Origin of the sequence: Klebsiella sp. X1-16S-Nf21, from assembly GCF_002837615.1 — a bacterium.
Classification (GTDB): domain Bacteria; phylum Pseudomonadota; class Gammaproteobacteria; order Enterobacterales; family Enterobacteriaceae; genus Klebsiella; species Klebsiella variicola.
Genome location: NZ_PJDK01000002.1, coordinates 23,178 through 79,944 on the forward strand (window position 1 = coordinate 23,178; position 56,767 = coordinate 79,944).

General features: G+C 57.9%; 53 protein-coding genes and 1 riboswitch (1 of these 54 running past the window's edge). Of the genes, 26 read left to right on the forward strand and 27 right to left on the reverse strand.

All coding sequences use genetic code 11. The annotated features are described in order from the left end of the window. Both CW267_RS01500 and CW267_RS01505 read right to left on the reverse strand, forming a co-directional pair. On the reverse strand, positions 1–617 hold a 617-nt coding region (locus CW267_RS01500), incomplete at its 3' end, for an FAD-dependent oxidoreductase (RefSeq protein ID WP_165787417.1). Between the two features lie 72 nt (positions 618–689). Then, positions 690–1,532: a 23S rRNA (adenine(2030)-N(6))-methyltransferase RlmJ gene (locus CW267_RS01505; protein WP_008806933.1), complete on the reverse strand. Its 843-nt coding sequence runs from the start codon at positions 1,530–1,532 to the stop codon at positions 690–692. A gap of 193 nt (positions 1,533–1,725) precedes the next feature. Between CW267_RS01505 and CW267_RS01510 the strand changes: the two genes are divergently transcribed. From CW267_RS01510 to rsmJ, 3 genes are all read left to right on the forward strand, one after another. Then, a complete protein-coding gene (locus tag CW267_RS01510; RefSeq protein WP_080782743.1) occupies positions 1,726–2,997 on the forward strand; it encodes an acid phosphatase in 1,272 nt (423 codons plus the stop codon). 182 nt (positions 2,998–3,179) lie between these two features. Then, a complete protein-coding gene (gene prlC, locus CW267_RS01515; protein ID WP_032731401.1) occupies positions 3,180–5,222 on the forward strand; it encodes an oligopeptidase A in 2,043 nt (680 codons plus the stop codon). Positions 5,223–5,229: 7 nt separating this feature from the next. Further along, entirely contained in the window at positions 5,230–5,982 is a 753-nt protein-coding gene (rsmJ, locus tag CW267_RS01520; RefSeq protein ID WP_012967105.1) for a 16S rRNA (guanine(1516)-N(2))-methyltransferase RsmJ, read from the forward strand. Between the two features lie 145 nt (positions 5,983–6,127). Here rsmJ and dtpB read toward each other — a convergent pair whose 3' ends face one another. Together dtpB and uspA are read right to left on the reverse strand one after the other, a co-directional pair. Continuing rightward, the gene (dtpB, locus tag CW267_RS01525) at positions 6,128–7,600 is read right to left on the reverse strand and encodes a dipeptide/tripeptide permease DtpB (protein ID WP_043874983.1); all 1,473 of its coding nucleotides are present in this window, start codon (positions 7,598–7,600) and stop codon (positions 6,128–6,130) included. Between the two features lie 256 nt (positions 7,601–7,856). Continuing rightward, positions 7,857–8,294, reverse strand: a complete 438-nt coding sequence (uspA, locus tag CW267_RS01530; protein WP_004145166.1) for a universal stress protein UspA — start codon at positions 8,292–8,294, stop codon at positions 7,857–7,859. A 382-nt stretch (positions 8,295–8,676) separates the two neighbouring features. On the opposite strand from uspA, the gene uspB reads away from it, so the two are divergent. Next, positions 8,677–9,012, forward strand: coding sequence for a universal stress protein UspB (gene uspB / locus CW267_RS01535; RefSeq protein WP_002921203.1), 336 nt, complete (start codon positions 8,677–8,679; stop codon positions 9,010–9,012). A 59-nt stretch (positions 9,013–9,071) separates the two neighbouring features. Here uspB and pitA read toward each other — a convergent pair whose 3' ends face one another. Beyond that, entirely contained in the window at positions 9,072–10,568 is a 1,497-nt protein-coding gene (pitA, locus tag CW267_RS01540) for an inorganic phosphate transporter PitA (RefSeq protein ID WP_008806938.1), read from the reverse strand. A 229-nt stretch (positions 10,569–10,797) separates the two neighbouring features. Here pitA and CW267_RS01545 point away from each other — a divergent pair, with 229 nt between their 5' ends. Beyond that, the gene (locus CW267_RS01545) at positions 10,798–11,991 is read left to right on the forward strand and encodes an NAD(P)/FAD-dependent oxidoreductase (RefSeq protein ID WP_046620625.1); all 1,194 of its coding nucleotides are present in this window, start codon (positions 10,798–10,800) and stop codon (positions 11,989–11,991) included. A gap of 31 nt (positions 11,992–12,022) precedes the next feature. On the opposite strand, the gene CW267_RS01550 is transcribed toward CW267_RS01545, so the two are convergent. The 5 genes from CW267_RS01550 to CW267_RS01570 form a co-directional block, all read right to left on the reverse strand. Continuing rightward, a complete protein-coding gene (locus CW267_RS01550) occupies positions 12,023–13,906 on the reverse strand; it encodes a sigma-54-dependent Fis family transcriptional regulator (RefSeq protein WP_008806940.1) in 1,884 nt (627 codons plus the stop codon). 141 nt (positions 13,907–14,047) lie between these two features. Further along, complete coding sequence (locus CW267_RS01555) at positions 14,048–15,211, reverse strand: metallo-dependent hydrolase (protein ID WP_064170592.1); 1,164 nt, start codon at positions 15,209–15,211, stop codon at positions 14,048–14,050. Positions 15,212–15,223: 12 nt separating this feature from the next. After that, entirely contained in the window at positions 15,224–16,618 is a 1,395-nt protein-coding gene (locus CW267_RS01560; RefSeq protein ID WP_004204936.1) for a DASS family sodium-coupled anion symporter, read from the reverse strand. A 64-nt stretch (positions 16,619–16,682) separates the two neighbouring features. Further along, complete coding sequence (locus tag CW267_RS01565; protein ID WP_100781144.1) at positions 16,683–17,381, reverse strand: methyltransferase; 699 nt, start codon at positions 17,379–17,381, stop codon at positions 16,683–16,685. A 10-nt stretch (positions 17,382–17,391) separates the two neighbouring features. Next, positions 17,392–18,345, reverse strand: coding sequence for a hydroxyacid dehydrogenase (locus tag CW267_RS01570; RefSeq protein ID WP_012540370.1), 954 nt, complete (start codon positions 18,343–18,345; stop codon positions 17,392–17,394). Positions 18,346–18,681: 336 nt separating this feature from the next. Between CW267_RS01570 and CW267_RS01575 the strand changes: the two genes are divergently transcribed. Then, on the forward strand, positions 18,682–18,957 hold the full coding sequence (locus CW267_RS01575) for a LysR family transcriptional regulator (protein WP_004204933.1): 276 nt from the start codon (positions 18,682–18,684) through the stop codon (positions 18,955–18,957). Between the two features lie 34 nt (positions 18,958–18,991). Here the strand turns inward: CW267_RS01575 and CW267_RS01580 are convergent, their stop codons facing one another. The 8 genes from CW267_RS01580 to CW267_RS01615 all read right to left on the reverse strand — a co-directional run bounded on the left by CW267_RS01580 (position 18,992) and on the right by CW267_RS01615 (position 26,622). Beyond that, positions 18,992–20,005, reverse strand: coding sequence for a magnesium transporter (locus tag CW267_RS01580; protein ID WP_012540371.1), 1,014 nt, complete (start codon positions 20,003–20,005; stop codon positions 18,992–18,994). Between the two features lie 56 nt (positions 20,006–20,061). Further along, positions 20,062–20,243: riboswitch (M-box (ykoK) riboswitch) on the reverse strand. Between the two features lie 98 nt (positions 20,244–20,341). Next, complete coding sequence (gene nikR / locus CW267_RS01585) at positions 20,342–20,740, reverse strand: nickel-responsive transcriptional regulator NikR (RefSeq protein ID WP_023340798.1); 399 nt, start codon at positions 20,738–20,740, stop codon at positions 20,342–20,344. Continuing rightward, on the reverse strand, positions 20,728–21,519 hold the full coding sequence (nikE, locus tag CW267_RS01590) for a nickel import ATP-binding protein NikE (protein WP_012540373.1): 792 nt from the start codon (positions 21,517–21,519) through the stop codon (positions 20,728–20,730). Before nikE ends, nikR begins: the two co-directional genes overlap by 13 nt. After that, on the reverse strand, positions 21,516–22,280 hold the full coding sequence (locus tag CW267_RS01595; protein WP_008806946.1) for a nickel import ATP-binding protein NikD: 765 nt from the start codon (positions 22,278–22,280) through the stop codon (positions 21,516–21,518). The genes nikE and CW267_RS01595 overlap by 4 nt, the downstream gene beginning before the upstream one ends. Further along, entirely contained in the window at positions 22,280–23,113 is an 834-nt protein-coding gene (gene nikC, locus CW267_RS01600) for a nickel ABC transporter permease subunit NikC (protein ID WP_012540374.1), read from the reverse strand. The genes CW267_RS01595 and nikC overlap by 1 nt, the downstream gene beginning before the upstream one ends. Then, positions 23,110–24,054, reverse strand: a complete 945-nt coding sequence (nikB, locus tag CW267_RS01605; protein ID WP_016161924.1) for a nickel ABC transporter permease subunit NikB — start codon at positions 24,052–24,054, stop codon at positions 23,110–23,112. Before nikB ends, nikC begins: the two co-directional genes overlap by 4 nt. Further along, positions 24,054–25,622 (reverse strand): nickel ABC transporter substrate-binding protein, encoded by a 1,569-nt coding sequence (gene nikA, locus CW267_RS01610; protein WP_100781143.1) that lies wholly within the window; start codon positions 25,620–25,622, stop codon positions 24,054–24,056. Before nikA ends, nikB begins: the two co-directional genes overlap by 1 nt. A 139-nt stretch (positions 25,623–25,761) precedes the next feature. After that, the gene (locus CW267_RS01615; RefSeq protein ID WP_008806950.1) at positions 25,762–26,622 is read right to left on the reverse strand and encodes a LysR family transcriptional regulator; all 861 of its coding nucleotides are present in this window, start codon (positions 26,620–26,622) and stop codon (positions 25,762–25,764) included. Positions 26,623–26,719: 97 nt separating this feature from the next. On the opposite strand from CW267_RS01615, the gene CW267_RS01620 reads away from it, so the two are divergent. From CW267_RS01620 to arnF, 8 genes are all read left to right on the forward strand, one after another. Continuing rightward, positions 26,720–27,226 carry a phenolic acid decarboxylase gene (locus CW267_RS01620; RefSeq protein WP_012540376.1) on the forward strand — a complete coding sequence of 169 codons (507 nt, stop codon included), beginning with the start codon at positions 26,720–26,722 and terminating at the stop codon, positions 27,224–27,226. A 396-nt stretch (positions 27,227–27,622) separates the two neighbouring features. After that, complete coding sequence (arnB, locus tag CW267_RS01625) at positions 27,623–28,762, forward strand: UDP-4-amino-4-deoxy-L-arabinose aminotransferase (RefSeq protein ID WP_012540377.1); 1,140 nt, start codon at positions 27,623–27,625, stop codon at positions 28,760–28,762. Between the two features lies 1 nt (position 28,763). After that, positions 28,764–29,747, forward strand: coding sequence for an undecaprenyl-phosphate 4-deoxy-4-formamido-L-arabinose transferase (gene arnC, locus CW267_RS01630; RefSeq protein ID WP_008806952.1), 984 nt, complete (start codon positions 28,764–28,766; stop codon positions 29,745–29,747). Continuing rightward, on the forward strand, positions 29,744–31,729 hold the full coding sequence (arnA, locus tag CW267_RS01635) for a bifunctional UDP-4-amino-4-deoxy-L-arabinose formyltransferase/UDP-glucuronic acid oxidase ArnA (RefSeq protein WP_008806953.1): 1,986 nt from the start codon (positions 29,744–29,746) through the stop codon (positions 31,727–31,729). Before arnC ends, arnA begins: the two co-directional genes overlap by 4 nt. After that, positions 31,726–32,628, forward strand: a complete 903-nt coding sequence (gene arnD, locus CW267_RS01640; RefSeq protein WP_008806954.1) for a 4-deoxy-4-formamido-L-arabinose-phosphoundecaprenol deformylase — start codon at positions 31,726–31,728, stop codon at positions 32,626–32,628. The genes arnA and arnD overlap by 4 nt, the downstream gene beginning before the upstream one ends. Further along, entirely contained in the window at positions 32,628–34,283 is a 1,656-nt protein-coding gene (gene arnT / locus CW267_RS01645) for a lipid IV(A) 4-amino-4-deoxy-L-arabinosyltransferase (RefSeq protein WP_008806955.1), read from the forward strand. Before arnD ends, arnT begins: the two co-directional genes overlap by 1 nt. Further along, the gene (gene arnE / locus CW267_RS01650; protein WP_008806956.1) at positions 34,280–34,618 is read left to right on the forward strand and encodes a 4-amino-4-deoxy-L-arabinose-phosphoundecaprenol flippase subunit ArnE; all 339 of its coding nucleotides are present in this window, start codon (positions 34,280–34,282) and stop codon (positions 34,616–34,618) included. The genes arnT and arnE overlap by 4 nt, the downstream gene beginning before the upstream one ends. After that, positions 34,618–34,998 carry a 4-amino-4-deoxy-L-arabinose-phosphoundecaprenol flippase subunit ArnF gene (gene arnF, locus CW267_RS01655; RefSeq protein WP_008806957.1) on the forward strand — a complete coding sequence of 127 codons (381 nt, stop codon included), beginning with the start codon at positions 34,618–34,620 and terminating at the stop codon, positions 34,996–34,998. The genes arnE and arnF overlap by 1 nt, the downstream gene beginning before the upstream one ends. Here the strand turns inward: arnF and CW267_RS01660 are convergent. Next, a complete protein-coding gene (locus CW267_RS01660; RefSeq protein ID WP_008806958.1) occupies positions 34,995–36,044 on the reverse strand; it encodes an AI-2E family transporter in 1,050 nt (349 codons plus the stop codon). The two genes, arnF and CW267_RS01660, sit on opposite strands and share 4 nt — an antisense overlap. Positions 36,045–36,177: 133 nt before the next feature. Here CW267_RS01660 and CW267_RS01665 point away from each other — a divergent pair, with 133 nt between their 5' ends. Further along, positions 36,178–37,398 (forward strand): MFS transporter, encoded by a 1,221-nt coding sequence (locus tag CW267_RS01665; protein ID WP_008806959.1) that lies wholly within the window; start codon positions 36,178–36,180, stop codon positions 37,396–37,398. Here CW267_RS01665 and CW267_RS01670 read toward each other — a convergent pair whose 3' ends face one another. Both CW267_RS01670 and CW267_RS01675 read right to left on the reverse strand, forming a co-directional pair. Next, positions 37,399–37,956 carry a DcrB family lipoprotein gene (locus tag CW267_RS01670; RefSeq protein ID WP_012540380.1) on the reverse strand — a complete coding sequence of 186 codons (558 nt, stop codon included), beginning with the start codon at positions 37,954–37,956 and terminating at the stop codon, positions 37,399–37,401. Positions 37,957–38,029: 73 nt separating this feature from the next. Continuing rightward, on the reverse strand, positions 38,030–38,695 hold the full coding sequence (locus CW267_RS01675) for a 7-cyano-7-deazaguanine/7-aminomethyl-7-deazaguanine transporter (protein WP_008806961.1): 666 nt from the start codon (positions 38,693–38,695) through the stop codon (positions 38,030–38,032). Positions 38,696–38,901: 206 nt separating this feature from the next. On the opposite strand from CW267_RS01675, the gene tusA reads away from it, so the two are divergent. Continuing rightward, on the forward strand, positions 38,902–39,147 hold the full coding sequence (gene tusA / locus CW267_RS01680; protein WP_002920858.1) for a sulfurtransferase TusA: 246 nt from the start codon (positions 38,902–38,904) through the stop codon (positions 39,145–39,147). 179 nt (positions 39,148–39,326) lie between these two features. Here tusA and zntA read toward each other — a convergent pair whose 3' ends face one another. Both zntA and CW267_RS01690 read right to left on the reverse strand, forming a co-directional pair. Next, positions 39,327–41,537, reverse strand: a complete 2,211-nt coding sequence (zntA, locus tag CW267_RS01685) for a Zn(II)/Cd(II)/Pb(II) translocating P-type ATPase ZntA (RefSeq protein WP_047667101.1) — start codon at positions 41,535–41,537, stop codon at positions 39,327–39,329. A 78-nt stretch (positions 41,538–41,615) separates the two neighbouring features. After that, positions 41,616–42,242 (reverse strand): lysoplasmalogenase, encoded by a 627-nt coding sequence (locus CW267_RS01690; RefSeq protein ID WP_004173987.1) that lies wholly within the window; start codon positions 42,240–42,242, stop codon positions 41,616–41,618. Positions 42,243–42,392: 150 nt separating this feature from the next. Between CW267_RS01690 and CW267_RS01695 the strand changes: the two genes are divergently transcribed. Continuing rightward, on the forward strand, positions 42,393–42,743 hold the full coding sequence (locus CW267_RS01695; protein ID WP_004173989.1) for a DUF2500 domain-containing protein: 351 nt from the start codon (positions 42,393–42,395) through the stop codon (positions 42,741–42,743). A gap of 13 nt (positions 42,744–42,756) precedes the next feature. Here the strand turns inward: CW267_RS01695 and CW267_RS01700 are convergent, their stop codons facing one another. Further along, on the reverse strand, positions 42,757–43,032 hold the full coding sequence (locus tag CW267_RS01700; RefSeq protein ID WP_002920822.1) for a DUF1145 family protein: 276 nt from the start codon (positions 43,030–43,032) through the stop codon (positions 42,757–42,759). After that, a complete protein-coding gene (gene rsmD, locus CW267_RS01705) occupies positions 43,022–43,618 on the reverse strand; it encodes a 16S rRNA (guanine(966)-N(2))-methyltransferase (RefSeq protein ID WP_002920820.1) in 597 nt (198 codons plus the stop codon). The genes CW267_RS01700 and rsmD overlap by 11 nt, the downstream gene beginning before the upstream one ends. 183 nt (positions 43,619–43,801) lie before the next feature. Here rsmD and ftsY point away from each other — a divergent pair, with 183 nt between their 5' ends. The 4 genes from ftsY to rpoH all read left to right on the forward strand — a co-directional run bounded on the left by ftsY (position 43,802) and on the right by rpoH (position 48,168). Continuing rightward, entirely contained in the window at positions 43,802–45,325 is a 1,524-nt protein-coding gene (gene ftsY, locus CW267_RS01710; RefSeq protein WP_047667099.1) for a signal recognition particle-docking protein FtsY, read from the forward strand. A gap of 2 nt (positions 45,326–45,327) precedes the next feature. Next, a complete protein-coding gene (gene ftsE / locus CW267_RS01715; protein WP_008806964.1) occupies positions 45,328–45,996 on the forward strand; it encodes a cell division ATP-binding protein FtsE in 669 nt (222 codons plus the stop codon). Next, positions 45,989–47,044 (forward strand): permease-like cell division protein FtsX, encoded by a 1,056-nt coding sequence (gene ftsX, locus CW267_RS01720; protein WP_008806965.1) that lies wholly within the window; start codon positions 45,989–45,991, stop codon positions 47,042–47,044. The genes ftsE and ftsX overlap by 8 nt, the downstream gene beginning before the upstream one ends. Before the next feature lie 269 nt (positions 47,045–47,313). After that, positions 47,314–48,168 carry an RNA polymerase sigma factor RpoH gene (rpoH, locus tag CW267_RS01725; protein WP_002920815.1) on the forward strand — a complete coding sequence of 285 codons (855 nt, stop codon included), beginning with the start codon at positions 47,314–47,316 and terminating at the stop codon, positions 48,166–48,168. Positions 48,169–48,220: 52 nt separating this feature from the next. Here the strand turns inward: rpoH and CW267_RS01730 are convergent, their stop codons facing one another. Then, positions 48,221–49,744 (reverse strand): PLP-dependent aminotransferase family protein, encoded by a 1,524-nt coding sequence (locus CW267_RS01730; protein ID WP_100781142.1) that lies wholly within the window; start codon positions 49,742–49,744, stop codon positions 48,221–48,223. A gap of 118 nt (positions 49,745–49,862) precedes the next feature. Between CW267_RS01730 and CW267_RS01735 the strand changes: the two genes are divergently transcribed. From CW267_RS01735 to livJ, 3 genes are all read left to right on the forward strand, one after another. After that, positions 49,863–51,128, forward strand: a complete 1,266-nt coding sequence (locus CW267_RS01735; RefSeq protein WP_012540384.1) for a 4-aminobutyrate--2-oxoglutarate transaminase — start codon at positions 49,863–49,865, stop codon at positions 51,126–51,128. Between the two features lie 147 nt (positions 51,129–51,275). Further along, entirely contained in the window at positions 51,276–52,520 is a 1,245-nt protein-coding gene (locus CW267_RS01740; RefSeq protein WP_008806968.1) for an aromatic amino acid transport family protein, read from the forward strand. Positions 52,521–52,777: 257 nt separating this feature from the next. Further along, positions 52,778–53,881, forward strand: coding sequence for a branched chain amino acid ABC transporter substrate-binding protein LivJ (livJ, locus tag CW267_RS01745; RefSeq protein ID WP_002920812.1), 1,104 nt, complete (start codon positions 52,778–52,780; stop codon positions 53,879–53,881). 518 nt (positions 53,882–54,399) lie between these two features. On the opposite strand, the gene panM is transcribed toward livJ, so the two are convergent. Next, complete coding sequence (gene panM, locus CW267_RS01750) at positions 54,400–54,783, reverse strand: aspartate 1-decarboxylase autocleavage activator PanM (protein WP_012540387.1); 384 nt, start codon at positions 54,781–54,783, stop codon at positions 54,400–54,402. Between the two features lie 422 nt (positions 54,784–55,205). On the opposite strand from panM, the gene livK reads away from it, so the two are divergent. Both livK and livH read left to right on the forward strand, forming a co-directional pair. After that, the gene (livK, locus tag CW267_RS01760) at positions 55,206–56,315 is read left to right on the forward strand and encodes a high-affinity branched-chain amino acid ABC transporter substrate-binding protein LivK (protein ID WP_002920808.1); all 1,110 of its coding nucleotides are present in this window, start codon (positions 55,206–55,208) and stop codon (positions 56,313–56,315) included. A gap of 61 nt (positions 56,316–56,376) precedes the next feature. Beyond that, positions 56,377–56,767 carry the 5' end (the start) of a high-affinity branched-chain amino acid ABC transporter permease LivH gene (gene livH, locus CW267_RS01765; RefSeq protein ID WP_012540389.1) on the forward strand. The gene runs 536 nt beyond the window's last position, so 391 of the gene's 927 nt are visible here — the first part of the coding sequence; it begins with the start codon at positions 56,377–56,379; the stop codon falls past the right edge of the window.

Here is a 56,767-nt window from a genome sequence, read left to right on the forward strand (position 1 = left end):
AAGCTGCGCAGCGGCGCGTGTTTACGCACGAACAGGTGCGTTTCGGCGCCGAGGCCGTTAATCACCCCCGCCAGCTCAACGGCGATATAGCCCGCGCCGACCACCGCCACGCGCTTCGGCAGCGCCGGCAGTTCAAAGAAACCGTCGGAATCAATACCGTATTCCACACCCGGAATATTCGGGTGGCTCGGCCGGCCGCCGGTGGCGATCAGGATATGGTCAGCGGTGATCGTCTCGCCGTTCACTTCCACGGTATGGGCATCGACAAAGCGCGCGAAGCCTTTGATCACGTCGACGTTGTTCTTACCCAGTACGTTGTCGTAGGAGGTATGGATGCGGTCGATGTAGGCGCTACGGCTGGCGACCAGCTTCTCCCAGTCGAAATGGTTGATGGTGGTATCGAAACCGTAGTCCGGGCCGTAAAGATGAATCGCTTCGCGGATCTGCGCCGCATGCCACATTACTTTTTTCGGCACGCAGCCGACGTTGACGCAGGTGCCGCCCAGTTCTTTGGCTTCAATCAGCGCGCACTTCTGGCCGTACATGGCCGCGCGGTTAATCGAGGCGATACCGCCGCTACCGCCGCCGATGGCGAGGTAATCATAATGTTTGCTCATGCCCATATGTCCTTAATCGTTGATTGCCGCGATTGTAGCGCGAGGCTTAAAAGGTTCCACCGATGGTTGCGATTACTCCGGTACGATCCAACTGACGGTGGCGTGGCCGGTGCCGGCCGGAACCAGCTTGCTGTGCAACCACGGCAGCACATTGTTCATCTGCTGCTCCAGCTTCCACGGCGGGTTGATGACGATCATCCCGGAGGCGGTCATGCCGCGCTGGTCGCTGTCCGGACGCACCGCCAGCTCGATTTGCAGAATTTTGCGAATGCCGGTGGCTTCTAACTCTTTGATCATGCGTTTGATCTGTGCGCGCAGCACGACCGGATACCACAGGGCGTAGGTGCCGGTGGCGAAGCGTTTGTAGCCTTCGTGGATCCCGGTCACCACCGCCTGATAGTCGGTTTTAATTTCGTACGGCGGGTCGATCAGAATCAAACCGCGGCGCGATACCGGCGGCAGCTTGGCTTTCAGCTGCTGGTAGCCATCGGCTTTATCGACGCGCGCGCGGCTGTCTTTCTGGAACTCGGCGCGCAGCAGCGGGAAGTCGCTCGGGTGCAGCTCGGTCATCTGCAGGCTGTCCTGCTCGCGCAGCAGCTGGCGGGCGATCAGCGGAGAGCCCGGATAGTAGCGCAGCTGGCCATTACGGTTGAAGTGTTCGACCACGGAAATATACGGCTCCAGCTCTGCCGGCAGGTCGTCCTGCTGCCAGATGCGGGCGATGCCTTCGAGATACTCGCCCGTACGCTCGGCGTGCTCGCCGCTCAGCTGATAGCGGCCCGCGCCAGCGTGGGTGTCCAGGTAGAGAAACGGTTTTTCTTTCTCTTTCAGCGCTTCGATGATCAGGCTCTGAACGGTGTGTTTGAGGACGTCGGCGTGGTTGCCTGCGTGAAAGCTGTGGCGATAACTGAGCATGGATACAGAGATTCCGGGAAGTAAACAAGTTAACCGATAGTTTACCGCAGATCGGCCGAGATTACCGCTGCGCCGCCGCGCTGTTTCATTTCTGCCAAAAGCGTTGCAAAACATAACGCTGTCATAAAAACGTCAAACGGCCGCGCTAGCGTCGGGTGCAGGCAAGGTAATTATCTGAATAAAAGGAAAAATAATGAAAAGGCAACTCTCACTGCTGGCCGTCGCGCTGCTGCTGGCGCAACCGGTTCTGGCCAAAGACATCCCGCTGGACAGGGCGGCGGCCCTCGCCAATAGCGTGACGCCGGCTGCCTCCAGCCAGGCGTATGACGATCTTGAGCAACAGGGGCTGACGCAGCTACGTCACGCTCTGCAGGGGGATGCCGCCACGCTGACCCGCGATCGGCTGGCGCACACGAAACAAAACAAAACTCAGGCCGATACCGCCTGGCTGAAGGCCAGCGGCTATGACTTCCAGACCCGGGCCAACCAGCAGGCGGGTATTGCGCTGTTGTCGGCGTTCAGCACCCTGCCGGAGACCGTCGTGAAGCAGAATCTGGCGACGGTGACTAGCATCAATCGCGATGCCGTGCAGACGACACGCCGTCAGGCACTGGTAGATGCGGAAGGGATTAGCTACCTCTACTTCCTCAGCGATGCGCTGGGGCCGCGGCTGGGCAAAGCGTTTCTGACCGCCTATGACCAGGGCGCGCTGGGGAAAGCGGCAGCATTGATCAAAGCCTCGGAAGTCAGCACCGGCGAGGCGAAAAAGCACTTCAACAATCCGCGGCCGTTTCTGGTTCAGGGCAACACCATTCACCTGGTGCCGGACGACGTGGTGGTGAAGGATAACCAGCCCTATACCGCCGACGGCGGCTCGTTCCCCAGCGGCCACACCAACACCGGCTATACTGATGCGCTGCTGCTGGCGGCGATGATCCCGGAGCGCTACGACGCGCTGGTAACCCGCGGCGCCCGCTATGGCTACTCGCGCATCGTGCTGGGCGTCCACTATCCGCTGGACGTGATCGGCTCGCGGATGGTGGCCGAGCGCAACGTGGCCCACTATCTTAACGATCCGCACTACCGGGTATTATTTAACGAAGCCCGCGATCAGCTGCGCGCCGCGCTGGCGAAAGCCTGCGGCACATCGCTTGCTGAGTGCGCGAAGAGCAGCGTGAAAGACGATCCCTGGCGCGATCCGGCGATGCGTGATTTCTCTCGTTTCACCATGACCTACGACCTGCCGCAGCAGAAGGGGCCGCAGCCGCGTCTGCAGGTGCCTGAGGGGGCGGAAGTGCTGCTGGAGGCTGCCCTGCCGCAACTGTCAGCGGCCCAGCGTCGGGCGTTGATGGTCAACACCGCGCTGCCGGCGGGTTACCCCCTTTCCGGCACCACCCCCGAACAACAGTTCTGGCAGCGGTTGAATCTGTCGGCGGCCTGGGAGATGGCGCAAAAAAGGCATTAATGCGGTTTCCGGCACGCTGCACCGCGTGTCGGCCTTTTCCCGCAACGGGCGGACTTATCGCAGTAATACCCAGGATGACGCACCGCCCGTCATTGAAATTCCCCCAACTATCCCCCATTCTAGATCTCATGCATAAGCGCCGGACGCGCGCTTCATTCACCCTTTTCAACAGGACAGCGCATATGACCAATCCATTACTGACGCCTTTTTCCCTGCCGCCTTTTTCTGCGATCAAACCGGAACACGTGGTCCCTGCGGTCACCAAAGCGCTGGATGATTGCCGGGCCGCGGTGGAAAGCGCGGTGGCGCACGGCGCGCCGTATAGCTGGGAAAATCTTTGCCAGCCGCTGGCGGAAGTGGACGATGTGCTGGGACGCATCTTCTCGCCAGTCAGCCATCTGAATTCGGTAAAAAACAGCCCGGAACTGCGCGAAGCTTACGAACAGACCCTGCCGCTGCTCTCCGAGTACAGTACCTGGGTTGGCCAGCATGAAGGGCTGTATAAAGCCTACCGTGACCTGCGCGATGGCGATAACTACGCCACGCTGAATACCGCACAGAAAAAAGCGGTCGACAACGCGCTGCGCGATTTTGAATTATCCGGTATTGGCCTGCCGCCGGAGGCGCAGAAACGCTACGGTGAAATCGCCTCGCGCCTCTCTGAGCTGGGTAACCAGTACAGCAACAACGTCCTCGACGCCACCATGGGCTGGAACAAGCTGGTGACCGACGTCGCCGATCTGGCCGGTATGCCGGAAAGCGCGCTGGCTGCCGCTCAGGCTCAGGCCCAGGCGAAAGAGCAGGAAGGGTATCTGCTGACCCTGGATATCCCGAGCTACCTGCCGGTGATGACCTACTGCGACAACCAGGCGCTGCGCGAAGAGATGTACCGCGCCTACTCCACGCGTGCCTCCGATCAGGGGCCGAACGCCGGTAAATGGGATAACAGCCCGGTGATGGCGGAGATCCTCGCTCTGCGCCATGAGCTGGCGCAGCTGCTGGGCTTTGACAGCTATGCCTTTAAATCCCTCGCCACCAAAATGGCGGAGGATCCACAGCAGGTGCTCGACTTCCTCACCGACCTGGCAAAACGCGCCCGTCCGCAGGGCGAAAAAGAGCTGGCCCAGCTGCGTGCCTTCGCCAAAGCCGAGTTTGGCGTTGATGAACTGCAGCCGTGGGACATTGCCTACTACAGCGAAAAACAGAAGCAGCACCTCTACAGCATCAGCGATGAGCAGCTCCGCCCCTATTTCCCGGAAAACAAAGCCGTTAACGGCCTGTTCGAAGTGGTTAAGCGCATTTACGGCATTACCGCTAAAGAGCGTACCGATGTCGATGTGTGGCATCCGGAAGTGCGCTTCTTCGAGCTGTATGACGAACACAACGAGCTGCGCGGCAGCTTCTATCTTGACCTGTATGCCCGCGAACATAAACGCGGCGGGGCGTGGATGGACGACTGTGTCGGCCAGATGCGTAAACTGGATGGTTCCCTGCAGAAGCCGGTCGCCTACCTGACCTGTAACTTCAACCGCCCGGTCAACGGCAAACCGGCGCTGTTCACCCACGACGAAGTGATTACCCTGTTCCACGAGTTCGGCCACGGTCTGCACCACATGCTGACCCGCATTGATACCGCCGGCGTTTCCGGCATCAGCGGGGTGCCGTGGGATGCAGTCGAACTGCCGAGCCAGTTTATGGAAAACTGGTGCTGGGAGCCGGAAGCGCTGGCGTTTATCTCCGGTCATTATGAAACCGGTGAACCGCTGCCGCAGGAGCTGCTGGAGAAAATGCTGGCGGCGAAAAACTACCAGGCGGCGATGTTTATTCTGCGCCAGCTGGAGTTCGGCCTGTTCGATTTCCGCCTGCATGCGGAATACAAGCCGGAGCAGGGGGCGAAAATTCTTGAGACCCTGGCCGAGATTAAAAAGCAGGTCGCTGTGGTGCCGGGCCCGACCTGGGGCCGTTTCCCGCATGCGTTCAGCCACATCTTCGCCGGCGGCTATGCGGCAGGTTACTACAGCTACCTGTGGGCCGACGTGCTGGCGGCAGACGCCTTCTCACGCTTCGAAGAAGAGGGGATTTTCAACCGCGAAACCGGTCAGTCGTTCCTCGACAATATCCTGAGCCGCGGCGGTTCCGAAGAGCCGATGGTGCTGTTCAAACGCTTCCGCGGCCGTGAGCCGCAGCTGGACGCGATGCTGGAGCACTACGGGATCAAGGGTTAAGTCTGCGGTGAAGATCTGCTTAATTGATGAAACAGGCGCCGGAGACGGCGCCTTATCTGTTTTAGCCGCCCGCTGGGGGCTGGAGCAGGATGAAGATAACCCGATGGCGCTGGTGCTGACGACGGAGCATCTGGAGCTGCGTAAGCGCGATGAGCCCAAACTTGGCGGCATCTTCGTCGACTTTGTCGGCGGGGCGATGGCCCACCGTCGCAAGTTTGGCGGCGGCCGCGGTGAAGCGGTCGCCAAAGCGGTGGGTATTAAAGGTGATTACCTGCCGGATGTCGTCGACGCCACCGCCGGGCTGGGACGCGATGCCTTCGTGCTGGCGTCGGTCGGTTGCCGCGTGCGAATGCTGGAGCGTAATCCGGTGGTCGCCGCGCTGCTCGACGATGGCCTGGCGCGCGGCTATGCCGATGCGGAAATTGGCGGCTGGCTGGAGGAGCGGCTGCAGCTGATCCACGCCTCCAGCCTGACGGCGCTGACCGATATCACCCCGCGTCCGCAGGTGGTGTACCTCGATCCAATGTTCCCGCATAAGCAGAAAAGCGCGCTGGTGAAGAAAGAGATGCGCGTCTTTCAGTCGCTGGTGGGGCCCGATTTAGACGCCGATGGCCTGCTGGCCCCGGCGCGCCAGCTGGCGACCAAACGGGTGGTGGTGAAGCGCCCGGATTATGCGCCGCCGCTGGCGGAGGTCGCCACGCCGAACGCGGTGGTGACCAAAGGGCATCGGTTTGATATTTACGCCGGTACGCCGGAGTAATATTACGCCGTGGTGGTATCTCCCGGATAGCGGCGCAACGCGCCTTATCCGGGCTACCGAATTGTCGCCCGGCTCAGTGTAGCGTAAGCCGGGAACCGCAATATCTGAACAAACGGCGCCAGCGCGGATCGGCCGTCTTAAACGGTTACTCGGCGCTGGCCGGGGTATTAATCATCCGGTTCAGCCACGGCACCATTAGCGCCATCACCACCGTGACGCCCAGCGTCACCAGGCCAATTTTACTGAACACATTGGTATAGACCGGCAAGGTCTGCAGCGGATCGGTGATGTTTTCCGGCAACGCGGTAAAGGTCGCCACATAGCCGCCCAGCAGGAACGCGGCGGCCTGGGTCAGAAACCACATCCCCAGAATAAAGCCCATCAGATGCTGCGGCACCAGCGCGGCAACCATCGCCAGCCCCAGGGCGCTGATCAGCAGTTCGCCCAGGCTCTGGAACAGATAGACCAGCACAATAAACCACGGCGAGGTTAATCCCTGGGCGTCGGCAAACCACATTCCGGCGGCTGCGGCGGTCAGGAAGCCCAGCGCGCAGAGCAACATCCCGAGGGTAAACTTCACCGGCATGGTCAGGTCTTTCCCTTTGTGACCGAGATGGGTGTAGATCGCCGCCAGCACCGGACTGGCAACCACCACCCAGAAGGGATTGAGCGCCTGGAAGCTGACCGGATTGATGGTAAAGCCCAGGATCTCATGATGGACGTTGTTGATGGCGAAGAAGTTTAGCGAGGTCGGCATCTGGGCATACAGAATGTAGAACAACACCGCCTCGATCATCAGGATAAAGGCGACGAACATTTTGTTGCGCCCGGTTTTATCAAGGCGAAACGCTTCGCGGAAAAAGAACGCAATGACCACGATCGACAGGACAATCAGCACCAGGTTGGCGACCATCACGTTATGCATCAGCCAGGCGCAGAGAAAAATCATTACCACCGTCCCGGCCAGCACCAGCGCCAGATTGCGCAGGCTGAGGGGGTGATGATCCGGCTCGGAGCCAATATCTTTCACCATCCCGCGGCAGGCGAAGTAGACCAGCAGCGCGATAATCAGCCCCGCGCCGCACAGGTTATAGGTCACGGCATAGCCAAACTTTTCGGCGATCACCGGCGCCAGCGAGAGCGACAGCAGTGAACCGATGTTTATCGACATATAAAACAGGGTAAACGCCCCGTCGAGACGGGCGTCTTTAGGCGGATAGCATTTTGACAACAGGCTCGCCGGGTTGGCTTTAAACAAACCGTTGCCGACGGCGATGGTGCCGAGAGCGATAAAGATCAGCTGCGGTTTCAGCAGCGACATCCCGGTCATAAAGTAGCCGATCGCCAGCACAATGGCGCCAAGCACCAGCGTGCGTTTGGTCCCCAGCAGATGGTCGCCCACGTAGCCGCCGATGGAGATCAGCCCGTAAACCAGCGCCGCGAAGGCGCCGAAGGTGATAAAGGCCTGTTCCTGAGAGAAGCCCAGCTGTTTAACAAAGAAGACCGCCAGGATCCCCTGAACGCCGTAATAGCCAAAACGTTCCCAGAGCTCCACAAAGAAGATCATGAAGAACGGACGAGGTTGCTGCAGCAAGCCCGTAGGTGCAGTAGTATTCATATTCCTTCGCCTTGTTTTACTTTCCCAAAAAGTATGAACGCGTATGCCAGAACGCGCCGAAAATGTCTGATAACTCGCCATGCTGCGGTTATTGGCTTAGTGAATAGATTATTATATAGATGTTTTGGCGAATAACTGGTTGATCACACTAATTGAATGGCGATTTTATGGCTTTAATCTCTGCCATGCGGTGAGGGGAAAGCGAAAATAAAGACGCCCGCATCGGCGGGCGTCTTACGCGGATAAAACGGGACGGTTATTCGTCTTCTTCGTCGCGCAGCGGGACGATCAGCATGTCGACATGGACGGTGTTGATCAGCTGGCGGGCAGAAGACATCAGCTTGCTCCAGAAGTCCTGATGGTGGCCGCAGACCACCAGATCCATATCATATTTTTTAATCGCATCGACCAGCACCTGGCCGAGGTCGCCGCTGCCGCTCAGGGTCTCGGTGATCGGGTAGCCCGCGTTGGTGGAGAGCTCGGTCAGCGCGTGATGGGTCTCTTCGGAGATGCGTTTTTGCATGTCGCCGAGGTTAACGTCAATCAGCCCGGTGTAGAGGTCGGAGTAATTCACATCCACGTGGATCAGGGACACTTTTGCGTTATACGGGCGGGCCATAGAAACGGCTTTTTCAACCAGTACTTTACTCTCCGGGGACAGGTCTACTGCAATAAGAATATGTTTGTAAGCCATAGTGTTACTCCTTCCATAAGTTTGTCGATGACCATTGGACCTGACAGCTGGCGCTGCCGTTTCGCCCGCGTCCTGCGTGCTACATTCGCGGGAGGGTAGCCTTTAAGGACTTCATTGTAGAAGATATTTCCTACCTTATAGCGCCCCCCGCACTCCGTCAATGCACTGGGTTCACCTAAAAGTTAAACAAATTTATCCGTCTTACGTATTGATAACGAATAACCTTGTGGTAAAAAAATTAATGGATCTCCTACACTATTTAATGAGCCGGTCGGAAAAATAAATGTGATCGGAATCGCACTCTTTACGGTATCGTCGTGGGTTATTTGGGGAGCGGTAGCCGCGGAGGATTTCTCCGTGGGCGGGTCGCCGGGGAGGAGGTATGATCAGCACTATTGCGCTGTTTTGGGCCCTGTGTGTCGTTTGTGTGGTGAATATGGCACGCTACTTCTCATCGTTGCGTGCATTATTGGTGGTGCTACGTGGTTGCGATCCCTTGCTCTATCAGTATGTTGATGGCGGCGGCTTTTTTACCTCGCATGGGCAGCCCAGCAAACAGATGCGGCTGGTCTGGTATATCTACGCCCAGCGTTACCGTGACCATCACGATGATGAATTTATTCGTCGCTGCGAACGTGTCCGTCGTCAGTTTATCCTGACCAGCGCGCTGTGCGGTCTGGTGGTGGTGAGCCTGATTGCGCTGATGATCTGGCACTAACGACATCTTCGGGATAAAAAAACGGGCCAGCAAGCTGACCCGTTTTGATCGAATGACGTTTAAATCAGTTTCAGGGAGAGCCAGTAAAGGACGCCTGAAAGGATAATCGCTGCCGGAAGGGTCAACACCCAGGCCATCAGGATGCTGGTCACGGTCTTTTTCTGCAGACCACCGCCATCCACCAGCATTGTCCCCGCTACCGAGGAGGAGAGCACGTGGGTGGTGGAAACCGGCATTCCGGTGTAGCTCGCCAGGCCGATAGAAACCGCCGCGGTCATCTGTGCCGACATCCCCTGAGCGTAGGTCATGCCCTTCTTACCAATCTTCTCACCGATGGTGGTCGCCACGCGGCGCCAGCCGATCATGGTGCCGATACCTAACGCCAGCGCGACCGCCATAATAATCCAGATTGGCGCGTACTCGATGGTGCTCAGCATATCGGTTTTCAGTTTCTTCAGCAGACGCTGGTCGTCAGCGCTGACGTCCGGCAGCTTCGCCACTTTATCAGTGGTGTCGGAGATGCAGAGCATAATGCGACGCAGCTGACCGCGCTGATCCGGTGACAGTGAATCGTAGGTTTCAACGCCGGTCAGCATAGTCTTCACGCGGTCAAGCGCGTTGATAGTATTTGCTGGATGGCAATGAAACTCACCGTTGGCCGCGGTATTGGTATCCGGAGACGGAACCAACTGGTCAACACCGGTGGCTTTCTTCAGCAGGTCAGGGCGCTGCTGAAAGAAGGTTTCCACGTTGTTGACCGCGTCGCGGGTACGAGTGATTTCGTAACCGGAGGCGTTCATATTCACCACGAAGCCCGCCGGGGCGACGCCAATCAGCACCAGCATCACCAGACCAATGCCTTTCTGCCCATCGTTGGCGCCGTGGGAGAACGACACGCCGATAGCGGACAGGATCAGGGCGATACGGGTCCAGAACGGCGGTTTTTTCTTACCGTCTTTCTTTTCACGTTCTGCGGGGGTCAGGTGGATACGCGCGCGTTTTTTGGTACCGCTCCAGTAGCGACGGAGAATGAAAATCAGGCCGCCCGCAATCACCAGACCGACGATCGGCGAGATGATAAGCGAAGCAAAAATGCCGATGACTTTCGGGATATTCAGCGCATCAACCACTGAAGTACCGGTCATCAGCGCATTGGTTAAACCAATACCGATGATGGCGCCAATCAGGGTGTGAGAACTGGAGGCCGGGAGGCCGAAATACCAGGTGCCGAGGTTCCAGATGATCGCCGCCAGCAGCATAGAGAACACCATGGCGAGGCCATGTGCGGAACCCATGTTAAGCAGCAGATCGGTGGGCAGCATATGCACAATGGCATAGGCTACGCTGAGACCGCCCAGCAGAACGCCGAAGAAGTTGAAGAGCGCCGCCATCGCCACAGCAAGCTGCGAGCGCATTGCGCGAGTGTAGATAACCGTAGCCACCGCGTTTGCGGTATCATGGAAACCGTTAATCGCTTCGTAAAACAGTACAAAAGCTAAAGCAAGCAATAATAATAGTCCGGTATGTAAATCCAGACCGGCAAATAAATGTAGCATAGGACGTTACGCCATTTTGAGGACATGAACGCGGCGCATTATCAGTGACTTTAGCGGCGCGGGCAAAGTGAAATATAGACTTTTTTTGATTTTCTTCCTGTTTAGGTTTTACCCTGTTGGGAGTAATCCTATATCTTTCAATGATGTATCTAATGCGGGATTTTTCCCGCTGGTGTGACCAGAGTGAAATATTTACAAAACCCGACAATTGGGGAACGAGGAACGCGGTGTGGAAAGGTTTGATGCCATTGTCGTTGGCGCCGGAGCGGCGGGAATGTTTTGCGCAGCGCAGGCGGGCCAGCTCGGCTGCCGCGTCCTGCTGCTCGATAACGGCAAAAAGCCGGGACGAAAAATTCTGATGTCCGGCGGCGGCCGCTGCAACTTTACCAACATGTATGTTGAGCCGGCGGCCTATTTGAGCCAAAACCCGCATTTTTGCAAATCTGCCCTGGCGCGCTACACCCAGTGGGACTTTATCGAGCTGGTCGGCAAATATGGCATCGCCTGGCATGAGAAGACGCTCGGCCAGCTGTTTTGTGATGATTCGGCGGAGCAGATCGTCAATCTGCTGCTCGCGGAATGCGAAAAGGGCGACGTGCAGATCCGCCTGCGCAGCGAAATCCTCAGCGTCGAGCGAGATGAACAAGGCTACCGGCTACAGGTGAACGGCGAAACGCTGATGACCAAAAAGCTGGTGATTGCCTCCGGCGGTCTGTCGATGCCGGGGCTCGGCGCCTCGCCGTTTGGCTACAAGGTGGCCGAGCAGTTCGGCCTGAAGGTGCTGCCGACCCGCGCCGGGCTGGTGCCGTTTACCCTGCATAAGCCGCTGCTCGAGCAGCTGCAGGTGCTCTCCGGCGTTTCGGTGCCTTCTACCATTACCGCCGAGAACGGCACCCTGTTCCGCGAAAATCTGCTGTTTACCCATCGTGGCCTTTCCGGGCCGGCGGTGCTGCAGATATCCAGCTACTGGCAGCCCGGCGAGTTCGTCACTGTTAACTTGCTGCCGGACTGCAATCTTGAGGACTTCCTTAACGAGCAGCGCAGCGCGCATCCCAACCAGAGCCTGAAAAATACCCTGGCGATGCAGCTGCCGAAGCGGCTGGTGGAGTGTCTGCAGCAGCTGGGACAGATACCTGATGTGGCACTGAAGCAACTGAACGTTCGCGATCAGCAGACGCTGGTGGAGACACTGACCGCCTGGCGCGTGCAGCCGAACGGCACCGAAGGCTACCGGACGGCGGAGGTGACCCTCGGCGGTGTGGATACCAACGAACTTTCGTCACGTACCATGGAGGCGCGTAAGGCGTCGGGTCTCTACTTTATCGGCGAAGTGATGGACGTCACCGGCTGGCTCGGCGGCTATAACTTCCAGTGGGCGTGGTCAAGCGCCTGGGCCTGCGCGCAGGCGCTGGTGGAAGGGTAACGGCGGTTTTATTCCGGCGGACAGGTTCGGTTTATCCGCTGATGTTATGTTGCTTCAGTTTACGCCACAGGGTGGTAGGACTGATGCCGAGGATGGCCGAGGCTTTGGTTCTGTCGCCATCCGTTTTTTCAATCACGCTCGCGATCAGCTGTTTCTCCTGTTTTTTTAGCAGATCGCTCTCATCCGCGACCACCGCGAGGTCAGCCACAAGAGACACGCCCTGGTGACAGGGCGGTGAGAGGTGACTGATCTGCTGCAATACCGCTTTATCCACCGTATCACCCTCCAGCAAGACGATGAGGCGATAAATGACCGCCTGCAGCTCACGGATATTGCCTGGCCACTCATAGTTCTGTAAGCAGTTCACGGCATCCGGGGTAAAGGTGAGGTGCTTGTTCTGTTGCTGCAGAAGATGGTGAATCAGCACCATAATATCTTCAGGTCTTTCGCGTAATGGCGGGAGCTGCAGTTCAAGAATATTGATTCGGTAATAGAGATCCTGGCGGAACTCCCCGCTGGCGATGAGCTGACCCAGATCTTTATTGCTGGCGGTGATCAGGCGAAAATCGGCTGAGAGCAGGCTGTCGCCACCAAGACGGGAAAATTGCTTCTCCTGCAATACGCGCAGCAGCTTCACCTGGACCGACAGCGGGGCCTCACTGATCTCATCGATAAATACCGTTCCGTTAGTGGCCATTTCAAAGACCCCGGGTTTGCCTCCCTTCCGCGCATTGGTAAATGCGCCTTCGGCATAACCGAAAAGTTCACTTTCCAGCAGGCTCTCCGGAATAGCCGCGCAGTTGATGGCGATAAAAGGACCATGGCTGCGGGCGCTGACGTGATGAATACTCTGAGCAAACAGTTCCTTCCCCGTGCCGGTATCCCCTAAGAGATGGACCGGAAGATCATGCTGAGCGCACAGCCTGGCTTTTTGTATCACCTGATGCATGATCGGCGATTGCGCAATAATATTGTCAAAAGAATAGCTGGTGGCGTAGCCGCGTAATTTACTTTTTTTACTGTTAGTCTGCTGCCAGAGTGTACTTTCCTGGCTTAAGCCAGTGATAATGGCATAGGTGTTTTGGCGATTGGAAAAATGACGGACTGAGATACAAACAAGTGTGCCATTAATTTCGATAGTTTGCTCTTTGATGTTGGACTCATTAATCATGCTGGCATAGATATCTTTAAAAGCTTCTTTTTTAAAGATTTTGTCACCTACCTGACATTGAAATAAGGTCATGCCGATAGCATTGATATTAATGATTTCACCCAGTTGATCAACACACATAATGCCTTCGCGTGATTGATTCAATGCCGCATGGCTCATGACTAACTTTAAATTTTCCCGATTAATATATTTTAGTAAGCCATGAGCTTCATTAATGGCTTGTTCAATGGAATTATTGTCGGCGTCGCCTTCAATAACGTTGAGATTGTATTTCTTGGCCATTTCGGCGACAGTCAAACCACCAATGACCATATGATAACCATTTTCTGATAGATTTTTTATAACATTTTCAATGTCATGGTGATTGTAGACCTGGCAGATTTTAAACTCGTCGTTGGTCATGCTTTGGTAATGCCGCAGCGCCCGGCAAAACTGAGGGAAGCCAATGGCGGCAATTTTCTGTGATTTATTCTTGGCTTCCTGCAGGATGCGGTATACGCCATGAAAATCATGGGCAATTTCGATAACCGGAATAGGGATGTTATTGCGAAGCAGGGCCGCAGTGCCGCCCCGGCTAATAATGATTCTGGTGCCGGACTGGATCATTTCATTAGCTTTATTGAGAACGTCAGAATAACGAAATTCATAGACGGGGATTTCCAGTTTACGCTCAATAAGAACATTCATTATCCGTTGGGTAATGGTGCTGGAAACTGAGAAGATGACAATTTCATTATTCTTCATACATTATTCACTTATCGGCTCAGGATTGGCTAAAATCATTATAATTTTAAGGCGCAGATAAATAATGACGAAGGTCATAGAAGAGGGGTTTTATCATACCAGCCATACGCCTGGAAAGGCGTATGGCTGGTGGCTTGCGAATTAGAAACGCAGACGGCGATAAACAATCTGTCCGTTACAGATAGTGGCGCAGTTATCGAGGTAGCAATCACCCTCCAGGGTTTTTCCCCGGGTATCTTCAAAGGTGATCTTATCTTTGCGTAATTTCACAATGGAAATATCGGCAATAGCGTTTGCCGCCAGGGTACCAATCTGCCCCTGCATTTTCATCAGGCGAGCCGGCGTGGCGGTCACGGCGCGGATAACGTCAAAGAACGGCATGCCCATATTGAGATATTTCGACATCACATGCAGCAGGCTATAGACCTTATCAGTACGCAAGCTATTGCGCAGGGTTAAATCGGTACTGATGATATCAGGGTAGAATCCCTGCTCCATCGCCGATTGCGCCACCTTGAAATCAAAGTGGGCGACACCGTTTGAACAATCGAAGATCACCCCCCGGGACTGTGCTTCTTTGATGGCGGCATACACCAGCCCTTGTTCGTTGAGAATGGAATGACCGGTACCGTGGAAACAGTGCGCATAGATGTCACCCTCTTCAAAATAGCGGATCAGTTCATCTGCGCACAACAGGGAGTCGGTGACATGCACGCAAATCGAGGTTTCCAGTTTGCGTGCGAGGGCGACCGTGGCTAACAGCGGATCGCTGGCATACTGTCTGCCTCGGGCGATATCCTGGCTATAGCGTAATTTCAAACCCAGGATGTTGTCTCTATTGTCATTCAGCGTCTGGGCAATTTTTTCCTCGTTGTAATTGGCCGGATTGGTATTTTCAAGGTAGCCGGTGGGCCCGCCACCGAGGGTGGAGAGGCCAACATTGACCACGTTTAAATAGCTCTTAATTTTCACCATCGCCGGATGGATCACGCTATTACGAAATAGCGAATAGTTGACCCATCCGCTGCTCCCGGCATCGACCATGCTGGTGACGCCGTTGGGTAAACAGACGATGTCAGGGTTAACGCTAATCGCCGTTCCGCCATGGAAAACATGGCCATGAAAATCGATGAGGCCGGGAAGAATGATACAGCCCGACGCATCAATAACGGTTTCAGCCTGCAGGTCGCTATGATGAGAAATATCAACGATGCGGTTACCCTTAATACCAATATCGGCGTTGATATAAGTACGGTTTTCAATATCGGCGATCTGGCCGTTTTTAATGACTATATCCAGTTTCATTTTATGCTCCTGTCAGATGCCGATAAGCTTCCAGTAAGGAATACCGATTAAGAAGAAGATTAACACGTTCACCACAACCATAATGGTGCCGAGCATCCAGAAGGTTTTCTGTGGCACGTAGCCGCTGGAGAACGTAAATACACCAGCCCCATTGCCATAGTGGGTCAATAACGCGCCATAGCCTGCGGAGAAGGCCAGGGAGAGCGCGACGTACATCGGATGTGCCTGCGTGGTCATACCCAGGGTAAAAAGTACCGGATAGAAAGAGACCACAAAGGCGCTGTTTGAGACGAAAAAATAGCGGACCGCCAGGCTGATAAACACCAGCACGGCAATCGCGCTGATTTCACTCAAATGCGAGAGATCGAGATAATTTTTAATCACGTCGACCAGGTAAACATAGAAGCCCCCTTTTGACAGCGCCACCGCGCAACCGTAGAAGGCGCCGTACCAGACAAAGGTCTGCCAGGCTGATTTTTCGCTGACCACGTCATTCCAGCTCAGGACGCCGAAAAGCAGCAGACAGGCGAGGAAGGCGAGCCCTACCGGAATAAAGGCAATACCGGTGATAGACCCGGTCATCCAGCCTAACACGCCGAGAATAAAGAACACGATCAACAGCTTCTCTTCGCGTTTTACCGGGCCTAATTCATTGAGGCCTTTTTCCGCAATTTCGTTCACGTTCTCAATAACTTTGAGTTCCGGGGCATAGATTTTATACAGGATCCAGGGCGCCAGAATGAGCACCAGTCCCGCCGGGACAACGGCGGCTTTAAACCAGGTCATCCACTCAAGATTGACCTTCATAATTTCATTGGCTAATGAAACGGTGATCGAGTTGGTGGCCATCCCGGTCAGGAACAGGCTGGAGGTCCCCATCGAGACGACGTACATCAGGATAGTCAGATAGGCACCGATTTTGCGGCTACCGTCGTCGGGCTTCGAGCCAAGCGCTTCGGCGATATTCCTGAAAATGGGGTAGGTGATCCCTCCCGAACGCGACATGTTTGAACCGGTCGCCGGGGCCAGCACCGTGTCGGTGACCATCATCAGATAGCCGAGCGTCAGGGTATTTTTGCCGTAGCGTTTGAGTAACAGATAAGCAATGCGTTTACCTAACCCGGTAATGACAAACGCTTTGCAAATAATAAAAGCGCTGATAATAAACCATACCATCGGGCTGCCAAATCCAGCGAATAGCGGACCGGGGTCGAGTACCAGAGAGGCGAATCCCAGAATAATCAGCATAATCACCGCGTCGGTAAACGGGCGTAAAACCAGGCCACAGAGCATGGCCAGATAAATGCCAACCATATGCCATGTCGGGGCGGCAACGCCTTCCGGATGCGGTATTATCCAAAATAAAACAGGGAAAAAGATAATCGGCAAGAGTTTTAAATAAAGCATTTTTGTTACCTTTGCTTTAAGGCCACGGCAGATAAACCACCGTGGCTTATATTATTTAATCGAATTAACGATACGTGTCGTCGATAAATGCGACGCCCGTTGCATCCAGCGATTTTTTAACCCATTGACGATTGGCGGTACCGTTTTTGGCGGCGTCCACTTTGCTGGCATCGAATTTGGCGTACTCTTTCGCTTTATCCAGCACCGTTTCTGCATCGCTTAGTGGGATGACAATGACGCCATCCGCATCGCCGACAATTAAATCGCCAGGGCAGACAGCGACGCCGCCCACGGCAATGGGGGTATTCACTTCCCCGGGTCCCATTTTGAAAGGGCCTGCCGGATTCGAGCCTGTGGCATAGAGCGGAAAATCAAGCACTGATAGGGCGTCGATATCGCGAATCGGCCCGTCCAGCACGATACCGGCAATTTTCTTCATGTGGTGGGCATACGCCACCATGATTTCGCCCATCAATGCCCGCGAGCGATCCCCTTCGTTGGAGACCACGATGACGTCATTTTCCCCCGCCATATCCAGGGCGGCATGGAGCATCAAATTGTCGCCGGCGCGAGCTTTTACCGTAATGGCGAAGCCGGCCATAATCGGTTTTTGGGGTGAGGAAATACGCTTGATGCCGTTGCCTAATACCGCGATACGGTTCATGGTGTCAGCAATATTTGCCGCCGGCAGGTGCTCATATTCTTTCAGCAGGGCAATATTTCCCACCGGACGTTTTAAAAATACACGGTTACCAATAGTCATCTCTTGCTCCTTAAAAACCTGGGACCGGCCAGGACGGTTTTTTACCCGATAACACTTCGTCAATGCCGATGGCGGAATGAAGAGACGCCCTGTCGGTTGCTTCGATAGTGGCGGCACCGATATGGGGGCCGATGACGATATTGCTCAGCGCGAAAATAGGATCGTTGGCATCGAAGGGTTCTTTCTTCAAAACATCAACACCGGCGCCGGCGATAATTTGCTGGCTTAAGGCGTGATAAAGCGCGCGCTCATCGACGAGTTTGCCGCGGGCGGTATTAATGAAATAGGCGCTGGGCTTCATCATCGAGAACTGTTTTTCGCCGACGAAGTCGGTGGTTTCCGCTGTTGTTGGGCAGTGCAGCGAAACGAAATCACTCTCTTTGAAAATTCGGTCGAAATCGTCAGTCAGTTCGACACCCTCGGGGAGCTGCTGCTGCGTTTTATAGGGATCATAGGCAATGACTTTCATATTAAAGCCGTGCAATGCTTTTAACGCGACGCGCGAGCCGATATTTCCTACGCCAATTAAACCCAGGGTTTTACCATCAAGTTCAACTTTCGGGGTGCGCAGTTTTGCCCAGTAATAATCTTCAAGCATTTTTTCTTCGACCAGCTTGAAATTACGTGAGCAGTGCAGCATATAAAATATGGTCAGTTCCGCAACTGACATGCTGTTGGCTATCGGGGCATTTAATACCACAACGCCATGACGTTTGGCGGACTCCAGATCTACGGTATCGTAACCTGCGCCATGGCGGGCCACCACTTTGAGCTTTTTAGCCGCTTCAAAAACGCGGTCGGACATTTTTGACAGGCGCACGATGATTCCGTCGCAGTCGCCGATATCGCGGATGATATCTTCCTCTTCCATCCCGGAACCATTAATTAGCTGATAACCCCGGCTTTCCAGATACTCTCTCCCTTCGGCCATGATCTCTTGCGGGAGTAGAATTTTATACGTCATGTCAATTTCTCCAGTGTTGTTTACGTGGAGATAAGTGCATGCCCTATGCCACAACTTATTTATAGTGTGATAATTTTTATAATATATTGAAATTAAAATGATTTTTATTTTGTTAATTAATGGTGAATTGTTTTTATGTTGATGAGTATCACAAATTTATATTAGGGGTTATCGTCGGTTTTTTTCATTATGAAATGGCTGGATTGCAAAATTAAATAACGGTGTTATGCATTTCACATTGTTGCTCGACAGGGCATTGGCAGCCAGTGATTGACATTTTGTTTGCGGTTAACTAAAACGATGGCGGAATGAATAAATAAAAAGGGGGTATTGACTATGAATAATGCCCAGATTGAAATGTTCAGTGTTATGGTACAAACGGGGAATATTCATCATACAGCACAACGTTTTGGTATCGATGCCGCGTCCATTACCACCAGTATTTGTGCGCTGGAAAACGAGATTGGTTTTAATCTCATCGTGCGAGGGAAAAATATCAGGAAGGTAATATTAACGGAAAAGGGAAAGGCTTTTTACAAACTCACGCCAGAGATCCTTTGTATCCTGAATGCTATCGCCACGATTCGTTGCGCCCAGAACCTGGTTGAATAAGCCCGGCGTAAATCGGCCGGGCTGTTACGTGATGTTAGTTCAACCCAAGAAAATACTGGGCGATTTTGAAATAGATAATCAGCCCGGTGCCATCAATCAGCGTAGCGATAAACGGCGCGGAAACCACCGCCGGGTCGATGCCGATCCGCTTAAGCACCATCGGAATGATCGACGAGACAATCGCGCTCCACAGGGTAATACATACCAGCGTCAGGCTGACGATCAGCGTGATTTCCATGCCAATCCCCATCATCCAGGCGCGCAGGCAGCCCGCCAGACCCAGGGTCAGGGCAATCAGAAACGAGGTCGACACCTCTTTGCGGATCACCCGCCCCATATCGCGCAGCCGCACTTCCCCCAGCGCCATCGAGCGCACCAGCGTCGAGGTGATCTGCGTTCCGCTATTGCCGCCGGTGCCGATGAGCAGCGGAATAAAGAAGGCGAGGGCGATGGCCGATTCCAGCGCCTCTTCGAAATGCTGCAGCACGCTGCTGGTATAGGCTTCGGCCACGAACAGCAGCAGCAGCCACACCGAGCGCTTCTTCCACAGCGTCCACGGGCTGATCTCGAGGTACGGTTTTTCCAGCGGCAGCGTCGCCCCCTGCAGCTGGGCGTCTTCGGTGACGTCATCCTCCAGCAGATGGGCGATCTCCTTTTCCATCAGGCAGCCGACCAGCTCGCCTTTATCGACAACCGGTACCAGATCGAGGCCGCGCTCGGTGAGTTCGGCAATCACCTGCGGGCGCTCGTCGTCAGGTTTGACGCGAAACAGGCAGCTGTCCATCAGGTAGCGGATAGACTGCCCAACATCCCCTTCCTGCAGGAGCTTTTTGACCGACAGGCTGCCGCGCAGTTTCCTGCCGGCGACGACAAACACCTGGCCGGGAATATCATCGCTGTCCAGCTGGGAGATAAAGTGTTCGCGCGCCTCATGGACGCTGAGATGTTCCTGCAGCGTAATAAAATCGGTACGCATGTACTGGGCGATCGCATCGCCGTCGAAGCCAGAGGTCGCCTGATGGGCGGCGCAGAGTTGAATGGAAGACATGATTAAAATCCCTATAAAAAATCACTCATAGGGGCGAACAAGACAGGGTTAGCGCAGGCAGATCCCTACGTCCTGGTTTTAGCACTGCATAACGTATCTGAACGGTCATGACCGCCAGAAGTTACCTTGGCAACACCTTGATTCGATGGAAGCCTGTATTTCCCTGAGTGGTCTCTCTCGATACCAACAGGGCGGTAACTTGTATTTATGCAGGAGCCTCGCCATAACGAGATCGTTAAATGAGGCGCCATTATTGGCGAAGAGGGATAATTCACAAAGCGTATAGTTTATGTGGTTTATCAACTGTTGATAAACCACCCAAGAATTTTCAAATAATTAATCATCCGCTAAACACTGCAAATGCCCATGCCGCACGCCGCGCTGGGCAATCACGTCGTCGGCAAAATGCTGTACCTCGGCCATGTCACCTTTCAGCACCGCAATCTCCAGGCAGTCGTCATGACTGATATGCACATGCAGCGTGGCGACGGAGAGATCGTGATGATGATGCTGGGTGGCCACCAGCCGGCTCGCCAGTTCGCGTTTCTCATGTTCATATACGTACGACAGGACGGCATACCCGCGCCGTGATTCCGGCGACGCAGGATCCTGGTTGAGGGCGTCGCGCAGAATATCGCGTACCGCCTCCGAGCGATTGTGGTAGCCACGGCGGGCGCTGAGCGCATCGAGGGCGGCCAGCAGGTCATCATCAAGGGTCAGGGTTACGCGCTGCATGGCATGGCCTCGTTTAGCAGAGTGGCAGGAAAAGGGGGGAGCACCGCTTGCTGGAGCGCCTGTCCGGCAGGGGAGTGCAGGCGCAGCGGTAAGCTGACCGTCGCGGTTTCGACGATGCGCCCGTGCTCCATCACCAGCACTCGCTGGCAAAAGCGCTCCACCAGCCGCAGGTCGTGGGTGATGAACAGGCAGGCGGTGTCAAACTGCGCCTGCAGACGCTTCAGCAGGGCGATAATCTCCGCCTGCAGCAGCAGATCGAGATTTGAAACCGCTTCATCCAGGATCAACAGCTGCGGCCGTACCGCCAGGGCGCGTGCCAGGCAGACGCGCTGCAGCTGTCCGCCGCTGAGCTGCGCCGGGCGCTTATCGAGCAGCGACGGCGCGAGGTCGACGGCCAGCAGCATCTCTTCCACCCGCCGCGAACGCGCCTCACGCGACAAGCGTAACAGATGGCGTAGCGGCTCGCTGACGATCTCGCGCACCGTTTTGCGCGGATTCACCGCGCTGAAGGCATCCTGAAATACCAGCTGAATATCACGGCGGAAGGCGCCGATGGCCTCGCCCTTGAGGGCAGTCAGCGGCGTGCCGCGCCAGGCAATATCACCGTGCTGCGGCGTTTCCAGACCCACCAGCATCCGCGCCAGGGTGCTTTTCCCACAGCCGCTGCGTCCGAGCAGGGCCACCGTTTCGCCGGGGGCGATGGCGAGATGGATCGCATGCAGGACCCTGCCGTGGTGAGGATAATCGTGACTCACTCCGGTGACGCTGAGTAAATTCATGGTGTTTTCTCCAGGCCGTACAGCGCCAGATGCGCGGCCAGCAGGCGCTGGCTGAGCGGGTGCCGCGGGGCGCTAAATAGCGTATTCACATCGCAGTGTTCAACGAGGCGACCGTTCTCCATGACCGTCACGTGATGCGCCAGCCGCGCCACGACGCCCATATCATGCGTCACCAGCAGCAGCCCCAGACCGCGCCTGGCGACGATATCCGCCAGCAGATCGAGAATGCGCGCCTGGGCGATGGCATCGAGATCGGTCGTCGGCTCGTCGGCGATGATAAAGGGCGCGCGGCTGAGCAGGGCGAGAGCGACCATCATCCGCTGCAGCATGCCGCCGCTCATCTCAAAGGGGTAGCGCTTCAGCAACGCCCGCGGATTGTCCAGACCGACCTCCTCCATCGCTGCCAGCAGCACGGCGTCATTTGTTTCACGACCCGCTGCCCGGCAGGTTTCCCGGGCGTGCGCGGCCATGGTCTGCAGTGGATTAAAGGCGCTGCGTGGGTTTTGCATGATGGTGGCAATAGTCGTGCCGCGCAGTTGTTCGCCGTGCACCGGAATGCCGTCGAGCAGCACCCGGCCGGCGGTTTGCCTGACGCCAGGCGGCAACATGCCCAGCGCGGCGGCGCAGGTCAGCGATTTTCCGCAGCCACTGCTGCCGAGCAGCGCCAGCACCTGCCCGCGGCGCAGGGTGAAGGAAACGTCGCTGACCAGCGGTCGGTCAGCGGCAAGCGAGATCTGTTCCAGTTGGATCTTCTGCGGCATCAGTGGCTATGCTCCGCGATCAGGTGGGGATCGAGACGATCGCGCAGCGCGTCGCCCAGCAGGTTAAAAGCCATCACGCTGATGAACAGCGCCAGCCCCGGCCAGACCATTTGCAGCGGCTGGGTCCAGATATACTGTCGGGCGTCGTTGATCATTACCCCCCATTCCGCCGTCGGCGCGCTGACGCCGAGACCGAGGAACGACATGCCGGCCACGTGAAGCATCATATGTCCGATATCCAGCGAGGCGAGCACCAGCAGCGAGGGGATCACCGCCCCGGCCAGATGGTCGCTGAACAGCCGCCACTGGCTGGCGCCGCTCAGTCGGGCGGCGAGGATAAATTCGCGCTGGCGCAGGGAAACCACCAGGTTACGCACCATTCTGGCATACCAGGCCCAGTGCGACAGCGCAATGGCGAGGATCACGTTGGTCAACCCGGTACCCAGCACCCCCACCATAAAAAAAGACAGGATCGAGGTCGGAAAGGTCATAAACAGTTCGGCGAGGCGCATCAGGCCGCGGTCGGCGCGGCCGCCCAGCAGCCCGGCGCAGCCGCCGACCGCCAGACCGATCAGCAGCACCAGCAGCAGACAAGCCATCACCGCCCCCAGCGAAACGCGGGTGGCGGCCAGCAGGCGTGAGAAAATATCCCGGCCGAGATGATCGGTGCCGAGCCAGTGCGCTGCGCCCGGCGGTAGCAGCCGCTGCTGAAGGTCAATCGCCGCTGGATCCCAGGGCAGCCACCAGCCGCTGCCGATGGCGATGACTGCCAACAGCGCGATAACCAGCATGGCCAGTTTTACCGGCCAGCGAAAGCTTTGTAGCCATCTCATGCGCTCACCTCCTCGTGGCGGCGCAGGCGCGGGTCGAGCGCCGCGTTAAGCACATCCACCGCCAGATTAGCCAGCACGAACACCGTCACCATCATCAGGGTAAAGCACTGGATCACCGGGTAATCGCGATTGAAAATGGCGGAAACTGCGTAGCGGCCGACCCCGGGCCAGGCAAAGATATTTTCGATAATCATGGTGCCGCCGATCAGCTCGCCAATGTGCATGCCCATGGCGGTCACCACCGGCAGGGTGGCATTGCGCAGGATATGTCGGCGCTCCACCTGGCGCGCGCTCAATCCGCGTAGCCGCGCCCATATCACGTGACGCTGGCTGGCGGCGTCCAGCATGCTGGCGCGCAGCAGGCGGGCGTTGATCGCCAGCGACATAAAGGCGATGGAGACGGCGGGCAAAATCAGGTGCTGCCAGTCGCCATACCCCATCGCCGGGAGCCACTGCAGATGCACGGAAAAGAGCATCACCAGCAGAAAGGCCAGCCAGAAGTTCGGCATTGAGACGCCAAGAAAGGCAATCAGCCGTACCACATAGTCCGGCAGGCGATCGCGATGGCGCGCCGCCCAGATGCCCAGCGGCAGGGAGGTGACGAGGATCAGCGCCAGCGCCGCGCCGGTGAGCAGCAGGGTGGCTGGCAGGAAGTGCAGCAGGTCATCCAGCACCGGGCGCTGGGTGGCATAGGAGAGACCGAAATCCAGGTGCAGCGCCCGCCACAGCCAGTGCAGATACTGCATCGCCAGCGGCTGGTTGAGCCCCAGCAGCTCGCGGGTCGAGGCAACCATCTCTTCAGTGGGCGGCAGGTTCGACAGGCGTAAATAATCCAGCGCCGGGTCACCGGTGCCGAGCCGCAGCAGCAGAAAGATGATGGCGGAGGCGGCGAGCAGCAGCGGGATCAGCAGCAGCAGGCGGCGTAAAATATAGCGTAGCATTATGGCGTTACCGGGTTAATCTGATCGAAAGGGATCTCGGTGGTCACCGGGGCGAACGGGATCTCCCCGACCTCCTGGTGCGCAACCGACATCAGCGAGACATAGCTGATGGGCAGATACACCGCGTCCTGATGCAGGCGGGTCAGCACATCGTGGTACCGTTTTCTCCGCAGCGCCTCGTCCCCCGTGGTCAGTACTTCGCTAATCTCTTTATCAATCAGCGCCTTGTCCGGCAGGCCTCGCTGGGCCTGGTAATCCGCATGCGACGGGACGCGCATCGAGCTTAAAAAGGCATGCGGATCGTAGGGCGCGCCCCAGGTGCGATTGAAGATCATACCGAAGCGGCCTTCGCGCTGGCGGGCGTAAATGCTGCTCTCCTCCTCACCCACCAGGGTGACCTGGACGCCGACCTGCCGCAGATTGGCCTGAATAATTTCGGCCATTGATTTAGCCAGCGCGTCGGTGCCGATAAACGCCAGCTCAATCGCCAGCGGTTGCCCGGCTTTTTGTCGCCAGGGCTGGCCATCCGGCTGCTGCCAGCCAGCCTGCTCCAGCAGGGCGCGGGCTTTTGCCGGGTCGTAACGGCGCGGCGTCAGATCCTGCGGCGCGTAGGGGACCGAGGGGGCAAACAGGGTGTCGGCAACCTGCTGGGTGCCATACAACACGCTATCGACAAGGGTCTGTTTATCGACGGCGTAGTTGAGCGCCTCACGAACCGTCTGCTCGCGGGTCGGGCCCTGGCTGGCGTTCAGCGCCAGCATCACCGTTTCCACCGGGGCGGACAGGCGCGCCACGTAGCCGGGGTGATGGCGAAAACGTTCGAAGGTGTCCAGCGGCAGCAGCCCTTCGTCACCGTAGAGCATATCGATTTCCCCGGTTTCGAACGCCACCGCCCGGCTGGTGGCGTCGGGGATCACCTTGATGGTGATTTGCTGCAGTGCCGGTTTGCGACCCCAGTAGCGCTCATTGCGTACCAGCACATCGCGCTGATTGAGCTGCGAGCTCGCCAGTCGCCACGGACCGGTGCCGATCGGGGCTTTAATGCCCCTGGCGGTGCCGCCATCGATAAACTGCGAGGGCGCGATGAAGCGGAACGGGCGGGGCAGGGCCAGCTCTTGTAGTAAGGGCGCGTAGGCGCTTTTCAGAGTGATCTGCAACTCAGTGGCGCTGAGCGCCCGCACGTCGGTGATCTGGTTGGCGAGCTCAAGCCAGGCATGGCGTTGGCGGTTGGCCAGCACCGCCTGGAAATTGGCCGCCGCGGCCTGGGCGTTAAACGGTTCGCCATTGGAGAAGGTCACATCGTCGCGCAGGGTGAACCACCAGGTTTTACCATCGGCGGCGTGACGCCAGCGGGTCGCCAGCCAGGGCTGTACGCTGCCGTCAGCCTGATACTTCACCAGCGGTTCATAGACCATGCTTTGGGCAAACATCTGGTTGGGTGTATAGAGATGGGGATTCAGCGGGCCGACGTTAACCGGCCAGGCGGTGGTGAGCTGGTGCGGCGCGGCCTGAGCCAGTAAAGGGACGCAGGCAACCAGCGCCAGCAGGGTGAGGCGGATAGTAGACAAGACGGTGATCTCAGCGACAGGAAAGTATGACGATTTTAGTGATTCATCATACTTTGGGAGTAACCTGGATCAATATTGCGCCGGAAAGTATAAGAAAATCGTATCATTACACGCGGGCGGTAAACACCGCCTGCGCTTCTCAGGGCGCCCGGAATAAGCCCAGCAGCGTGGCTACCTGCTCGTCGATCGGCGCCAGGTCCCGCTTAACGATCAGGTGCAGCGGCGTCGCGCGGCGCGCGCCGTGGCTGAGGGGCAGCCGCTTCAGCACGCCCTGGTCGAGATGGGGGCGAATGCGCTCTTCCGGCAGCCAGCCGAACCCGACCTGATACATCACCGCATCAATGGCGGCGTCAATGGTGGAGAAGGTCCAGGCGTCACGCGTCGCCTGGCCATCGCCGGTCTGATCGGCAATGCGCACCAGCGGCCACGGCGCCAGCGTGCTGTCCTCCAGCGGCCCGTCGAGCGTGGCGAGAGGGTGGTCGCGGTGGGCGACGGCGATAAAATCAATATTCATCAGCCACTCTCCGCGGCCGGTAATATCCTGGCGGCGGGTCAGCACCATCACATCAGCTTCTGTCCGCGCCGCGCTCTCGTCATCAACGTTTTCCAGCACTTCGGTGAGTCTGACCTGGGTCTGGGGATAGCGCTGCTGAAACTGGCGTAAAATCGCGAACAGCCGCTGGCGCGGGAAAATGCTGTCGACCACCAGATCCAGGCGGGTACGCGCCCCGTTGCGTAAGGTGGCGGCGTGGGTCTCGACGTAGGCGAAGGCCTGCAGCAGCGGTTTGACCTGATTCAGCAGCAGTTCGCCGGCCGGGGTCAGCACCGCCCGCCGGCCGGACGGCGCCAGCAGCGCCACGCCTAAGCGCTCCTGCAGCAGCGCGAGGTTATAGCTCACCGAAGACTGACTGCGGTTGGTCTCCTCCGCCGCTCTGGCAAAGCTCCCCAATTCCACTACCTTTTCGAGTAACGCCCATTGCTCCAGGGTTGTCTTGTGCATAATCAATCTAAAATTTGGATGTATTTAATCCAAACATAGCGTTATTCATTCATTTTTTAAAGACGTATGCTGTCCTCAACAAAACAGAGGAGAATAAATGATGAGCACTTTCGACAAACATGACCTCAGCGGCTTTATCGGTAAACATCTGGTCTATACCTACGACAACGGCTGGAACTACGAGATTTACGTCAAAAATGGCCACACCCTCGACTACCGTATTCACAGCGGCATCGTCGGCAATCGCTGGGTGAAAGATCAGGAAGCGTACATCGTGCGGGTGGGGGAAAGTATCTACAAAATCTCCTGGACCGAACCGACCGGCACCGACGTCAGCCTGATCGTCAACCTGGGCGACAAACTGTTCCACGGCACCATTTTCTTCCCGCGCTGGATCATGAATAACCCGGAAAAAACCGTCTGCTTCCAGAACGACCATATTCCGCTGATGAATTCGTACCGTGATGCCGGCCCGGCCTATCCAACGGAAGTGATTGACGAGTTCGCCACTATCACCTTCATTCGCGACTGTGGCGCCGATAATGACGAGGTCATTAATTGCCCGGCGAGCGAATTACCTGCGGATTTTCCTGCAAACTTGTAATTCAGCAGAAATAACTTTGTGATCTGCGCTAACATTTTGTCATTAAGCGTGACGATCGCTAATTAAAGTATTGTGTATTGGTTTAATTCCCGTTTACTTTTTGCTATTGCGTTCCTGTTTCTTGCCGCTTAACAGGAACGCTTTCCTGTCATACCCCTGCCATAAAAAATTCCTATCATACTGTTTAGTAATGAGTTATTACTTATTCTGAGAAAATATTAATTTCTTAATATTATCCTAAGCAAGGTCGACTACATTAATAGTGGTCGAAATACCCTGAAATGGAATGCCGCGCTGAACTCACTTCATTTTAATTTCGTTTAAGTCCGCAGGCGCAGGATATTTTATTCTAACGACCCTGATTTGTGCGTGGGTCAACTACAGAACAGGATGATGATGAGCGATTTTTTGCCGTTTTCGCGCCCGTCGATGGGCGACGCAGAGCTGGCTGCGCTGCGTGAAGTTTTAGCGTCGGGCTGGATCACCACCGGACCGAAGAATCAGGCACTCGAAGCGGCATTCTGCCAGCTGACCGGCAATCGCCACGCGATTGCCGTCAGTTCAGCGACCGGCGGGATGCATGTGACCCTGATGGCGCTGGGTATTGGCCCCGGCGATGAAGTCATTACGCCGTCCCAGACCTGGGTCTCCACTCTCAATATGATCTGCCTGCTGGGCGCTACGCCGGTGATGATCGATGTCGATAACGACAATCTGATGATTACCCCTGACGCGGTGGAAGCGGCGATCACTTCGCGTACCAAAGCGATAATTCCCGTGCACTACGCGGGCGCGCCAGCCGACATCGACGCCATTCGCGCGGTGGGCGAGCGCCACGGCATTCCGGTGATTGAAGATGCCGCCCATGCGGCGGGTACCCATTATAAAGGCCGCCACATTGGCTGGCAGGGGACCGCCATTTTCTCGTTCCACGCGATCAAGAACATGACCTGCGCCGAAGGCGGGCTGATTGTCACCGACGACGACGAGCTGGCCTCCCGTATCCGCAGTCTGAAATTCCATGGTCTGGGCGTGGACGCCTATGATCGTCAGACCCACGGCCGCGCGCCGCAGGCGGAGGTGATCACCCCGGGCTTCAAGTACAACCTTGCCGATATCAACGCCGCTCTGGCGCTGGTCCAGCTGGAAAAACTGAGCCACGCCAATCAGCGCCGGACGGAGATTGCCCAGCGCTACCTGCGCGAGCTGGCGGACACGCCGTTTAAACCGCTGACCGTCCCGGCATGGGATCACCAGCACGCCTGGCACTTGTTTATCATCCGCGTCGATGAGGCCGCATGCGGCATCAGCCGCGACGCGCTGATGGAAAAGCTGAAGGCGATGGGTATCGGCACGGGTCTGCATTTCCGTGCGGCTCATACGCAAAAATATTACCGCGAGCGCTTCCCTGAGGTTTCCCTGCCAAATACCGAATGGAACAGCGCCCGCATCTGTTCTCTCCCGTTGTTCCCGGACATGACCGATGACGATGTCACTCGCGTCATTTCCGCACTGCGCCAGCTGTCAGGACGTTGATATGCTTACTTACCCTCCCGTGAAGAAGGTCTCGGTGGTTATCCCGGTTTATAACGAACAGGATAGTCTGCCGGAACTGCTTCGTCGTACGGATACCGCCTGCGCCACGCTGGGGCGGCAATATGAAATTCTGCTGATCGACGATGGCAGCAGCGACGATTCTGCGCGCATGCTGACCGAAGCCGCCGAGGCGGAAGGCAGTCACGTCGTCGCCGTGCTGTTAAACCGTAACTACGGCCAGCACTCGGCGATCATGGCCGGCTTTAGCCATGTGACGGGCGATCTGATTATTACCCTTGATGCCGATCTGCAAAACCCACCGGAGGAAATTCCGCGGTTAGTAGAGAAGGCTGATGAAGGCTACGACGTGGTGGGCACCGTCCGCCAGAACCGTCAGGACAGCATCTTCCGCAAAAGCGCCTCGAAGATGATCAACCGCCTGATCCAGCGCACCACCGGCAAAGCGATGGGCGACTACGGCTGCATGCTGCGCGCTTACCGCCGCCATATTATCGACGCGATGCTCAACTGCCACGAGCGCAGCACCTTTATCCCGATCCTGGCGAATACCTTCGCCCGTCGCGCGGTCGAGATCCCGGTGATGCATGCCGAGCGCGAATTCGGCGACTCCAAATACAGCTTCATGCGCCTGATCAACCTGATGTACGACCTGGTGACCTGTCTGACCACCACGCCGCTGCGTCTGCTCAGCATTTTCGGCAGCGTGATTGCCCTGCTGGGCTTCGCCTTCGGCCTGCTGCTGGTGGTGCTGCGCCTGGCCTTTGGGCCGCAGTGGGCGGCAGAAGGGGTGTTCATGCTCTTCGCCGTGCTGTTTATGTTCATCGGCGCCCAGTTTATCGGTATGGGCCTGCTCGGCGAGTATATCGGACGCATCTATAACGACGTTCGCGCTCGTCCCCGCTACTTTATTCAACGTGTTGTTCGCCAGCCGGAAACGGCATCTAAAGAGGAAGATCGTTCATGAAAGCCGTAGTCTTCGCTTATCACGATATGGGCTGCACCGGTATCCAGTCCCTGCTGGACGCCGGGTATGATATCGCTGCTATTTTCACCCACCCGGATAACCCTGGCGAAAACCATTTCTTTGGCTCCGTGGCGCGCCTTGCCGCCGAGCAGGGCATTCCAGTGTGGGCGCCGGAAGACGTGAACCATCCGCTGTGGATTGAGCGTATCCGCGAGATGAAGCCGGACGTGCTGTTCTCCTTCTACTACCGCAACCTGCTGGGCGATGAGATCCTCAATCTGGCGCCGAAAGGGGCGTTCAACCTGCACGGTTCGCTGCTGCCGAAATATCGTGGCCGTGCGCCGCTGAACTGGGTGCTGGTCAATGGCGAAAGCGAAACCGGCGTCACCCTGCACCGCATGGTGAACCGCGCGGATGCCGGCGATATCGTCGCCCAGCAAACCGTGGCGATTGGCCCGGATGACGCGGCCCTGACGCTGCATCGTAAGCTGTGCGCCGCCGCCACTGAGCTGCTGGGCCAGGCGTTGCCGGCGATCCTTGAAGGAAAAACCGCAGAGCGCCCGCAGGATCACAGCCAGGCGACCTACGTGGGGCGTCGTACCCCGGAGGATGGCCGCCTCGACTGGGAGCAGCCGGCGCAGACCCTGCACAATCTGGTGCGTGCCGTCTCGGATCCGTGGCCGGGCGCCTTCGGCTACGCTGGCGCGAACAAGTTTATCGTCTGGAAATCCCGCGTCCGCCACGATCTGCCGGCAGCCAAACCGGGTACCGTTATCTCCGTTGCGCCGCTGATCGTGGCGTGCCAGGACGGGGCGCTGGAAATTGTCACCGGCCAGACCGAACGCGGTGTGTACATGCAGGGCGCTCAGCTGGCGCAGGCGCTGGGCCTGGTGTCCGGGGCGGTGATCAGCAGCAAACCGGTGGTGGCGATTAAGCGTCGCACCCGCGTGCTGATCCTTGGCGTCAATGGCTTTATCGGTAACCATTTGACCGAGCGCCTGCTGCAGGACGACAACTATGAAATTTACGGCCTGGATATCGGCTCCGACGCCATCAGCCGTTTCCTTGAGAGCCCGCGTTTCCACTTCGTGGAAGGCGATATCAGCATTCACTCCGAGTGGATCGAGTATCACATTAAGAAATGCGACGTGGTGTTGCCGCTGGTGGCCATCGCCACCCCTATCGAATACACCCGCAACCCGCTGCGCGTGTTCGAGCTGGATTTCGAAGAGAACCTGAAGATCATCCGCGATTGCGTGAAATACAATAAGCGCATCATCTTCCCGTCGACCTCTGAAGTGTATGGCATGTGCACCGACAAAAACTTCGACGAAGATACCTCCAATCTGGTGGTCGGGCCGATCAACAAACAGCGTTGGATCTACTCGGTTTCTAAACAGCTGCTGGACCGCGTGATTTGGGCCTACGGCGATAAGTACGATCTTAAGTTCACCCTGTTCCGTCCGTTCAACTGGATGGGACCGCGCCTGGATAACCTCAACGCCGCGCGTATCGGTAGTTCCCGCGCCATCACCCAGCTGATCCTCAACCTGGTGGAAGGGTCGCCGATCAAGCTCATCGAGGGCGGCAAGCAGAAGCGCTGCTTCACCGATATCAGCGACGGTATCGAAGCGCTGTTCCGCATCATCGAGAACAAAGACGGCCGCTGCGACGGGCAGATCATCAACATCGGCAACCCGGAAAACGAAGCGAGCATCAAAGAGCTGGCCGAAATGCTGCTCGCCTGCTTCGAACGCCATCCGCTGCGCGATCGCTTCCCGCCGTTTGCCGGCTTCCGTGAAGTGGAAAGCAGCGATTACTACGGGAAGGGCTACCAGGACGTTGAGCATCGTAAGCCGAGCATTCGCAACGCCAAACGCTGCCTGAACTGGGAACCGAAGGTGGAGATGGAAGAAACGGTCGAACACACGCTGGACTTCTTCCTGCGTACAGTTGAACTGGTGGACGATAAAAATCCATGAAACAGGTCGGCTTACGCATAGATGTCGATACCTTTCGCGGAACGCGGGACGGCGTTCCGCGGCTGCTGGACCTGCTGGGCCAGCACGGGATCCAGGCAAGCTTCTTCTTCAGCGTCGGGCCGGACAATATGGGGCGCCATCTGTGGCGCCTGGTAAAACCGAAGTTTCTGTGGAAGATGCTGCGTTCCAGAGCGGCTTCGCTGTACGGCTGGGATATTCTGCTGGCTGGCACCGCGTGGCCGGGACGCCGCATCGGCGCGGGGAACGAAGCGGTGATCCGCGCGGCCGCCGAGTCTCATGAAGTCGGGCTGCACGCCTGGGATCACTACAGCTGGCAGGCGTGGAGCGGCGTCTGGCCGCAGGAACGGCTGGCGCTGGAGGTTGAGCGCGGCCTGCTCGAACTGGAACGCATCATCGGCCGGCCGGTCACCTGTTCGGCTGTCGCCGGCTGGCGCGCCGATCAGCGGGTGGTCAAAGCCAAAGAATCCTTCGATTTTCTCTACAACAGCGACTGTCGCGGCACGCGGCCGTTCCTGCCCCAGCTCGGTAGCGGCACGTTTGGTACGGTGCAGATCCCGGTCACGCTGCCGACCTGGGATGAGGCGGTGGGCACGGCGGTCGATATCGCCGGCTTTAACCGCTACCTGCTCGACTGCATCCATCGCGACCCGGGCGTGCCGGTCTATACCATTCACGCCGAAGTGGAAGGTATTGCTTACGCCGATCAGTTCAATGAACTGCTGACCATGGCGGCGGAAGAGGAAATTCAGTTTTGCCCACTGAGCCAGCTGCTGCCCGCTGACTTTAGCGAGCTGCCGTCTGGCAAAGTGGTTCGGGGTGAACTGGCTGGCCGGGAAGGCTGGCTCGGACGTGAACAATTACTGACTTCGGGTGTTTGATGAAAAGCATTCGCTATGGCGTCTCTCTGATTGCGCTGTTTGCGCTGTATTACCTGCTGCCGCTTAATTTTCGTTTGCTCTGGCAACCCGATGAAACCCGCTATGCGGAGATCAGCCGTGAAATGCTGGCCACCGGTGACTGGGTGGTGCCGCATTTTCTCGGATTGCGCTACTTCGAAAAGCCGATTGCCGGTTACTGGATCAACAGTATCGGTCAGTGGCTGTTTGGCCATAATAACTTCGGCGTACGCTTTGGGTCGGTCTTCGCTATCACCATGACTGCCCTGCTGGTGGCCTGGCTGGCGTGGCGCGTCTTTCGCGACAAAAAGGTGGCTGTCCTGTCGCCGGTGATTTTCCTTACCGCGATGCTGGTGTATGCGATTGGCACCTATGCGGTGCTGGACCCGATGATCACCCTGTGGCTGGCGCTGGCGATGTGCAGCTTCTGGGGCGCGGCGCAGGCGCAGAGCCGCAGCGGCAAAATACTGGGCTACGCGCTGCTGGGCGTCGCCTGCGGTATGGGGGTGATGACCAAGGGCTTCCTGGCGCTGGCGGTGCCGGTGGTGGGCGTGCTGCCGTGGGTGATCGCCCGTAAACGCTGGCGTGAAGTGCTGACCTACGGCTGGCTGGCGGTGATCGTCTGTACGCTGGTGGTGCTGCCCTGGGGGCTGGCTATCGCCCAGCGCGAGCCGGACTTCTGGCGCTACTTCTTCTGGGTCGAGCATATTCAGCGTTTTGCCGAAAAAGATGCCCAGCACAAAGCGCCGTTCTGGTACTACATTCCGTTCCTGATCGCCGGCAGCCTGCCGTGGCTGGCCCTGCTGCCGGGGGCGCTGAAGCGCGGCTGGCTTGAGCGCGATGAGGCTCGCGGCGCGCTGTATCTGCTGGGTTGGGTGGCGATGCCGTTCCTGTTCTTCAGTATCGCCAAAGGCAAACTGCCGACCTATATCCTGCCGTGCTTTGCGCCGCTGTCGATTCTGATGGCCCGCTACGCGCTGGAGGCCGCAAAGACCGGCGCAAAAGCGCTGCGCATCAACGGGATGATCAACCTGGGCGTTGGCCTGCTGGGGCTGATCGCCGTGCTGGTGGTCTCACCCTGGGGCGTGATGCACAAGCCGGTGTGGACCAAGATTGAGCTGTATAAATGTCTGCTGGCGGCGATCGCCTTCGCCGTCTGGGCGCTGATGGGCTGGCTGGCGATGAAAAACCCTGGCCGCCGCTGGAGCCTCGCCGCGCTCTGTCCGCTCGGCCTGGCGCTGCTGGTGGGCTTCGCCATCCCGGACCGGGTTATCGACAGCAAACAGCCGCAGTTCCTCGTGGATATCGTCAGTGAATCCCTGCAGCCCAGCCGTTACGTCCTGACCAACAACGTTGGGATCGCCGGCGGCCTGGCCTGGGAGCTGAAGCGCAGCGATATTATTATGTTCGACAAACAGGGTGAGCTGAAGTACGGTCTCGACTGGCCGGATGCTCAGGGAAGCTTTGTCAGCCAGGCCGGTTTTGCCGACTGGCTGGCCACGCACCGTCAGCAGGGGCCGGTCTCGCTGGTGCTGTTGATGGATAAAGGAGAGAGTATGGTTGACTTACCGTTACCGAAGCCAGATAACGCCTACGAGCTGGGTCGGGTGGTCTTCCTTCAGTATCTGCCGCAATGAGCGTCTGGATCTGTCTGGTGTTCGCCAGCCTGCTGAGCTGCGCCGGGCAACTCTGCCAGAAACAGGCGACCCGCCCATCCCGTCGCGGACGGCGGAGTCGCCATATACTCTTCTGGCTGGGGATGGCGCTGTTATGCCTGGGCTGCGGCATGCTGCTGTGGCTGAGCGTGCTGCAGTCTATTCCGGTCAGCATCGCCTATCCAATGCTGAGCCTGAATTTCGTCTGGGTTACCCTCGCGGGCTGGGGCATCTGGCATGAGCCGGTCGCTCGCCGTCACTGGCTTGGCGTCGGGTTGATCGTCGTGGGCATTGTCATTCTGGGGACCAGCGTCTGATGGGCTTTCTCTGGGCATTATTCAGCGTCGGCCTCGTCAGCGCCGCGCAGTTGCTGCTGCGCAGCGCCATGGTGGCCTTGCCGCCGCTGACCGATATTGTGGCATTTCTCCAGCATCTGCTGCATTTCCAGCCCGGGACCTTCGGCCTGTTTTTCGGCCTGCTGGGCTACCTGCTGTCGATGGTCTGCTGGTACTTTGCCCTGCATCGCCTGCCGCTGTCGAAAGCGTATGCCCTGCTGAGCCTGAGCTATATCCTCGTGTGGGCCGCCGCCATCTGGTTGCCCGGCTGGCATGAGCCGTTCTACTGGCAATCGCTGCTGGGCGTGACGATCATTGTCGCCGGCGTGTTGACCATCTTCTGGCCGGTCAAACGCCGCTAGCCGGGGAGCCGGCTTTTGGGACGGCCCGGGCCGAGCAGGATCGCCAGCTTGCTGCCTCCGACGGTGGTCTCCATCCAGATTTTACAGACGCTGGTTAACGGTACCGAGAGCAGCATCCCCACCGGCCCCAGCAGCCAGCCCCAGACCAGCAACGACAGGAACACCACCAGGGTCGACATTCCCAGCCGATGGCCCATCATGCGCGGCTCCACCATGTTGCCCAGCACCATATGCACCACCAGAAACAGCGCCCCGACCAACAGGCACTCATAAATGCCGCTAAACAGCAGCGCCTGCAGCATCGGGGGGATAGCGGAGATAGCGGAGCCAATGTTCGGCACATAGTTCAGCAGAAACGCCAGCACCCCCCACATCAGGGCGAACTGTACCCCCATCGCCAGCAGCCCCAGCCAGACAATCAGCCCGGTCCACAGGCTAATCAGCGTCTTCAGCGCCAGATAATGGGTGACGCCTTTCAGCGCCCGGTGCAAGCCGGCGATATGCAGGCGCGGGTTATTGAGGGCAAAACGCAGTTTGTAGGGCAGGTGGCGAACCTCAAACAGCATAAAGATCACCGTCATCACCAGCAGCACGATGCTGGCCATCGCCCCGGAAAGCTGGGTCATTAGCGTCGTGGCCCAGGTCATCAGCCGTTCTGAATCCATGCGCCGCAGCATGCGCTCCGGATTGATATGCAGATTAAGGAAGGGGAGATACTCCTGGAGCTGGAGGATCTTGCGCGTCAGGGCGCGGTTGAAATCGGGGAGCATGGCGACAAAGTCATTGAGCGACGCCGCCAGTACGCCAAGCAGCGCGGTGAGCATCACCAACATCGCCGTCACCACCAGGGTAATGGCGAACGGACGCCGCACCCCGCGGCGAATGAACCAGGTGACCAGCGGGTTGAGAACAATAGCGAAAAACAGCGCCAGCAGCAGCTGCACCAGAATATCGGCGGCGGCGTGGATCCCGGCGAGGATAATCACTAACGCTGCCAGCTTAAGTAAAATATGGAGCCCGGCTTTATCAGCCTGCGGAGAGGACATAGGTATTCCTTTTATGAGTCGCGCCAGATAAGTGTAGCGGTTCGCCGACTGCCAATATTCCGAAAGGAGGGCTGCTTTTCCGCCGACAGCGTGGTAATAGTGAAAGCTGATTGTCGAAATCTGGTGGAACCTGATGCCCGAACCCGTCGCCGAGCCGGCGCTCAATGGACTGCGCCTCAATCTGCGGATTGTCTCTGTCGTTATCTTTAACTTTGCCAGCTATCTCACCATCGGCCTGCCGCTGGCGGTGCTGCCCGGCTATGTGCATGATGTCATGGGCTTTAGCGCTTTCTGGGCCGGGCTGGTGATTAGTCTGCAATATTTCGCCACGCTGCTCAGCCGCCCGCATGCCGGGCGCTATGCCGACCTGCTGGGGCCTAAAAAGATTGTCGTCTTCGGTCTCTGCGGCTGTTTTTTGAGCGGTTTGAGCTATCTGTTGGCGGCCTGGAGCAGCGGCTGGCCTCTGGTTAGCTTGCTGCTGTTATGCCTCGGACGGGTGATCCTTGGTATCGGCCAGAGCTTCGCCGGCACAGGCTCGACGCTGTGGGGCGTCGGCGTGGTCGGTTCGCTGCATATCGGGCGGGTGATCTCGTGGAACGGGATTGTGACCTACGGGGCGATGGCGATGGGCGCGCCGCTCGGCGTGCTGTGCTATTCACACATTGGCCTCAGCGGCCTGGCGGTAGTCATTATGGCGGTGGCGCTGGTGGCGATCCTCTGTGCGCTGCCCCGCGCGGCGGTGAAGGCTACCAAAGGTAAAGCGATGTCGTTTCGCGCGGTGCTTGGCCGGGTCTGGCCCTACGGTATGGCGCTGGCGCTGGCCTCCGCCGGCTTCGGGGTGATCGCCACCTTTATCACGCTGTTTTATGACGCCAAAGGCTGGGACGGCGCGGCTTTCGCTCTGACGTTATTCAGCTGCGCGTTCGTTGGCACGCGGCTGCTGTTTCCTAACGGCATTAATCGCCTCGGTGGACTGAACGTGGCGATGCTCTGCTTTAGCGTGGAGATTATCGGACTACTGCTGGTCGGCTTTGCCGATACGCCGTTGCTGGCGAAAATCGGTACCTTCCTTACCGGGGCGGGGTTCTCGCTGGTCTTCCCGGCGCTGGGGGTGGTGGCGGTCAAAGCGGTGCCGCAGCACAATCAGGGGTCGGCGCTGGCGACCTATACCGTGTTTATGGATTTGTCGTTGGGGGTCACCGGGCCGCTGGCCGGATTGTTGATGGCGTGGACCGGGATCTCGATGATTTATCTCGCCGCGGCTGGGCTGGTGATGGCGGCGCTGCTGTTGGGCTGGCGGCTAAAAAAACGGCCCCCGGTTAGCGAACCGGAGGCCATCGCACCAGGCCAGTAATTACTGGATGGTGAGGGTGTTGATGATGCTTTCTGCTTCGGTCTGCGCCTGCTGCTGGTTGTCCGCCGGCAGGGTCACCTGCAGGGTCAGCAGTTTGTCATCCACTTTGCCGAGGATCACTGAAGACCAGGCGGTCTGCCCCTTGGCAGAGATGATGCTGTCCAGCTGCTGCAGGGTATGGCCTTTCATCTCCAGCGATTTGTTGCTCACCACCTGCAGCTGCGGGTCGCGGCTACGCTGCTGATCTTCCAGTCGTTTCGCCAGTACCGCCAGATCTTCATTGGTGCTGTCGCCGACGATGACGATGACCGCTTTCTGGCCGGTAGCGTCAGAGTAGACGTGCATGTTGTTCGCCTGGGTACCCAGTTTGCCGCTCTGGTCGGCCATGCCCGCAGGCAGGGTGAAGCTCAGTTTGCCATCCAGCAGGCTGATTGCCTGGCCGCTGGCATTGCTCTCCGCTGCTGCGCCAACGGTTGGCGCTTTTGAATCGCTGTTATCGCAGGCGGCAAGCCCCATTACCAGCAGGCCAATACCGACATATTTAACCAAATTGCGCATTGACATCTTCCTTTCGATAAACGGCCACTAATGGCTCATCCGGCTATCTTAACACATCGGCCCGCGAGTACCTTTAACTCGGCTGTAATGCCGACAAATCAGATTTATCCGCCAGTCTTTTCAACAGCATATTTAACAGCACGCCGTACATCGGCAGGAAGAAAATAATGCTGATAAGCACTTTAAAGCTGTAGTCGACGAGGGCGATTTCCCCCCAGTGGGCGGCCATAAACGGGTCCGGGCTGCGCCAGAAAGCGATAAAGAAGAACGCGACGGTATCGCTGATGTTGCCGAACAGCGTCGAGGCGGTGGGGGCCAGCCACCAGTGGCGACTCTGCCGCAGGCGGTTGAAGACGTGGACGTCGAGGATCTGCCCCAGTGCATAGGCCATAAAGCTGGCGATGGCGATGCGCGCGACGAAGAGATTAAAGGTGCCCAGCGCGGCAAAGCCCTGCCACTCGCCCATGTAGAACAGCGCAGAGATGCCGTAAGAGATAACCAGCGCCGGGACCATCACCGCGAAAATGATGCGTCGCGCCAGCGGTGCGCCAAAAATGCGTACCGTCAGATCGGTGGCGAGAAAGATAAACGGAAAACTAAACGCGCCCCAGGTGGTATGGAAACCAAAAATGGAGATCGGCAGCTGAACCAGATAGTTGCTGGAGGTGATGACCAGCAGATGAAATAGCGAAAGCCAGACGAGCGCTTTTTTGCGCTGTACGGTAGTAAACGGATTCATATTGTGACCTTTTTATGCCCGTCATGCTTCAGGTGAATGAGCAATCGGCAGCGGAACGTTGGGGTGAGGGAACCCAATAAAAAACGGCTGCATGATACTGCGTTGTCGGCGTAATGCAATGGTTGTTTTTCGCGCAAACGTTAACCTGGCTTGCGTACTGGCGAACTGGGGGTAAACTAGGGCCGTTTTGTTAACGTGAGACTAAAATGAGCGAACTTTTCTCCACTCCTGACCATACCCTGGATGCCCTGGGGCTCCGCTGCCCGGAGCCGGTCATGATGGTGCGTAAAACCGTGCGGACGATGCCGGTCGGCGAGACGCTGCTGATTATTGCTGACGATCCGGCCACCACCCGCGATATCCCGGGATTCTGCCGCTTTATGGAGCATGAGCTGGTGGCCCAGGAAACCGAAGCCCTGCCGTACCGCTATCTGATCCGCAAAAGCCACTGAGCTTTTCCCGGATAGCGGCGCGTAGCGCCTTATCCGGGCTACCCGACGGTCCGGAATTAAGCGTAGCGCGAGCAGGGAATATCCCGGATGGCGGCGCGTAGCGCCTTATCCGGGCTACCCGACGGTCTGGAACCGTAGCCCTGCTAAGCGTAGCGCGAGCAGGGAAGCCGGTATCTATGCTACAACTTCTTACGCAATAACCGCAGCGCGTTAGCCGTTACCAGCACGGTGGCGCCGGTATCCGCCAGCACCGCCAGCCACAACCCGGTCAGGCCGAGCAGGGTGGTGACGAGGAAAATCCCCTTCAGCCCTAAGGCTATCGCGATGTTCTGGCGAATATTGGCATGGGTGGCGCGCGCCAGAGAAATCATCTGCGCCAGGCCGGTCAGACGGTTATGGGTCAGCGCGGCGTCGGCCGTCTCCAGCGCCACATCGGTGCCGCTGCCCATGGCGATGCCGATGGTGGCCGCTTTCATCGCCGGGGCGTCGTTGATTCCGTCCCCGACCATCGCCAGCGGCGCATCGGCATTCAGCGCCATGACGGCTTTCACTTTGTCCGCCGGCAGCAGACCGGCGCGGAATTCCAGCCCCAGTTCGCTGGCGATGGCTGCCGCGGCGCGCGGGTTATCCCCGGTAAGGATCACCCCCTGAACCCCCAACTGATGCAGAGCATCCACCGCCTGACGCGCGTCGTCGCGCAGGGTGTCGCGCAGCGCCAGAATACCGAGCAGCGTCTCGCCGCGCATCACCAGCACTACCGTTTGCCCGGCGCTTTCCAGCTGCTGGATCTGCGCCTCATGTTCTGCCGGGGCGGCTTTGCTGGCGGCGCAGATCAAGATGCGGCTGCCGTTCACCTCGGCTTCGATGCCAGAGCCCGCCAGCGCCCGCTGGCCGCTGGCAAGCGGAATACTCAGCTGACGCCGCTGTGCTTCACGGACGATGGCCTGCGCCAGCGGGTGGCTGGAGCCTTGCTCCACCGCCGCCGCCAGCGCCAGCAGCGCGTTGTCGTCAAACTCAGCCGTGGCGATCACCGAAGTCACCTGCGGCTGGCCGACGGTCAGGGTGCCGGTTTTATCGAACGCCACCTGCCGCACCTGGCCCAGCTGTTCCAGCGCCGCGCCGCCTTTGATTAGCGCCCCGCGGCGGGCGGCGACCGCCAGGCCGGAGGTGATGGCCGCCGGCGTGGAGATGACCAGCGCGCACGGACAGCCGATCAGCAGCAGCGTCAGCCCTTTATAAATCCACGGCAGCCAGGCGCTGGCGAAGAACAGCGGTGGGGCAATGGCGACCAACAAAGCTACGACCATAATGGCCGGGGTGTAGATCCGGCTGAAGCGATCGATAAAACGCTCGATTGGCGCCCGACGTTCCTCTGCCTCTTCAATCAGCTTCAGGATGCGGTCGATGGCGCTGTCGCCCGGTTCGGATATCACGGTAAGCTGCACCAGGCGATCGACGCTGGTGGCGCCCGCCGCGACTCGTTCCCCGGCCTGACGCTCCACCGGCACCGACTCGCCGGTCAGGGCGCTTTCATCAAAGCTGGCAAACGGCGACAGCAGCTGGCCATCCGCCGGCAGACGCCCGCCGGCGGCCACTTCAATCACATCTCCGGGACGCAGGTCGCGCTGGGCGACGGTTTCCCGCACACCGTTGCGCAGACGGATGGCGGTGTCGGGCTTCAGCGCCATCAGCGCGCTCACCCCCTGCCGTGCGCGGCTGGCGGCCCAGCCTTCGAGACGCTCGCCGATCAGGAACAGCAGCAGGACCATCGCCGCTTCCGCAGTGGCGCCGATAAACAGCGCCCCGATGGCGGCGACGCTCATCAGCGTTTCAATGGCAAACCAGCTCCCGCTCTTGATCAGGCGCAGCGCCTGGCGAGCAACCGGCCACAGGCCAACCAGGGTGGTGGCAATAAAGGCCAACTGACCGGCAGGGTGGTTGGCCTGCTCCAGCCCCCAGCTCAGGGCCATCATGATAAACAGCGTCAGTAACGGCAGATTGTCGCGCAGCAGCGACCCTCGGGTTTTCTCTGCTGCGGGAGCATCGGCATCGCGCAGCGTATAGCCCGCCTGGCGGACCGCGCTCTCAACCTGAGCGCGGATATCGCCCTCGGCGTTAACCAGCAACTTTTCTGTGGCGAACAGCACCTGGACCTGACTGACGCCGGGTACCTGGCGAACCGCGGTTTCCACCTTGCGGGCGCAGGCGGCGCAGTCCATGCCATCAACCTGCCAGCTATAGCGGGCGTCGTCGAGCGCTTCGGCGGCAGGGGCGGATTCTGTGGCGCAGGCGTGATCTGTACAGCAGCTCTCCGCCGGCGCGGTCGCTGGCCGCATGGTGAATGACGAGAATTGTGGGACTTTTTTATCCTGCGCGTCTGGAGTCGACATGGCACCCTCCGGGAAATGATAATTTTCTCATTAGCCGTAGGATACACTCTGGAGTCGACTCCAGAGTCAAGGACTAAATTACAGGTATAACGCGCGCACGATCAGGAAGTGGCCGGCAAAGTAGAACGCGGCGGCAATGGCGTTATCGGCGCGGAAGCGGCGACGATAGTGGCTCACCAGCCATACGGCATTGCTCAGCAGCAGCAGGGCCGCGCCAGCGAAACCGGACAGCGCGGTGTTGGTGGGGCGGGCAAACCACAGCTCACCGGCCAGCCAGACCATCACCAGCGTCATTCCAATAAAGGTCAGCACCGGCATTTTCATCTCTTCCAGCCGACTCCAGATCACCGCCATCAGCAGGGCGCCGAATACCAGCAGCACCAGCGGCAGCGGCCAGAAGAACGACAGCGTCAGCTGGCTGGCGAACCAGATGGTATACAGCAGATGTGACAGGAAGAAAGCGCCCACCGCGTACATCACCCGCTGGCGCGGCAGCAGGGTCAGGGCGTCGCCGAGCAGCGAGGCGCACAGGCCGGCCAGCACCAGATAGCTGATGGCATTGAACATCGGCGCCTGCCAGGCCAGTAACAGCAACAGAATCAGGGTGACAGGTTTAAATACCCAACGTCGCCAGGCCGGCCCACGATAGGATGCATCGACATAAAGCCATGCGGAGAAACAGACAGCAATAAATGACCAAAGCATAGTAAGTCCCTGTATCTGTTATCATAAAGAAAGTTACGGATGCGTGATGCTACAACTCAGTGTAGTGGTTTGGCGTAGCAGATGACAATGTTATTCCCGACGCAGTATGCTGATTCCTGATATTTTTTATGGGTAACCTTGATGAGTAAAATGCCCCTCTTTTTTGTTCTGGTCGTCGCGGTGATTGTGGTGGCGGCTTCGTTTCGCTATGTCCAGCAGCGCCGTGAGAAACAGGCGAATGACGCCGCGCCGTTGCTACAAAAGCGGGTTATCGTCAGCAATAAACGGGAAAAAGTGATTAACGATCGGCGCTCGCGGCAGCAGACGGTGACGCCCGCAGGCAGTGAGATGCGCTATGAAGCGAGCTTTCGCCCCGAAAACGGTGGGCTGGAGGTGGTGTTTCGCCTCGACGCGCCGCAATATCATGCGCTGAGCGTGGGCGATCGCGGGATGTTGAGTTATAAGGGCACAGCGTTCGTGGCGTTTACGCCCGATCCCTGAGCCCTTTTCAGGACTACTTTTTCAGCGTCGCCTTCAGTTTTTTCTGCCAGGCGACGAGCTCAAACACGCCGAAGATAAAAATGCGGATTTGCTCAAAGCGGCTCAGCGGCGGCGCCTCTTTCGGCTGCGTCGCCTTGAGCAGCGTCAACTGCAGCCCGTGCATCAGGATCATGAAAATCAGCGCGACGTTGACGAAGATATTCAGCGGCTTCGGGAAGGGCTGAAACAGGTTCAATAACAGAAAGGCCCAGACGCACAGCATCAGCAGGCGGCCTAAATTAATCAGCATGGTGCTCTCCTTGGGCCTCACGTTGGTAAAGACGGTAGGCGACCTGTCCGGCCACTTTTTCACGATACAGCTGCCAGTTAGCGGGCACCGGCGGTAAACCGTTTTCGACTTCGCTTTCGACATACACCAGGGCCTCATCGGCCAGCCAGCCTTGTGTCTCCAGCAGACGTAGCGTCTCCTCCAGCAGCCCCTGACGGAACGGCGGGTCGACGAACACGATCTGGTGCGGTGTCCCCGGCTGGCTCAGGAAGCTGAGGGTGTTGGTGGTGATCACCTTGCCGCGATCCGCTTTCAGGGTGGCGAGATTTTTTTGCAACTGCTGGGCTACGCCGCGCTCCATCTCCAGTAGCGTGGTGCTGGCCGCATAGCGGGACAGCGCCTCCAGCCCCAGCGCGCCGCTGCCGGCAAAGCAGTCGAGGCAGTGCGCGTCAACGATGGACGGCGCCAGCCAGTTAAAAAGGGTTTCGCGAACCCGGTCGGTGGTCGGCCGCAGGCCCGGGCTCTCCGGCACCGGTAATTTACGGCCGCGCCATTGCCCACCGATAATGCGGATCTGGCCGCTGCCCGCGTGGTTTGGTTTTTTCATCTCTCTGCTCAAGTCTCAACTTCCGGCCTGCTATTCTAGCGATCGACGGCGGTTGACGAAACCTTAATCCGGGGGCGGTGCTGCGAGTTAAGTTAAGTGATAGACTATCCGACTAATTTCATCATTTTTTCAGCTTCTGATGAAGCTGCGCCATGAATAAAACAGCGAGGAGTGTGGTCGCAAATGGCAAAAGAGAAAAAACGTGGCTTCTTTTCCTGGCTGGGCTTTGGACAGAAAGAACAGGCACAGGAAACCGAGACTGAACAAAAAGTAGAAGAACAACAAGCGGTTGCCGATGAGTCGCCGGTAGCGGAAACCCCTGCTGAGCCGAGCGCGCCGAAAGCAGACCCGGAGGCGTTTGCCGAAGATGTCGTCGAAGTGACCGAGACGGTGGTCGAAAGCGAAAAAGCGCACCTCGCGGAGCCTGCCAGCGTGCAGGAAGAAAAGTGGGTGGAAACGCCTGCTCTGGTCGAAGACGCGCCTGTTGTTGAACCGGAGCCCGCGGTCAGCGAACCGCCTGAACAGCCTGCGGTGGTTGAGCCGCTGGCGGAAGAGGTGATCGCCGAACCGGTGGTGGCGGAAGCCGTAGCAGAGCAGCCTGTGGCAGACGTTATCGCCGAGCCGCAGGAGACGGAGGTCCCTGAAGAGGACGCCCCGTTAAGCGATGAAGAGCTGGAAGCACTGGCGCTGGCGGCCGAGGCGGCCGAAGAGGCGGCGGTCGTAGTGCCGGAGCCCGAGGACGAGGCGCCGGTGGAAGCGCTGGCTCAGGAGCAGGAAAAACCGACGAAAGAAGGCTTTTTCGCCCGCCTCAAGCGTAGCCTTCTGAAAACCAAAGAAAATCTTGGTTCCGGATTTATCAGCCTGTTCCGCGGCAAGAAGATCGACGATGATCTATTTGAAGAGCTGGAAGAGCAACTGCTGATCGCCGACGTCGGGGTGGAAACCACTCGCAAGATCATTACCAACCTGACGGAAGGCGCCAGCCGTAAGCAACTGCGCGATGCGGAAGCGCTGTACGGCCTGCTGAAAGAAGAGATGGGCGAGATTCTCGCCAAAGTGGATGAGCCGCTGAACGTAGAAGGCAAAACGCCATTTGTTATTTTGATGGTCGGCGTAAACGGGGTGGGGAAAACCACCACCATCGGCAAGCTGGCGCGTCAGTTTGAGCAGCAGGGTAAATCGGTGATGCTGGCGGCGGGGGATACCTTCCGCGCGGCGGCGGTGGAACAGCTGCAGGTCTGGGGTCAGCGTAACAATATCCCGGTGATCGCCCAGCATACCGGCGCGGACTCCGCCTCGGTGATTTTCGACGCCATTCAGGCGGCGAAGGCGCGCCATGTTGACGTACTGATTGCCGACACCGCCGGGCGTCTGCAGAATAAATCGCACCTGATGGAAGAGCTGAAGAAGATTGTCCGGGTGATGAAAAAACTGGACGTCGACGCGCCGCATGAGGTGATGTTAACTATTGACGCCAGCACCGGGCAGAATGCCATTAGCCAGGCCAAACTGTTCCATGAGGCGGTAGGATTGACCGGGATCACCCTGACCAAGCTGGACGGCACCGCCAAAGGCGGCGTGATCTTCTCGGTGGCCGATCAGTTCGGCATTCCGATTCGCTATATTGGCGTCGGCGAGCGTATTGAGGATCTGCGTCCGTTTAATGCGGGCGACTTTATTGAGGCACTTTTTGCCCGAGAGGATTAAGAATGATTCGCTTTGAACAAGTCAGCAAAGCCTATCTCGGTGGGAGACAAGCGCTGCAGGGGGTGACCTTCCACCTGCAGCCGGGCGAGATGGCGTTTCTGACCGGCCATTCCGGCGCAGGGAAGAGTACCCTGCTGAAGCTTATCTGTGGTATCGAACGGCCCAGCGCCGGGAAAATTTTCTTCAGCGGTCATGAAATCAGCCGCCTGAAGAGCCGTGAGGTACCGTTCCTGCGCCGCCAGATCGGCATGATTTTCCAGGACCACCATTTGCTGATGGATCGTACCGTGTATGACAACGTGGCGATCCCGCTGATTATCGCCGGCGCCAGCGGCGATGACATTCGTCGCCGCGTCTCGGCGGCGCTGGACAAGGTCGGCCTGCTGGACAAAGCGAAGAACTTTCCGATTCAGCTCTCCGGCGGTGAGCAGCAGCGCGTCGGTATAGCCCGCGCGGTGGTCAACAAGCCGGCGGTGCTGCTGGCGGATGAACCGACCGGTAACCTCGACGAGGCGCTCTCGGAGGGGATTTTACGTCTGTTTGAAGAGTTTAACCGCGTTGGGGTGACGGTACTGATGGCGACGCACGATCTGGGGCTTATCTCCAGTCGTCCGTACCGCGTGCTGTCGCTCAGCGACGGCCATCTGCATGGAGGCATTCGGGGTGAATAAGCGCGACGCAATGAACCAGATTCGCCAGTTCGGCAGTAAGTTCGATCGCCTGCGCAACGCGGCGGGCGGCAGCGGCGGCGGGCGCAATGCGCCAAAACGGCCGAAAGCGGCGCCTAACCCGGCCTCGCGTAAGAGTAACGTGTTCAACGAACAGGTGCGCTATGCCTGGCACGGCGCGTTGCAGGATCTCAAAAGCACGCCGCTGGCGACCTTCCTGACGGTGATGGTCATCGCCATTTCGTTGACCCTGCCAAGCGTCTGCTACATGGTCTACAAAAACGTCAGCAGCGCGGCGTCACAGTATTATCCATCGCCGCAGATCACCGTTTATCTGGAAAAAACGCTGGATGACGACGCCGCGGCGCGGGTGGTGGGCCAGCTGCAGGCGGAGCAGGGCGTCGACAAGGTAAACTATTTGTCCCGTGACGAGGCGCTGGGTGAATTCCGTAACTGGTCAGGCTTTGGCGGCGCACTGGATATGCTGGAAGAGAACCCGCTGCCGGCGGTCGCCATCGTGGTGCCGAAGCTGGATTTCCAGAGCACGGAAGCGCTCAATACCCTGCGCGAGCGGGTATCGCGGATCCAGGGGGTGGATGAGGTGCGGATGGACGACAGCTGGTTTGCCCGTCTCTCCTCGCTTACCGGGCTGGTAGGCCGCGTGTCGGCGATGATCGGCGTGCTGATGGTGGCGGCGGTGTTCCTGGTGATCGGCAACAGCGTGCGCCTGAGCATCTTTGCCCGCCGCGATACCATTAACGTGCAGAAGCTGATCGGCGCCACCGACGGCTTTATCCTGCGTCCGTTCCTCTACGGCGGGGCGATGCTGGGATTCTCCGGCGCGTTTTTATCGCTGATCCTGTCGGAGATTCTGGTGATGCGCCTCTCGTCGGCAGTGACCGAAGTGGCGAAAGTGTTCGGCACCCAGTTTGAGCTGAGCGGCCTGGGCTTCGACGAGTGCCTGTTGATGCTGATTGTCTGCTCGATGATCGGGTGGGTCGCCGCCTGGCTGGCGACAGTGCAACATTTACGTCACTTTACTCCCGATTAAAAAAAGCGTGATATAATCTTTCCCTGCTGCAATGAGTTCCTGTTCGCAGGGAAAGATACCGCAAGCTTGTTCTCCTTTTCCTGCCCTCACTTGTTCATCGTGGTGTCACATTTTGTGCGTAATTTATTCACACCGTTGCATGGAACTTGTGGATAAAATCACTGTCTGATACTAATGTGAGTGATATTCTCGTTGCTCATGAATGCTGGCATGCTTGTTGCCTGATGGGGACAAGAACGCGTCAGAAGATATCAATTGAGAGGATTTGAATGACCAAAGAAATGCAAACTTTAGCTTTAGCCCCCGTTGGTAACCTGGAATCGTACATCCGGGCCGCTAACACTTGGCCGATGCTGTCGGCTGATGAAGAGCGGGAGCTTGCTGAAAAGCTGCATTACCAGGGCGATCTGGAAGCAGCTAAAAAGCTGATTCTGTCTCACCTGCGCTTTGTTGTTCACATTGCTCGTAACTACTCGGGCTATGGCCTGCCGCAGGCGGATCTGATCCAGGAAGGCAATATCGGCCTGATGAAAGCCGTGCGTCGCTTCAACCCGGAAGTGGGTGTGCGCCTGGTCTCCTTCGCCGTGCACTGGATTAAAGCTGAAATTCACGAATACGTGCTGCGTAACTGGCGTATTGTGAAGGTCGCTACCACCAAAGCACAGCGTAAGCTGTTCTTTAACCTGCGTAAAACCAAACAGCGTCTGGGTTGGTTCAACCAGGATGAAGTGGAAATGGTGGCCCGTGAGCTGGGCGTGTCGAGCAAAGACGTCCGCGAGATGGAATCCCGTATGGCGGCCCAGGACATGACCTTCGACATGTCTTCCGACGATGAGTCCGACAGCCAGCCGATGGCGCCGGTCCTTTATCTGCAGGACAAAACGTCTAACTTTGCCGACGGCATCGAAGACGACAACTGGGAAGAGCAGGCGGCGAATAAGCTGACTGACGCGATGCAGGGCCTGGACGAGCGTAGCCAGGACATCATCCGCGCCCGCTGGCTGGACGAAGACAACAAGTCCACGCTTCAGGAACTGGCCGACCGCTACGGCGTCTCCGCAGAGCGTGTGCGTCAGCTGGAAAAGAACGCCATGAAAAAACTGCGTGCCGCTATCGAAGCCTGATACGCCACGCCTGCCTGATACCTGATATCAGGCTCCCCGATAACGCCCCGCCTCAGGTTGGGGCGTTTTGTTTTTCTGCGTCCTCCCGGGGCAGGAGCATCTGCGGGCAGTGCGTCTGCAGGCAGTCGAGTAAGACGCTGAACGCCGGCGCCATCTGCTCTTCGGGCTGGCTGGCGAATCCCATCAGTAATCCTTTCTTCCGCGCCGCCGTCAGGTAGTAGCGCGACAGCGGCCGCACCAGAATGTGGCGCGCATTAGCCTCTTTGGCAATCGCCACATCGTCAGCCTCTGCGGGCAAATTGAGGATCAAATGCAGCCCGGCATTATCGCTGAAGTCAGACAGGGCGTACGGCATACAGTGCCGCTGGATAAGCTCAGTTAAAAAGGCGCGGCGACGGCTGTAGAGCAACCGCATACGGCGGATATGGGCCGAATAGTGGCCGGCGGTAATAAACTCCGCCAGCGCCATCTGGATCAGCGAATGGCCGCCGCGGTAAAGCTCGGCATGGGCGTGCTTCAGATCGCTGAGCAGCGGACGGGGGATCACCACGTAGCCCAGGCGCAGGCCGGGATAGAGCGTTTTGCTGAAGGTGCCGATATAGACCACCGGGGCATCGGGGACCAGACCCTGCAGGGCGGGGATCGGCTGGCCGGAAAAGCGAAACTCACTGTCATAATCATCTTCGACGATCCAGCTCCCCTGCTGACGGGCGAGCGCCAGCAGTCGCTGGCGGCGCTCAAGGCTCATCACCGCGCCCAGCGGGTACTGGTGGGAAGGCGTAACGAAGATGAGCCTCGGCGCGTCGTCAACCGTTTCCGGCGGGCACAGGCCGTTGGCATCGACGGTCAGGGGTTCCACCCGAACGTCGTTCATCGCCAGCACGTGGCGGATCCCCCAATAGGAAGGCTCCTCCACCCACGCCAGATCGCCGTTATCACACAGCATGCGGGTGACCAGATCGATCGCCTGGTGGATCCCCTCGGTGATAAGAATTTGATCTGCCTGACAGTGGACGCCGCGCGACACGCGCAGATAATCCACCAGCGCCTGCTGCAGTTCCGGGGTGCCACCGTTGCAGCTATAGCTGAGCCGCTCCGGCTTGGGCCGACGGCTGATACGGGCCTGGATCTTACTGAACAGCGGGTGGGGAAAGGCGTTAACGTCCGGCACGCCGGGTATAAACGCCCCCCACTGGCGCGGGCTGGCGCTGACCTGGCCGAGCAGATGTTGGCCTCGGCGTGAAAGATGCACCGTCGGTGCCGCGATACTGCTGTTTTCTTGCTGACCTTTAGCCGTCAATGAGCTCTCAGGGGCGGTTTGGGCAACGAATGTTCCACTTCCCCGGCGGGAAACCACATATCCTTCCGCCAGTAATTGTTCATAAGTTGTTAATATGGTGTTTCTTGATACGCCGAGTTCACCCGCCAGATCGCGCGACGGCGGCAGGCGGCTTTGCGGCGCCAGCGAACCATCGAGGATCGCGCGGCGCAGCGCGTTATATAAGCGTTTGTGCAGAAGAGGATCCCGCTCTTCCTGCAGACGGACCAGCACCAGGTCACCCACCAGCGAACGCAATTGGATCCCTCAGATATTCTAAATTGGTACTCGATTATAGGGCCAACTCCTGTGTAAATAAACGACATCGTTTCTAATTTGTTGCGATAACGTGACATACACGACAGGAGATTCGCAGGTGAAAAGCTCAGAACTGAATCAACGTCGCCAGCAGGCGACGCCGCGCGGCGTAGGCGTAATGTGTAACTACTTTGTCGAGAAGGCGGAAAACGCCACGCTGTGGGATATCGAAGGCAATGAGGTGATCGATTTCGCCGCCGGGATCGCCGTGTTAAATACCGGTCACCGTCATCCGAAAGTGGTCGCCGCGGTCGCCGATCAGCTGCAGGCGTTCACCCACACCGCCTATCAGATTGTGCCGTACGAAAGTTATGTTTCGCTGGCGGAGCGTATCAACGATCTGGCGCCAATTGACGGGCCGGCAAAAACGGCTTTCTTCACCACCGGCGCGGAAGCGGTTGAGAACGCAGTGAAAATTGCCCGCGCTTACACCGGCCGCCCGGGGCTGATTACTTTCGGCGGCGGCTTCCACGGCCGTACCTTTATGACCATGGCCCTCACCGGTAAGGTCGCGCCCTACAAAATCGGCTTCGGGCCCTTCCCGGGATCGGTCTATCACGGCGTTTATCCCAATGAGGCGCACGGCGTGACCACCGCGGATGCGCTGAAAAGCCTGGAGCGCATTTTCAAAGCGGATATTGCGCCGGACCAGGTAGCGGCCATCATCCTCGAGCCGATCCAGGGGGAAGGCGGCTTTAACGTCGCGCCGGCCGATTTTATGCAGGCGCTGCGCGATCTGTGCGATACCCACGGTATTCTGCTGATCGCTGATGAAGTGCAGACCGGTTTCGCCCGCACCGGCAAGCTGTTCGCTATGCAGCACTATGAGGTGAAACCGGATCTGATGACGATGGCGAAAAGCCTCGCCGGCGGTTTCCCGCTGTCGGGCGTTGTCGGTCGCGCCGAGGTGATGGATGCGCCAGCCCCAGGCGGGCTGGGCGGAACCTATGCCGGTAACCCGCTGGCGGTGGCCGCGGCGCACGCGGTGCTGGATGTCATTGCCGAAGAACAGCTGTGCCAGCGCGCTGAGCAGTTGGGTAGCCATCTGCAGGAAGTGCTCAACCAGGCGCGCGCTACCTGCCCGGCGATCGTGGATGTCCGTGGCCGGGGGTCGATGGTGGCGGTGGAGTTTAACGATCCGCAAACAGGCGAGCCGTCGCCGGAGTTCACCCGCCTTGTGCAACAGAAAGCGCAGGAAAACGGCCTGCTGCTGCTGAGCTGTGGCGTCTACGGCAACGTGATCCGCTTCCTGTATCCGTTGACTATCCCCGACGCCCAGTTCTCGAAAGCGCTGGATATTCTGGCGCGCATCCTGAAGAGCTAACGTCTCCCCGGCGGGCTGCGGCGGCAGGGAAGCCGAACAGAAACAGGACGCCGCAGCCGGCTGTTCATGCTCAGCGTGAGTGGTTTATCACCCTGATATCACCTTTTTTCCGGCGGTAAAAACCGCCGGAGTAAAACGGAAAGTATTATGTCTGAAAACTCCACCTTTTCTCCCGTCCTCACCGGCCGGGAACGTACGGCTGTCCCTACAAAATCTCTGAGCTTCATCGAAGGGGTATCGATGATTGTCGGTACCAATATCGGTGCGGGTGTCCTCTCTATCGCCTATGCGTCGAGCAAAGCGGGCTTCTTACCGCTGCTGTTCTGGCTGGTGCTGGTGGGCAGCCTGACGACGGTGACTATGCTCTATGTCGCGGAATCCACGCTCCGCACCCGTAAACATCTGCAGCTCAGCGGTTTATCGAAGCGCTACGTCGGCGGCTTTGGCGCGCTGATGATGTTCCTCTCCGTTTGCGTCAACAGCGTCGGCGCATTGACGGCTTATATGACCGGCAGCGGCAAGCTGCTGCACTCGTTGTTTGGCATCTCGCCGGCGCTGGGCAGCGTGCTGTTTTTCGTCCCGGCGGCAGGGGTGCTCTACCTGGGCCTGAAGGCGATTGGCCGCGGCGAGAAATTTATCAGCATCGGTATGGTGGTGATGATCTCGGTGCTGGTGATTGCCACGCTGTTGAAAGAGACCACCCGCGTGGGCTATCTGCTCGACGGCAACTGGCTGTATATGGTTCCGGTCTTCAATGTCGTGGCATTCTGCTTCTCGGCACAGTATATCGTGCCGGAGATGGCGCGGGGCTTCGCCGACAAACCGGAAAAATTGCCCAGGGCCATTATGGTCGGTATGGCTTTGACCTTTGCCCTGCTGGCGCTGGTGCCGCTATCGGTTATCTCGCTTAATGGCCTGGACAATATCTCGGATGTGGCCACCATCTCCTGGGGCCGGGCGCTTGGCGAATGGGCGTTCTTCTCGGCCAACCTGTTTGCGCTGTGCGCCATGCTGACCTCTTACTGGGGGCTGGGCGGCAGCTTTCTGACCAATATCTTCGATCAGTTCCGCCTGGGGAATGACGAACAGCCCGCCCGGCGCCTGATGGTGCTGTTGGTGGTGGCGATCCCGCCGTTCGTGCTGGCCTATAGCGGCATGGTTTCTTTCGTCAACGCGCTCTATTTTGCCGGAGTGTTCAGCGGCGTCATTTTATCAATTATGCCGATCCTGATGCTGAAGGGCGCCCGCCAGCGTGGCGACCTGACCCCAGGCTGGACCTGTCCGGCCTGGATGACCCATCCGCTTATCCAATGCTTCATTGTGTTGTTGTATCTTTGCAGCGCCGTCTACGCGATAGCGTCCGCGGTAGGCTACCTGCCCGCTGGCTGGTAATCAGGGCCTGTTTTGCACCGCGTCCGGTTCATGCTGGCGCGGTTTTTTTATTTGTCACTTATCTGTTACATAGCCCGCAATTTAGTCGTTTCAAATTCCTCAGAATGACGGTATGTTTAGCATAGTGTGCTGCAAAAGCGCGAGCAGCCCCCGGTGAATTAGCTATCATATGCTTTTCCTATCGATATAAACAAAATAATGCGCTAACAAACAACATCACAACAAATGCAAAAACCATAATAATGGGGAGCCTCAGGATGAATATGAAGGGTAAAGCGTTACTGGCAGGATGTATTGCCTTAGTTATGAGCAGCGCGGCGCTGGCGGAAGACATCAAAATCGCGGTCGTCGGGGCGATGTCCGGCCCGGTGGCTCAGTACGGCGACCAGGAGTTTACCGGTGCCGAGCAGGCGGTAGCGGATATCAACGCTAAGGGCGGCATCAAGGGCAATAAGCTGCAGATCGTCAAATATGATGACGCTTGCGACCCGAAACAGGCGGTAGCGGTCGCCAACAAAGTGGTCAACGACGGCATCAAGTACGTTATTGGCCATCTGTGCTCCTCTTCCACTCAGCCGGCGTCTGACATCTATGAAGACGAAGGCATTCTGATGATCACGCCGGCAGCGACTGCCCCGGAGCTGACCGCGCGCGGCTATAAGCTGATCCTGCGCACCACCGGCCTGGACTCCGATCAGGGACCCACCGCAGCGAAATACATTCTCGACAAAGTGAAGCCGCAGCGTATCGCTGTGGTACATGATAAACAGCAGTACGGTGAAGGTTTGGCCCGTGCGGTGCAGGATGGCCTGAAAAAAGGCGGGGCGAACGTGGTCTTCTTCGACGGCATCACCGCCGGTGAGAAAGATTTCTCCACCCTGGTGGCGCGCCTGAAGAAAGAGAATATCGATTTCGTTTACTACGGTGGCTACCACCCGGAAATGGGCCAGATCCTGCGTCAGGCCCGTGCTGCCGGTCTGAAAACCCAGTTTATGGGCCCGGAAGGCGTAGCGAACGTCTCCCTGTCTAACATCGCCGGCGAGTCGGCGGAAGGCCTGCTGGTGACCAAGCCGAAGAACTACGACCAGGTGCCGGCGAACAAACCGATCGTGGATGCGATCAAGGCGAAGAAACAGGATCCGAGCGGCGCCTTCGTGTGGACCACCTACGCGGCGCTGCAGTCGCTGCAGGCGGGCCTGAATCAGTCTGACGATCCGGCGGAAATCGCTAAATACCTGAAAGGCGCGACGGTAGACACCGTGATGGGCCCGCTGTCGTGGGATCAGAAAGGCGACCTGAAAGGCTTCGAGTTCGGTGTCTTTACCTGGCATGCTAACGGTACGGCGACCGACGCCAAATAATTTAACCGGCGCCTTTCACGCTGCAAATGCGTTGTCTGCGTCCCTCAACCCCGGTCACTTACTGATGTAAGCTCCCGGGGATTTCGGGTCTTGACGCCTTTTTGCAACGCGAAATGCTGGGTTAAATGGGGGGCGCCTTTCACGCTGCAAATGCGTTGTCTGCGGCCCTCAACCCCGGTCACTTACTGATGTAAGCTCCCGGGGATTTCGGGTCTTGACGCCTTTTTGCAACGCGAAATGCTGGGTTAAATGGGGGGCGCCTTTCACGCTGCAAATGCGTTGTCTGCGTCCCTCAACCCCGGTCACTTACTGATGTAAGCTCCCGGGGATTTCGGGTCTTGACGCCTTTTTGCAACGCGAAATGCTGGGTTAAATGGGGGGGGGCCTTTCACGCCGCAGATGCGTTGTCTGACCCCGGTTGCGCTGCGCTTACCGGGGCTACAATTTCCAGGTAGCCCGGCTAAGCGAAGCGCCGCCGGGTTCTTCCTTGGTCATGCTCCGCATATTGGGGCTACGGCTTAATGCTTTTCCCAACCGGTCTGCTGGGCGCTAAAGCCGAGCGCCTGCATAAATGCGGCCATCACGCCGCGGTCCTCCACCCCTTGGTCGGCGACGCGCCAGCTATTGATGGCCGGGTTATCACGCAACGTCTCTTCCACTAAGTATTGCCCGACGCCGCGGCGGCGGGTCACTTCACGCACGCACAGATCGCTGAGCTCGGCTTCGACGCCGCGCAGGGTGACGCGCACGGCGCCCAGCAGGCGTTCGTTAAAGCGGGCGGCGTAGAGACGATGATTCTCGTCCAGGGTTAGGGTCGACAGATCCTGCGACGGCCAGATTTTCCCTAGGTCGATGCGATCCTGATCGCTGAAGTGCTGTAAACGGATAATGGTCAGTTTCATGGGTGGCAAATCCAGTGCAAAACAGAGGCGCCAGTGTACCCAAAATTGCTGTCTGGCGGAGCGCTGTTTTTTGCGCATACATCAGGGGATTCGTTTTCCGGATGTAGTCAGGGTAGCGCAATCCGTCATGGATCGAAAAATAAGCAGAGTTTTAACCTAATGTGCAGCGTTTTATTCCGCCTTATGTATCGTTATTTTATGCTGCAGGATGGACTTTTTTTGTTTATCTTCACCAAAATACAGAATATTATCTTTGCTTAATCGACTGAAAAATAGAGATTTTAATCTGTTTTTTAGTGAAAAGCTGCGCTAAACCATTAAACTCAATGGTAAAAATGGCGTTGTTTAATAAAAGCACAGAATGCTTTTTAACCATAAAAATACAAAACATTTACACCACATCACGAACGGGGTTCTGCAGCATGAAAAGGAACGCGAAAACCATCGTCGCGGGCATTGTCGCATTAGCGATGTCGCACGCGGCGATGGCCAAGGATATTAAGGTCGCCGTGGTCGGCGCGATGTCGGGTCCGGTGGCCCAGTGGGGCGACATGGAGTTCAATGGCGCGCGTCAGGCGATTAAAGACATTAACGCCAGCGGCGGTATTAAGGGTGACAAGCTGGTGGCCGTGGAATATGACGACGCCTGCGATCCGAAGCAAGCGGTCGCGGTGGCCAACAAAATCGTCAACGACGGCATTCAGTACGTTATCGGCCACCTGTGCTCGTCTTCCACCCAGCCGGCTTCCGACATCTATGAGGATGAAGGCATCCTGATGATCTCCCCCGGGGCGACCAATCCGGAGCTGACCCAGCGCGGTTATCAGTACATCATGCGTACCGCCGGCCTCGACTCCTCGCAGGGGCCGACCGCGGCGAAATATATCGTCGAGAAAGTGAAACCGCAGCGTATCGCCATCATTCATGACAAGCAGCAGTACGGCGAAGGGCTGGCGCGTTCGGTGCAGGACAACCTGAAGAAAGCCGGGGCCAATATCGTCTTCTTCGACGGCATCACCGCGGGGGAAAAAGATTTCTCCGCCCTGCTGGCGCGCCTGAAGAAAGAGAACATCGACTTCGTCTACTACGGCGGCTACTACCCGGAAATGGGCCAGATGCTGCGCCAGGCGCGCTCCGTCGGGCTGAAAACCGTGTTTATGGGGCCGGAAGGGGTCGGCAACGCCTCGCTGTCCAATATCGCGGGCGCCGCGGCGGAAGGCATGCTGGTGACAATGCCAAAACGCTACGATCAGGACCCTGCCAATAGCGCCATCGTCAACGCGCTGAAAGCGGAGAAGAAAGATCCGAGCGGGCCGTACGTCTGGATCACCTATGCCGCCGTTCAGTCGCTGGCGCAGGCGATGGACAGAACCGGCAGCCAGCAGCCGCTGGATTTAATCAAAGATTTGAAAGCGCACGGGGCGAAAACCGTGATTGGGCCGCTGACCTGGGATGAAAAAGGCGATCTGAAGGGATTTGAGTTTGGTGTCTTCCAGTGGCACGCCGACGGCTCTTCGAGCGCGGCGAAATAAGCGCTGAAGACGAGTTATCCCTCCGCCCGCGAACCGCGGGCGGTTTGAAAAAGGTTACCTTATGTCCGAGCAGTTTCTCTATTTTCTGCAGCAGATGTTTAACGGCGTCACGCTGGGCAGTACCTACGCGCTGATCGCCATCGGCTACACGATGGTGTATGGCATTATTGGCATGATCAACTTCGCCCACGGCGAGGTCTACATGATTGGCAGCTATGTCTCCTTCATGATCATCGCCGCGCTGATGATGATGGGCATCGACACCAGCTGGCTGCTGGTCGCCGCCGGATTCGTGGGCGCCATTGTGATTGCCAGCGCCTACGGCTGGAGTATCGAGCGCGTTGCCTATCGGCCGGTGCGTAACTCTAAGCGTCTGATTGCGCTGATCTCCGCTATCGGGATGTCTATCTTCCTGCAGAACTACGTCAGCCTGACCCAGGGGTCGCGCGACG

Excerpts from the sequence above, each read along its gene's own strand:
- CW267_RS01505 (WP_008806933.1), bottom strand. The coding sequence starts at position 1,532 with ATGCTCAGTTATCGCCACAGCTTTCACGCAGGCAACCACGCCGACGTC.
- CW267_RS01510 (WP_080782743.1), top strand. The coding sequence starts at position 1,726 with ATGAAAAGGCAACTCTCACTGCTGGCCGTCGCGCTGCTGCTGGCGCAA.
- prlC (WP_032731401.1), top strand. The coding sequence starts at position 3,180 with ATGACCAATCCATTACTGACGCCTTTTTCCCTGCCGCCTTTTTCTGCG.
- dtpB (WP_043874983.1), bottom strand. The coding sequence starts at position 7,600 with ATGAATACTACTGCACCTACGGGCTTGCTGCAGCAACCTCGTCCGTTC.
- uspA (WP_004145166.1), bottom strand. The coding sequence starts at position 8,294 with ATGGCTTACAAACATATTCTTATTGCAGTAGACCTGTCCCCGGAGAGT.
- uspB (WP_002921203.1), top strand. The coding sequence starts at position 8,677 with ATGATCAGCACTATTGCGCTGTTTTGGGCCCTGTGTGTCGTTTGTGTG.
- pitA (WP_008806938.1), bottom strand. The coding sequence starts at position 10,568 with ATGCTACATTTATTTGCCGGTCTGGATTTACATACCGGACTATTATTA.
- CW267_RS01550 (WP_008806940.1), bottom strand. The coding sequence starts at position 13,906 with ATGAAGAATAATGAAATTGTCATCTTCTCAGTTTCCAGCACCATTACC.
- CW267_RS01555 (WP_064170592.1), bottom strand. The coding sequence starts at position 15,211 with ATGAAACTGGATATAGTCATTAAAAACGGCCAGATCGCCGATATTGAA.
- CW267_RS01560 (WP_004204936.1), bottom strand. The coding sequence starts at position 16,618 with ATGCTTTATTTAAAACTCTTGCCGATTATCTTTTTCCCTGTTTTATTT.
- CW267_RS01565 (WP_100781144.1), bottom strand. The coding sequence starts at position 17,381 with ATGACTATTGGTAACCGTGTATTTTTAAAACGTCCGGTGGGAAATATT.
- CW267_RS01570 (WP_012540370.1), bottom strand. The coding sequence starts at position 18,345 with ATGACGTATAAAATTCTACTCCCGCAAGAGATCATGGCCGAAGGGAGA.
- CW267_RS01575 (WP_004204933.1), top strand. The coding sequence starts at position 18,682 with ATGAATAATGCCCAGATTGAAATGTTCAGTGTTATGGTACAAACGGGG.
- CW267_RS01580 (WP_012540371.1), bottom strand. The coding sequence starts at position 20,005 with ATGTCTTCCATTCAACTCTGCGCCGCCCATCAGGCGACCTCTGGCTTC.
- nikR (WP_023340798.1), bottom strand. The coding sequence starts at position 20,740 with ATGCAGCGCGTAACCCTGACCCTTGATGATGACCTGCTGGCCGCCCTC.
- nikE (WP_012540373.1), bottom strand. The coding sequence starts at position 21,519 with ATGAATTTACTCAGCGTCACCGGAGTGAGTCACGATTATCCTCACCAC.
- CW267_RS01595 (WP_008806946.1), bottom strand. The coding sequence starts at position 22,280 with ATGCCGCAGAAGATCCAACTGGAACAGATCTCGCTTGCCGCTGACCGA.
- nikC (WP_012540374.1), bottom strand. The coding sequence starts at position 23,113 with ATGAGATGGCTACAAAGCTTTCGCTGGCCGGTAAAACTGGCCATGCTG.
- nikB (WP_016161924.1), bottom strand. The coding sequence starts at position 24,054 with ATGCTACGCTATATTTTACGCCGCCTGCTGCTGCTGATCCCGCTGCTG.
- CW267_RS01615 (WP_008806950.1), bottom strand. The coding sequence starts at position 26,622 with ATGCACAAGACAACCCTGGAGCAATGGGCGTTACTCGAAAAGGTAGTG.
- CW267_RS01620 (WP_012540376.1), top strand. The coding sequence starts at position 26,720 with ATGATGAGCACTTTCGACAAACATGACCTCAGCGGCTTTATCGGTAAA.
- arnB (WP_012540377.1), top strand. The coding sequence starts at position 27,623 with ATGAGCGATTTTTTGCCGTTTTCGCGCCCGTCGATGGGCGACGCAGAG.
- arnC (WP_008806952.1), top strand. The coding sequence starts at position 28,764 with ATGCTTACTTACCCTCCCGTGAAGAAGGTCTCGGTGGTTATCCCGGTT.
- arnA (WP_008806953.1), top strand. The coding sequence starts at position 29,744 with ATGAAAGCCGTAGTCTTCGCTTATCACGATATGGGCTGCACCGGTATC.
- arnD (WP_008806954.1), top strand. The coding sequence starts at position 31,726 with ATGAAACAGGTCGGCTTACGCATAGATGTCGATACCTTTCGCGGAACG.
- arnT (WP_008806955.1), top strand. The coding sequence starts at position 32,628 with ATGAAAAGCATTCGCTATGGCGTCTCTCTGATTGCGCTGTTTGCGCTG.
- arnE (WP_008806956.1), top strand. The coding sequence starts at position 34,280 with ATGAGCGTCTGGATCTGTCTGGTGTTCGCCAGCCTGCTGAGCTGCGCC.
- arnF (WP_008806957.1), top strand. The coding sequence starts at position 34,618 with ATGGGCTTTCTCTGGGCATTATTCAGCGTCGGCCTCGTCAGCGCCGCG.
- CW267_RS01660 (WP_008806958.1), bottom strand. The coding sequence starts at position 36,044 with ATGTCCTCTCCGCAGGCTGATAAAGCCGGGCTCCATATTTTACTTAAG.
- CW267_RS01665 (WP_008806959.1), top strand. The coding sequence starts at position 36,178 with ATGCCCGAACCCGTCGCCGAGCCGGCGCTCAATGGACTGCGCCTCAAT.
- CW267_RS01670 (WP_012540380.1), bottom strand. The coding sequence starts at position 37,956 with ATGCGCAATTTGGTTAAATATGTCGGTATTGGCCTGCTGGTAATGGGG.
- CW267_RS01675 (WP_008806961.1), bottom strand. The coding sequence starts at position 38,695 with ATGAATCCGTTTACTACCGTACAGCGCAAAAAAGCGCTCGTCTGGCTT.
- tusA (WP_002920858.1), top strand. The coding sequence starts at position 38,902 with ATGAGCGAACTTTTCTCCACTCCTGACCATACCCTGGATGCCCTGGGG.
- zntA (WP_047667101.1), bottom strand. The coding sequence starts at position 41,537 with ATGTCGACTCCAGACGCGCAGGATAAAAAAGTCCCACAATTCTCGTCA.
- CW267_RS01690 (WP_004173987.1), bottom strand. The coding sequence starts at position 42,242 with ATGCTTTGGTCATTTATTGCTGTCTGTTTCTCCGCATGGCTTTATGTC.
- CW267_RS01695 (WP_004173989.1), top strand. The coding sequence starts at position 42,393 with ATGCCCCTCTTTTTTGTTCTGGTCGTCGCGGTGATTGTGGTGGCGGCT.
- CW267_RS01700 (WP_002920822.1), bottom strand. The coding sequence starts at position 43,032 with ATGCTGATTAATTTAGGCCGCCTGCTGATGCTGTGCGTCTGGGCCTTT.
- rsmD (WP_002920820.1), bottom strand. The coding sequence starts at position 43,618 with ATGAAAAAACCAAACCACGCGGGCAGCGGCCAGATCCGCATTATCGGT.
- ftsY (WP_047667099.1), top strand. The coding sequence starts at position 43,802 with ATGGCAAAAGAGAAAAAACGTGGCTTCTTTTCCTGGCTGGGCTTTGGA.
- ftsE (WP_008806964.1), top strand. The coding sequence starts at position 45,328 with ATGATTCGCTTTGAACAAGTCAGCAAAGCCTATCTCGGTGGGAGACAA.
- rpoH (WP_002920815.1), top strand. The coding sequence starts at position 47,314 with ATGACCAAAGAAATGCAAACTTTAGCTTTAGCCCCCGTTGGTAACCTG.
- CW267_RS01740 (WP_008806968.1), top strand. The coding sequence starts at position 51,276 with ATGTCTGAAAACTCCACCTTTTCTCCCGTCCTCACCGGCCGGGAACGT.
- livJ (WP_002920812.1), top strand. The coding sequence starts at position 52,778 with ATGAATATGAAGGGTAAAGCGTTACTGGCAGGATGTATTGCCTTAGTT.
- panM (WP_012540387.1), bottom strand. The coding sequence starts at position 54,783 with ATGAAACTGACCATTATCCGTTTACAGCACTTCAGCGATCAGGATCGC.
- livK (WP_002920808.1), top strand. The coding sequence starts at position 55,206 with ATGAAAAGGAACGCGAAAACCATCGTCGCGGGCATTGTCGCATTAGCG.